Origin of the sequence: Aeromonas sp. 600886 (genome assembly GCF_049174935.1) — a bacterium.
GTDB lineage: Bacteria > Pseudomonadota > Gammaproteobacteria > Enterobacterales > Aeromonadaceae > Aeromonas > Aeromonas veronii_A.
In genome coordinates, this window is sequence record NZ_JAAKUB010000004.1 from 1 (window position 1) to 57078 (window position 57078).

53 protein-coding genes, 2 tRNA genes and 2 pseudogenes (1 of these 57 only partly in view) are annotated in these 57078 nt (G+C 54.4%); 30 read left to right on the top strand and 27 right to left on the bottom strand.

Annotation, left to right across the window (positions count from 1 at the left end; all coding sequences use genetic code 11):
- A tRNA-Met gene (locus G5179_RS04295) sits at positions 1 to 77 on the bottom strand.
- Positions 78 to 520: 443 nt separating this feature from the next.
- Here G5179_RS04295 and G5179_RS04300 point away from each other — a divergent pair.
- Positions 521 to 1789, top strand: a complete 1269-nt coding sequence (locus G5179_RS04300) for a tyrosine-type recombinase/integrase (protein ID WP_421257935.1) — start codon at positions 521 to 523, stop codon at positions 1787 to 1789.
- A 145-nt stretch (positions 1790 to 1934) separates the two neighbouring features.
- Here the strand turns inward: G5179_RS04300 and G5179_RS04305 are convergent, their stop codons facing one another.
- Complete coding sequence (locus tag G5179_RS04305; RefSeq protein ID WP_421257936.1) at positions 1935 to 2894, bottom strand: hypothetical protein; 960 nt, start codon at positions 2892 to 2894, stop codon at positions 1935 to 1937.
- Between the two features lie 290 nt (positions 2895 to 3184).
- Between G5179_RS04305 and G5179_RS04310 the strand changes: the two genes are divergently transcribed.
- From G5179_RS04310 to G5179_RS04320, 3 genes are all read left to right on the top strand, one after another.
- Entirely contained in the window at positions 3185 to 3373 is a 189-nt protein-coding gene (locus G5179_RS04310; protein ID WP_421257937.1) for a helix-turn-helix transcriptional regulator, read from the top strand.
- A 431-nt stretch (positions 3374 to 3804) separates the two neighbouring features.
- Entirely contained in the window at positions 3805 to 4485 is a 681-nt protein-coding gene (locus G5179_RS04315) for an inovirus Gp2 family protein (RefSeq protein ID WP_421257938.1), read from the top strand.
- Positions 4486 to 4495: 10 nt separating this feature from the next.
- Positions 4496 to 5146: a hypothetical protein gene (locus G5179_RS04320; protein ID WP_408843023.1), complete on the top strand. Its 651-nt coding sequence runs from the start codon at positions 4496 to 4498 to the stop codon at positions 5144 to 5146.
- Between the two features lie 69 nt (positions 5147 to 5215).
- Here the strand turns inward: G5179_RS04320 and G5179_RS04325 are convergent, their stop codons facing one another.
- On the bottom strand, positions 5216 to 6133 hold the full coding sequence (locus tag G5179_RS04325) for a WYL domain-containing protein (protein ID WP_193001789.1): 918 nt from the start codon (positions 6131 to 6133) through the stop codon (positions 5216 to 5218).
- A gap of 380 nt (positions 6134 to 6513) precedes the next feature.
- On the opposite strand from G5179_RS04325, the gene G5179_RS04330 reads away from it, so the two are divergent.
- The gene (locus G5179_RS04330; protein ID WP_421257939.1) at positions 6514 to 7758 is read left to right on the top strand and encodes a hypothetical protein; all 1245 of its coding nucleotides are present in this window, start codon (positions 6514 to 6516) and stop codon (positions 7756 to 7758) included.
- A 210-nt stretch (positions 7759 to 7968) separates the two neighbouring features.
- On the opposite strand, the gene G5179_RS04335 is transcribed toward G5179_RS04330, so the two are convergent.
- Positions 7969 to 10698 carry an ankyrin repeat domain-containing protein gene (locus tag G5179_RS04335; RefSeq protein ID WP_421257940.1) on the bottom strand — a complete coding sequence of 910 codons (2730 nt, stop codon included), beginning with the start codon at positions 10696 to 10698 and terminating at the stop codon, positions 7969 to 7971.
- Positions 10699 to 10884: 186 nt separating this feature from the next.
- Between G5179_RS04335 and G5179_RS04340 the strand changes: the two genes are divergently transcribed.
- The gene (locus tag G5179_RS04340) at positions 10885 to 11808 is read left to right on the top strand and encodes a viperin family antiviral radical SAM protein (protein ID WP_236303480.1); all 924 of its coding nucleotides are present in this window, start codon (positions 10885 to 10887) and stop codon (positions 11806 to 11808) included.
- A gap of 262 nt (positions 11809 to 12070) precedes the next feature.
- On the opposite strand, the gene umuC is transcribed toward G5179_RS04340, so the two are convergent.
- Both umuC and umuD read right to left on the bottom strand, forming a co-directional pair.
- Positions 12071 to 13330, bottom strand: coding sequence for a translesion error-prone DNA polymerase V subunit UmuC (gene umuC, locus G5179_RS04345; RefSeq protein WP_421257941.1), 1260 nt, complete (start codon positions 13328 to 13330; stop codon positions 12071 to 12073).
- The gene (gene umuD, locus G5179_RS04350) at positions 13311 to 13754 is read right to left on the bottom strand and encodes a translesion error-prone DNA polymerase V autoproteolytic subunit (RefSeq protein WP_421257942.1); all 444 of its coding nucleotides are present in this window, start codon (positions 13752 to 13754) and stop codon (positions 13311 to 13313) included. The genes umuC and umuD overlap by 20 nt, the downstream gene beginning before the upstream one ends.
- A gap of 115 nt (positions 13755 to 13869) precedes the next feature.
- Here umuD and G5179_RS04355 point away from each other — a divergent pair, with 115 nt between their 5' ends.
- From G5179_RS04355 to G5179_RS04395, 9 genes are all read left to right on the top strand, one after another.
- Complete coding sequence (locus G5179_RS04355; protein ID WP_064338625.1) at positions 13870 to 14058, top strand: DUF3283 family protein; 189 nt, start codon at positions 13870 to 13872, stop codon at positions 14056 to 14058.
- 179 nt (positions 14059 to 14237) lie between these two features.
- A complete protein-coding gene (locus tag G5179_RS04360; RefSeq protein WP_216974087.1) occupies positions 14238 to 15005 on the top strand; it encodes an LEM-3-like GIY-YIG domain-containing protein in 768 nt (255 codons plus the stop codon).
- A 228-nt stretch (positions 15006 to 15233) separates the two neighbouring features.
- Positions 15234 to 15473, top strand: a complete 240-nt coding sequence (locus G5179_RS04365; RefSeq protein WP_064338624.1) for an HTH-like domain-containing protein — start codon at positions 15234 to 15236, stop codon at positions 15471 to 15473.
- 54 nt (positions 15474 to 15527) lie between these two features.
- Positions 15528 to 19070, top strand: a complete 3543-nt coding sequence (locus G5179_RS04370) for a helicase-related protein (RefSeq protein WP_421257943.1) — start codon at positions 15528 to 15530, stop codon at positions 19068 to 19070.
- A complete protein-coding gene (locus G5179_RS04375; protein ID WP_421257944.1) occupies positions 19067 to 19558 on the top strand; it encodes a hypothetical protein in 492 nt (163 codons plus the stop codon). The genes G5179_RS04370 and G5179_RS04375 overlap by 4 nt, the downstream gene beginning before the upstream one ends.
- A 14-nt stretch (positions 19559 to 19572) precedes the next feature.
- On the top strand, positions 19573 to 20910 hold the full coding sequence (locus G5179_RS04380; RefSeq protein WP_421257945.1) for an AAA family ATPase: 1338 nt from the start codon (positions 19573 to 19575) through the stop codon (positions 20908 to 20910).
- 3 nt (positions 20911 to 20913) lie between these two features.
- Positions 20914 to 21507: a retron system putative HNH endonuclease gene (locus G5179_RS04385; protein ID WP_421257946.1), complete on the top strand. Its 594-nt coding sequence runs from the start codon at positions 20914 to 20916 to the stop codon at positions 21505 to 21507.
- A gap of 13 nt (positions 21508 to 21520) precedes the next feature.
- Complete coding sequence (locus tag G5179_RS04390) at positions 21521 to 24445, top strand: DUF1156 domain-containing protein (protein WP_421257947.1); 2925 nt, start codon at positions 21521 to 21523, stop codon at positions 24443 to 24445.
- Positions 24446 to 24554: 109 nt separating this feature from the next.
- Entirely contained in the window at positions 24555 to 27419 is a 2865-nt protein-coding gene (locus G5179_RS04395; RefSeq protein ID WP_421257948.1) for an ATP-binding protein, read from the top strand.
- A gap of 154 nt (positions 27420 to 27573) precedes the next feature.
- Here G5179_RS04395 and G5179_RS04400 read toward each other — a convergent pair whose 3' ends face one another.
- Positions 27574 to 28341, bottom strand: a complete 768-nt coding sequence (locus tag G5179_RS04400; RefSeq protein WP_151286334.1) for a hypothetical protein — start codon at positions 28339 to 28341, stop codon at positions 27574 to 27576.
- Between the two features lie 268 nt (positions 28342 to 28609).
- Between G5179_RS04400 and G5179_RS04405 the strand changes: the two genes are divergently transcribed.
- Positions 28610 to 29032 (top strand): helix-turn-helix domain-containing protein, encoded by a 423-nt coding sequence (locus G5179_RS04405; RefSeq protein ID WP_331484355.1) that lies wholly within the window; start codon positions 28610 to 28612, stop codon positions 29030 to 29032.
- 77 nt (positions 29033 to 29109) lie between these two features.
- On the opposite strand, the gene G5179_RS04410 is transcribed toward G5179_RS04405, so the two are convergent.
- From G5179_RS04410 to G5179_RS04445, 8 genes are all read right to left on the bottom strand, one after another.
- Positions 29110 to 29412, bottom strand: a complete 303-nt coding sequence (locus tag G5179_RS04410; protein WP_421257949.1) for a hypothetical protein — start codon at positions 29410 to 29412, stop codon at positions 29110 to 29112.
- Positions 29413 to 29483: 71 nt separating this feature from the next.
- The gene (radC, locus tag G5179_RS04415; RefSeq protein WP_421257950.1) at positions 29484 to 29984 is read right to left on the bottom strand and encodes a RadC family protein; all 501 of its coding nucleotides are present in this window, start codon (positions 29982 to 29984) and stop codon (positions 29484 to 29486) included.
- Positions 29985 to 30047: 63 nt separating this feature from the next.
- Positions 30048 to 30353: a hypothetical protein gene (locus G5179_RS04420; RefSeq protein WP_421257951.1), complete on the bottom strand. Its 306-nt coding sequence runs from the start codon at positions 30351 to 30353 to the stop codon at positions 30048 to 30050.
- Positions 30346 to 30756 carry a hypothetical protein gene (locus tag G5179_RS04425; protein ID WP_421257952.1) on the bottom strand — a complete coding sequence of 137 codons (411 nt, stop codon included), beginning with the start codon at positions 30754 to 30756 and terminating at the stop codon, positions 30346 to 30348. The genes G5179_RS04420 and G5179_RS04425 overlap by 8 nt, the downstream gene beginning before the upstream one ends.
- Before the next feature lie 9 nt (positions 30757 to 30765).
- Positions 30766 to 31191 carry a DUF2787 domain-containing protein gene (locus tag G5179_RS04430; protein ID WP_421257953.1) on the bottom strand — a complete coding sequence of 142 codons (426 nt, stop codon included), beginning with the start codon at positions 31189 to 31191 and terminating at the stop codon, positions 30766 to 30768.
- Between the two features lie 26 nt (positions 31192 to 31217).
- Positions 31218 to 31781: a lecithin retinol acyltransferase family protein gene (locus G5179_RS04435; RefSeq protein ID WP_421257954.1), complete on the bottom strand. Its 564-nt coding sequence runs from the start codon at positions 31779 to 31781 to the stop codon at positions 31218 to 31220.
- Positions 31759 to 32550 (bottom strand): hypothetical protein, encoded by a 792-nt coding sequence (locus G5179_RS04440; protein ID WP_421257955.1) that lies wholly within the window; start codon positions 32548 to 32550, stop codon positions 31759 to 31761. Before G5179_RS04440 ends, G5179_RS04435 begins: the two co-directional genes overlap by 23 nt.
- Before the next feature lie 10 nt (positions 32551 to 32560).
- Positions 32561 to 32881: a hypothetical protein gene (locus G5179_RS04445; RefSeq protein WP_421257956.1), complete on the bottom strand. Its 321-nt coding sequence runs from the start codon at positions 32879 to 32881 to the stop codon at positions 32561 to 32563.
- A gap of 221 nt (positions 32882 to 33102) precedes the next feature.
- Here G5179_RS04445 and G5179_RS04450 point away from each other — a divergent pair, with 221 nt between their 5' ends.
- Positions 33103 to 33453 carry a helix-turn-helix domain-containing protein gene (locus tag G5179_RS04450; protein WP_421257957.1) on the top strand — a complete coding sequence of 117 codons (351 nt, stop codon included), beginning with the start codon at positions 33103 to 33105 and terminating at the stop codon, positions 33451 to 33453.
- 11 nt (positions 33454 to 33464) lie between these two features.
- Here the strand turns inward: G5179_RS04450 and G5179_RS04455 are convergent, their stop codons facing one another.
- From G5179_RS04455 to lolB, 10 genes and pseudogenes are all read right to left on the bottom strand, one after another.
- Complete coding sequence (locus G5179_RS04455; protein ID WP_421257958.1) at positions 33465 to 34445, bottom strand: hypothetical protein; 981 nt, start codon at positions 34443 to 34445, stop codon at positions 33465 to 33467.
- A pseudogene (locus tag G5179_RS04460) lies at positions 34442 to 35417 on the bottom strand (YqaJ viral recombinase family protein). The gene G5179_RS04455 and the pseudogene G5179_RS04460 overlap by 4 nt, the downstream one beginning before the upstream one ends.
- 94 nt (positions 35418 to 35511) lie before the next feature.
- Positions 35512 to 36420 (bottom strand): DUF932 domain-containing protein, encoded by a 909-nt coding sequence (locus G5179_RS04465; RefSeq protein WP_421257959.1) that lies wholly within the window; start codon positions 36418 to 36420, stop codon positions 35512 to 35514.
- 347 nt (positions 36421 to 36767) lie between these two features.
- Positions 36768 to 37859: a redox-regulated ATPase YchF gene (gene ychF / locus G5179_RS04470; protein ID WP_005353921.1), complete on the bottom strand. Its 1092-nt coding sequence runs from the start codon at positions 37857 to 37859 to the stop codon at positions 36768 to 36770.
- Between the two features lie 116 nt (positions 37860 to 37975).
- Positions 37976 to 38572 (bottom strand): aminoacyl-tRNA hydrolase, encoded by a 597-nt coding sequence (pth, locus tag G5179_RS04475; RefSeq protein WP_058059203.1) that lies wholly within the window; start codon positions 38570 to 38572, stop codon positions 37976 to 37978.
- A 218-nt stretch (positions 38573 to 38790) separates the two neighbouring features.
- Entirely contained in the window at positions 38791 to 40779 is a 1989-nt protein-coding gene (locus tag G5179_RS04480; protein WP_421257960.1) for a bifunctional metallophosphatase/5'-nucleotidase, read from the bottom strand.
- 116 nt (positions 40780 to 40895) lie between these two features.
- The gene (locus G5179_RS04485) at positions 40896 to 41843 is read right to left on the bottom strand and encodes a ribose-phosphate pyrophosphokinase (protein ID WP_005343846.1); all 948 of its coding nucleotides are present in this window, start codon (positions 41841 to 41843) and stop codon (positions 40896 to 40898) included.
- Positions 41844 to 42038: 195 nt separating this feature from the next.
- Positions 42039 to 42113 (bottom strand) — tRNA-Gln (locus G5179_RS04490).
- A pseudogene (ispE, locus tag G5179_RS04495) lies at positions 42093 to 42963 on the bottom strand (4-(cytidine 5'-diphospho)-2-C-methyl-D-erythritol kinase). The gene G5179_RS04490 and the pseudogene ispE overlap by 21 nt, the downstream one beginning before the upstream one ends.
- The gene (gene lolB / locus G5179_RS04500) at positions 42963 to 43541 is read right to left on the bottom strand and encodes a lipoprotein insertase outer membrane protein LolB (protein WP_005353907.1); all 579 of its coding nucleotides are present in this window, start codon (positions 43539 to 43541) and stop codon (positions 42963 to 42965) included. Before lolB ends, ispE begins: the two are co-directional and overlap by 1 nt.
- Before the next feature lie 126 nt (positions 43542 to 43667).
- Between lolB and hemA the strand changes: the two genes are divergently transcribed.
- From hemA to kdsA, 6 genes are all read left to right on the top strand, one after another.
- Positions 43668 to 44927, top strand: a complete 1260-nt coding sequence (gene hemA / locus G5179_RS04505; protein ID WP_005362209.1) for a glutamyl-tRNA reductase — start codon at positions 43668 to 43670, stop codon at positions 44925 to 44927.
- A gap of 51 nt (positions 44928 to 44978) precedes the next feature.
- The gene (gene prfA / locus G5179_RS04510; protein WP_252656212.1) at positions 44979 to 46067 is read left to right on the top strand and encodes a peptide chain release factor 1; all 1089 of its coding nucleotides are present in this window, start codon (positions 44979 to 44981) and stop codon (positions 46065 to 46067) included.
- A 61-nt stretch (positions 46068 to 46128) separates the two neighbouring features.
- Entirely contained in the window at positions 46129 to 46980 is an 852-nt protein-coding gene (gene prmC / locus G5179_RS04515) for a peptide chain release factor N(5)-glutamine methyltransferase (protein ID WP_421257961.1), read from the top strand.
- A gap of 56 nt (positions 46981 to 47036) precedes the next feature.
- The gene (locus tag G5179_RS04520; RefSeq protein ID WP_005334939.1) at positions 47037 to 47420 is read left to right on the top strand and encodes a SirB2 family protein; all 384 of its coding nucleotides are present in this window, start codon (positions 47037 to 47039) and stop codon (positions 47418 to 47420) included.
- A 12-nt stretch (positions 47421 to 47432) separates the two neighbouring features.
- Positions 47433 to 48233, top strand: a complete 801-nt coding sequence (locus G5179_RS04525; protein ID WP_005362204.1) for a SirB1 family protein — start codon at positions 47433 to 47435, stop codon at positions 48231 to 48233.
- Positions 48234 to 48329: 96 nt separating this feature from the next.
- Positions 48330 to 49184, top strand: coding sequence for a 3-deoxy-8-phosphooctulonate synthase (gene kdsA / locus G5179_RS04530; protein WP_005334937.1), 855 nt, complete (start codon positions 48330 to 48332; stop codon positions 49182 to 49184).
- A gap of 149 nt (positions 49185 to 49333) precedes the next feature.
- Here the strand turns inward: kdsA and grcA are convergent, their stop codons facing one another.
- Positions 49334 to 49714 (bottom strand): autonomous glycyl radical cofactor GrcA, encoded by a 381-nt coding sequence (grcA, locus tag G5179_RS04535; RefSeq protein ID WP_005334936.1) that lies wholly within the window; start codon positions 49712 to 49714, stop codon positions 49334 to 49336.
- A gap of 459 nt (positions 49715 to 50173) precedes the next feature.
- On the opposite strand from grcA, the gene G5179_RS04540 reads away from it, so the two are divergent.
- The 3 genes from G5179_RS04540 to G5179_RS04550 all read left to right on the top strand — a co-directional run bounded on the left by G5179_RS04540 (position 50174) and on the right by G5179_RS04550 (position 52192).
- Positions 50174 to 50821 (top strand): substrate-binding periplasmic protein, encoded by a 648-nt coding sequence (locus G5179_RS04540; protein ID WP_421257962.1) that lies wholly within the window; start codon positions 50174 to 50176, stop codon positions 50819 to 50821.
- Positions 50822 to 50890: 69 nt separating this feature from the next.
- Entirely contained in the window at positions 50891 to 51568 is a 678-nt protein-coding gene (ung, locus tag G5179_RS04545; protein WP_421209582.1) for a uracil-DNA glycosylase, read from the top strand.
- 72 nt (positions 51569 to 51640) lie between these two features.
- Positions 51641 to 52192 (top strand): hemerythrin domain-containing protein, encoded by a 552-nt coding sequence (locus G5179_RS04550; RefSeq protein WP_216951846.1) that lies wholly within the window; start codon positions 51641 to 51643, stop codon positions 52190 to 52192.
- A gap of 73 nt (positions 52193 to 52265) precedes the next feature.
- On the opposite strand, the gene G5179_RS04555 is transcribed toward G5179_RS04550, so the two are convergent.
- On the bottom strand, positions 52266 to 53240 hold the full coding sequence (locus G5179_RS04555) for an ABC transporter substrate-binding protein (protein ID WP_216951845.1): 975 nt from the start codon (positions 53238 to 53240) through the stop codon (positions 52266 to 52268).
- A gap of 446 nt (positions 53241 to 53686) precedes the next feature.
- Here G5179_RS04555 and nrdD point away from each other — a divergent pair, with 446 nt between their 5' ends.
- From nrdD to G5179_RS04575, 4 genes are all read left to right on the top strand, one after another.
- Positions 53687 to 55804, top strand: coding sequence for an anaerobic ribonucleoside-triphosphate reductase (nrdD, locus tag G5179_RS04560; protein WP_247824103.1), 2118 nt, complete (start codon positions 53687 to 53689; stop codon positions 55802 to 55804).
- 100 nt (positions 55805 to 55904) lie between these two features.
- Entirely contained in the window at positions 55905 to 56414 is a 510-nt protein-coding gene (gene nrdG, locus G5179_RS04565) for an anaerobic ribonucleoside-triphosphate reductase-activating protein (RefSeq protein WP_421257963.1), read from the top strand.
- 64 nt (positions 56415 to 56478) lie between these two features.
- Entirely contained in the window at positions 56479 to 56649 is a 171-nt protein-coding gene (locus tag G5179_RS04570) for a YqaE/Pmp3 family membrane protein (protein WP_005338440.1), read from the top strand.
- Positions 56650 to 56826: 177 nt separating this feature from the next.
- On the top strand, positions 56827 to 57078 hold the 5' portion of the coding sequence (locus tag G5179_RS04575; RefSeq protein WP_108542479.1) for a TonB family protein. 141 nt of this gene lie beyond the right edge of the window; 252 of the gene's 393 nt are visible here — the first part of the coding sequence; its start codon is at positions 56827 to 56829; its stop codon lies off the right edge, out of view.

Below are 57078 nucleotides of genomic sequence, written 5' to 3' on the forward strand. Positions count from 1 at the left end.
TGGTGGCTATGACGGGATTCGAACCTGTGACCCCCGCATTATGAGTGCGATGCTCTAACCAACTGAGCTACATAGCCAACCTTGCTTCCGGTGAGTCGTTACCTCGTCACCGTGCGGGCCGAATTATGCGTATCTGGCTCTGGGGCGTCAACCCTTTTTTTGCCAGAAAAACGCAATTTGAGTGCGTTTGACCAGTTATTGGTCTCTGTTGCGCAAAAGCCCAACAATCTGCTTTTTTTAAGACATTGCCATGATTGCCCGGGCAATGGCAGATAAAAAACAGGCCAGCAAATGCTGGCCTGTCATGGGATTAGACGTTGAACAGGAAGTTGGTCTTGAGTGAGTCTCTATGGGTGTCGTGAAGTCTCACATTTTAATTCAATCTCTTTATTATCAATAAATTAAATGGTTTTTGGTCTCACGACGTTTCAGGTGGAATCACTGGTAGCCAAGTATTTTGTGTACGCAGTTGCGTACTCAAAATGCTATTGTGTACACAGCTTGAACAGAGGGGGCTAGGGTGGCGCTTAAGACAGATCGGGAAATCGCCAATTTGAAGGCGGAGGATGGCCAACGGCAGGTGGTTGCTGTTGCTAGTGGTGCTGGTGGTGGGTTGTGTATCGAGGTTCGCAGTGGTGGGCGCTCTAAAACATGGCTTTACCGTTATCGTATCAATAATAAGGCCCGAAAATTCACATTAGGCTCTTACCCAGCAATGAGCTTGGCGACTGCGCGAGTTGAGCATGGTAAGGCTGTTGCTTTGGTTAAGGCAGGAGAAGATCCTGCTGCTGTTGCCAAAGCATCCAGAGTGAAGCGATCGGCTATGCCGACATTTGATGCGTTTTTTGAAGAGTGGTTGGAGTGGAAGCAAGTTGCCAGGCCTGCCCGAGCATCTACCGTTGAAGCCTATCGTCACACACACCGACTATATATAAGCAAAGCCATTGGTAGTCTGTTACTAAAAGATGTGACGCGAGCAGTGTTGTTTGCTCACTTATCTAAGGTTCGAGGGCGCAGCATACAGGCTGCGCGAAAGGCACTGACTATCTGTGCTCAGATGCTCGACCATGCAGTAAACCTAGATCTGATAGAGTTGAATCCTGCTAGAACCATCAAGCCATCGACTATTGGTGCAGATACTTCCCCACCACGCCAACGTTGGCTATGTCATGAAGAAGTCGCTTCTTTTTGGCAAGGGCTATCAGAAGGCGGTTTTCATCCAGCTCAGTCAAATTGTTTACGTTTGATTTTGTTAACTGGTGTTCGTCGTGGAGAAGCTACGGGTATGACTTGGGAGCAAATTATTGGCAACAAATGGATCATTCCTGCCAGTAACACCAAGAATGGTAAGGAACATACAGTTACGCTTCATAAAATGTCTCTAAAGATCCTGGCTCATCAACGAGCTATTAGCAGTGGCAGTCCTTGGGTTTTTGAGGCAATAAGAGAACATGAAGCTGGACAGGGTCATATTGATGGCAATGCACTTCGTTGGGTGATAAATAAGGTTAGGTCTATTGCTATGGCACAAAGTGAGCCATTCACCGTCCATGATTTACGGCGTAGCTTTGCCAGCTGTTGTGCAGAGTATTTGGATGCAAATGAAAGTGTGATTGAACTTGCGCTGAATCACTGTAAGCGAGATCGTCTCGTTGCTACTTATCAAGCTGGTAAACGTGCGGAACAGGTAGCTCGGCTTTTTGAACAATGGGGTGAGTATATTGAAAAGCTCACTAGAACAGAAAATACAATCCCAGACAATGTTGTTACTATAAACTTCAGAAAATAGATATCAATGTTAAATTATATCAATCATAGCTGAAATTATTATAGCTCACGATTAATTTTATAAAAGTGAGTTGCCAGCATCGGAACTATGCTTAAATAAAGCAAGGCAATCACTTAGTATTTCCTTGCTTTATTGTTATAGAAAGTCAAGATCTCGTTATCTTCTCATACTCAGTTCTGATCAGCGCTTCAATGATTGCATTTTTATTTTCATTTCTAGCCAAGCTGAGCTTATCAAGAATATCGCCTATATCATTACTCATATTAATGCTGTATTGTTTTTTTGTTTTGTTCCTCTCCCTATACGTTCTCTGATTCCATGCCTTTTTAACATTAATAATCACCCACTTGTATTTGTCCTCATTGAGTGTGTAAAGCACGTCGAAGAATGATATTAGATCGTTCAGTCTGCTATCAGAATCTGGCATTGTTAACTGGGTATAACCAGATTGATTCGACGTTAGATATTCACTAAGCCACTCCGTTTTTAGTTTTTTATCATTGGCAAGCCATCTTGTCATCTCTTTATGTTTTAATGCCTCATTAGAGGTGCTTCTTATATACTTAATAAACGCTATTTTTTCGTATTTGTTGTTGATGAGTCTGTTGATGAAGTGAATGATGTCTTGCTTTGTCACAGAGTGGTTGTCTATATGTTCCATTTTCACTGCATGTTTCAAGCTAGTATCGGTTTTTGGCATTATTAGTTCTATATAGTGGTGGGGGATATTATCGAACCCCATGAAAAATTCCTCATTAGTCCAGCTTAGATGACTAATTAACCTCCATATATAGCAACGTAATCTAGGATTATCCTCTAGCCAACGGAAGTCATCTTGCATAAGGCATCTGTCGTAAAACTCAATCTTTAAGGTATCTACCCATCTCTCGAGCCCAAAAATCTCGTTGTTTCGCCTGTCAGACTCACGCATGAATTGTTCAGCTGTAGGTGTTATAACAGCCTGTCGCAGTTTCTCTTCTAGGTCATTATTACTTGGGGTTGTGTAGTCAGAATAACCATTAATCTGACAAGTCCTATACCAAAGATAATCTATGAATAAATCATCTCTGGGGATGATATTGCGCCTTATACCATTTACAGCCATGCCATTACCTCAAAGTATAAAAACAATATGAATACTACAACGTAGTGTTCAATGTGTACTTTAATGTTGGTTTTTGTGATGGTTTTCACGGGTTTTTTAGGTAGTGACAATCTCTCTTAACTCCAGCCATTATCGAGAGCATAGCCCTCTATAGGCTTGGTATAAGTAGATTGCGTTAGATGTGGTGAGCAGCTAAGGCAGTGAGCAGGCCATATGAGATGCAACCCCGCTCCATACGTAAACTATTACGGCGCAGCTCCAGCTATGAACCAATAGCGGGAGACCAAGCCATGAAACTCATTAAACTGAAAGACGTTACCGAAATGACCACGTTATCCAAAGCAACAATTTATCGCTTGATAAAGCAAGGTGCATTCCCTCCTCAAATTTCTTTGGGGGCAAGAGCTGTGGCGTGGCGGTTAAGTGATGTAGTCGCCTGGATTGAACAAAGGTCCTTGAGTAGCTTCGTGTCGATGTAATAAATCAAGAGTATGTTGTCTTCTATGAATGAAGGTATTTAGGTAGTACTTAAGTTAAAAGGGCTGAGGATGCCGAGAGTTTTTAACCTCTACCTATTCGGTATATGTAATATACCTATCAACATCAGTATACCCATCAATAGAACACTCTTTGTTACGTACCTACCAACACGTTCTTCTATACCAGCAGCCCAACACGGGAATATCAGCCACACTAAGTGGCTGTATAGTCTACGCAGCATTGCTCAGGCCTGACTCAATGGGTATGTCCGCTAGGGCTACATACCCTCTGTACTGACGTCCAACTGTAATAAATTACATCATCCACTTAATGGATGAGTGGACTTGCACGGCCACTCCTGACCCATCCACAAAATCTACATGCATTAAATCGGCATGGGGCTAACCATGCCTGCCGAAAAGGAGGCGAAATGAATTCATCGTTGGGCTACCAGCTTAGCCCAAGGGAACTCCATAACCTGCTTGTTGCAGCTGAGCAGCGTTATGGGAGTGTTTCATCCTATTACTTAACCAAGTTGTCACAGGTCATTGCAAACTGCTTGGATATATATCCCCGTGTGTTTGCCGTGCGTGTGGACTTGCGTTTACCACAAGCTAATTGGCCGGAGGAGCCTGATATACCACTGTGCTTTCCTCGTCAGGACTCAGCGGTAATTACACGTTTCTTTGGTGCACTTAAAAGCCAATTGGTAGCGGACCACTACCGTAAAGACAGGCGAGGACCGACAGACTTTCCTGCATATATCTGGGTGCGTGAACAGGACTCGAGTGCGAGCCAGCATTACCACGTGGTGCTGCTCTTTAATAAAGACATCTATGCGCACTTGGGGGCCTACCGTAACGCAGCTACCGACAACATGTCCCTTAGAATACAGCGTGCTTGGTGTAGTGCCCTTGGGCTTGCCCATCCAGACTATGCATCTTTAGTGCATTTTCCGAAGAACCCTGCGTACGTATTTGACCGTCGTGCTGCGACGGTACATTCCCCTGTATATCGCGAGTTTTTATTGCGAGCTGCGTATTTAGCGAAGACCAGAACAAAGGTTCCCGGTCAGCGTAATTTTGGTAGTAGTCAACCTTTTGGAAAGTAAGGAGAGTAACATGACGGAAATTAACAAGAGTGAAGTAGTAGGCGAAAACGCACAACCAGAGTTTGAGCAGTATATGCATACTCCTACTGTGTGTAGCTATTCAGCGCATTATGATCTAAAGCCGGTCGTAACGAAGGATCTTCTAAGGAAATTATGGTGGGGAGCGACTGACCCAGTATCGGCGCGTTATGCGTTTAGTTTGGAAATCTATTTCGGTGCCCGGCATTTTAATGATGTTTGCACTGCGACAGAGTGGATGTCCACTTGGTTGGTGTGTGACTCCAAAACTCAAGTTTTATTTAAAGACTTGGAGTGTGTTGTCTGCCGTGTGAGTCGCTCTCACGACATGACGTTGGTGCGCATGGTCTTCTTATTCAGTAACTGTAAGCAAGCGACAAGGCCTGAGTGGTTTGCCTATCGAGTGGCAGAATACTGGCGTGAGTGCATCTTGCGGCGCTTTCGTTTCTGCAAAGAAGTAGAGCGGCTTCCTATGGAGCCAGGCTTGGGGCGTGTAGCGTACCACTGTATAGACCAAGAGGACATTGCCTTAACCGTATTTGAATGGCTAATGAGTGGCCACCGGCTATACGGTGATAACGCTGCACAGGCGGAGTATTTCTGCGGTCGTCACATCAAAAAGCAGGAGGCGGGTTATTTTTAAGTCCTTGTTGCAGGAGGGAGCCTTGGCTCCCTCCTTTATTCATGTTCTTATTTTGACCTCATAAAGCCCTTAACTCTCGCGCAAATCCGGGCTTCGTAGCTTGAAGATGCAGCCCTTGGCTACCAACTCGTCCCGGTTTGCCAGCACCAGCGGGTAGAGCAGCGGATGCTGTTCATGATCGCCGTTATAGCTCACTTGCATGCGCTCCAGCGCGTAATGCATCAAAGGGATGCGCTGGTTGAGCAGCAGCTTGCCATCAGGCATGGCATAGTCACTGGCAATGATGGCCTGTTGTCCTGCGCTGAGGGTTGGATTGGGTATGACCACCGCAGTGACTTGAGTGTTCCACTCAAGATCCTGATCTCGGCCGTGAGGAGAGGTATCAAGTAGCTCAGGTTCCCCACGAAACCGGCTCATCACAAAATCCAGATATACCCCTTTCTTCTCGCAGTAAGCGCGAACGTGCCAGCGGATCCCATCATAGACCAGGGTATGGGGCACGATATTGCGGCCGCTCTGCTCCTCTGAGCTGAGGGATACGTAATCGACATCGACCCGCAACTGACCGCGAGCCGCTTGTACCAGACCCCGCACAATCTTGGGGTCGATATGGCGGTTGGGTACATCCAAGATCTCGATATGGCCGTAGCGCAAATCCATCAGCGGCAGGGTCAACAGCCCCGCTTCATGTTGGCGTTGGTGCTGTTTTTCACGATGTAACAGCATCAGGTACTCATCTACTTTTCCTTCGCTAAATCGCGGTACGAATTGCTCGGTGGGCTTGTATCCCTTCAGGCTTCGGTCATAGATCAACCCTTCTGGTGAGTAGTGGGTCAGGTAGTGATTGATATCCCGTGATGCTTGCTGGCGGCCGATATTGAAGGCTGTCATTAGGTGATTGGTGGTCAGCCGTCCTTCCCATTGCAACACGATCTCTAGCAGGCGAAAGCGCAGCGTCTGATCCCAAGTGAGCTCTCTGGGGGTCATATGTGCTCCAAAATGCGACATGTGTATGTAACCAGTATCGGCATGAGTATACAGGCGACATATACTGAATTAATCACAGTGTGATGAAAAAGATGGTGCTGTCTGTACCACGTTCTACCAGCATATTGCCGAAGTGCAGCTCAACTTCGGTTGCTCTCACAATCACAAGGTCATGCTAGGCTTTGCCGCCAGGCCCTATACCTCAAGGCTTTCGGGATGGTGTAGTACGATTAGGTGTATTTATTTAGTGCAAGGGTACCAAGCAGATGAACGTGGTGGAGATTCAAAGGGTGCAGGTAAAGGGATAAGGCAGAGGACGTTGCCACTCTATTCTGCGGCTTACCAGAAATGAAGGTTGAGCTTATTCAGGTGACCGATTGATGGACTTTCAGAATAAAATACCCTTCGCAATTAAGACCGAGACCGGTGCAATTGTCTCGGTCGATGATGTTGAAAGAGGACTTGCAGCCGGTTGTCATTGTCCCAGTTGTAAAGGATTGCTCGTTGCCAGAAAAGGTGAGCAAAACCGCCACTGCTTCGCGCATTACCGTGACAGCAAGGAAAAATGCTTCTACGCCTTTGAAACCAGTGTTCGGTTGATGCTGCTCTCTAAGCTGGAAAGTGTAGTGAAGCTCAATACCCCTGCCCATTACACCTCGTTTGATGGGGTCAAGGAACTGGTTGCTAAGGCCCATGCTGACATTGGCGTTCAATTTGTTCCGCAAGTAGAGACCCATGGTGTTCCGGCAGGGCTATTTCAGTTGATGTCACGACCAGACTTCCACCTTGCCTTACACTTTCCTGCCGCGCACGAGCCTGTAGGATTGTACCCGCTGTGGCTGGGGCGATTCATTGCCAAACACCCTAAAACAGGCGTTTTGGCTGTTCGTTATAACCAATTTGGCGACCGGATGTTCGATAAGTCTCGCCCGGCAGGGATGGACACGACGACTTTGATGCTGACGATTCTCAGCGAAAATCCCAACTGTCTACATTGGCTCTATCACCCACGCGAGGAGACGGCCCTGCTCGATCTGGAGCAGCTTGCCGAACAGCGACGGCAAGAAGCAGAGGAGAAAGCCAGACAGCAGCAACTAAAACAAGAGCAACTGGAGGAAGCGCGGCGTCAGTATGAGGCAAAGCAAAGGATGCAACGCGAGCACCAAGCGGCGATTACGGCTCAGATGAGATTGGCTGAACAGGAGCGCGCCGCCCAGAGAGCGCGGGACTATGCCGCACGGGCTGCGCAAGACAGCGACAAGACCAGCAATGGGGGGCAGTATCCACGATCTACGCCGACTGCGTGTCGTAATTGCCAACTACAGCACCAACGTCTTGATGCTGACGGCTACTGCTATCGCGAAATTTGCATCAGATCTCGTGCGAAACGAATAGCAAGAGCAGAAAAGAAAGAAGCGTCTACACGGTATTCCTATGCCAGTATGCGAGGTGGCGCAAATGCAAACAGCGCAGCCCAGAGACAGAACCGCCTCGTTGCCAGTCAGCCACCCATGAGCGACACACAACGCCAATGGTACTCCTCTATCAAGCCTGGTTCTTGTCCTCACTGCGGGGGGGATAGAGGCAATGGCCCGAATGGCTGGTGGTGTGAGAAATGTAAATAACCTTTGGATTTGACCGAATAGATTCAGACGTTTTTCCCGCTTAGGGGGTAATATGACTGTGTCGAAATTCTTGACATGATCAGAACTCATTGAGTCTCTTCGGTGTGCATCGATAATATCGAATTAGTATCTCCAAGAATTCATACCGCAAAGGTAATAAAAAAGAGATGCTGTTATCAGCATCTCTTTGGGTGTAGTTGGAGTTGCAATCTATTTCTGTAACATTGGAGTTGCTTGTGCAAGCAAGTCTGCAGTTGCGATCAACTCTTGCTTGGTGGCACAACGCTGCCCATTTCGAGCTTGTTCGTTAGCCAACAGGCTTAACGCCTCTGGGTTTTCGATCAAGTATTCAACCCGTTCTAGAGGAGTCATTCCCTGAGAGTTACGCTGCCAAGCAAGCTTGGGGGCTCGCTGCAGCAAGCGCCTGACTGCATGTAAATTGGCCGTCCAACCAGCTGTATGCAATGGTGATTGCCCATCATCAGTGAGATTGTCTAGGTTGCACGGATGATCGAGGAGTACATCCACACAACGATCTACCCCAGACTTGATCGCCGAATGTAGAGCAGTCATTCCGCTACTGCTTTGTATTTCTGGATCCGCGCCAGCTTTGAGCATGATGGTTACTAACTCGGTATCTCCTTTCTCAGCTATCAGCATCAAGGGGGTTTGCCCTTTAAAATCGGGGATATTTAGTTGTTTAGGGCTCTCTTGCGCCAGTTGGCCGATAAACGAGCGCCAATGCGCCAACATGGCTTCGAACCGACGCGTTTCACTTTGCAGCTCGAGTGGAACAATTAACTTCATTGGAGGCATTATCTGCATAAAAGAAGAATGCATCTTGAGCAGAGCCATCAATACGGAATTTCCATCGACATCAGGCAGGCTAGATTTCAACAATGAACGATTAGCTTTGATCCATTTTTGCAATCCTTCTTCATCACCAGCTTGGAACAATGGCAGCAGGCCGTTAAGTAACTTATCCATCGTACTTTGTATGCTACGGATTTCGGCCTCAATACCTGGATAGGGTTTGTATAGGTCATCCCAAAAGTAATCTGATGCCCAGCGTGCAATATCCTCGATAGATGGAATCGTATCGCACTCGGCCATCATTCCGCCGGCCAGCATCTCCCGATAGTATTTTTCGTGGTTATTGGTGATTAGTTTCTGCTCGGCAACTTCTAAGGCCAGACCATCCCTCGCGATCTCACCACGCACTGGGCCATAATTTCGTTCCAAAGCAGCGTCCAGCGCCTCTCTGAACAGTCTGGTTGCCCCCTCAAAATCATTACTGGCAAGCAGGTGCTTGGCTTTGTATTGCAAAATTGGGGCTTTCCATAACTCATACCCTGAGTTGGCTTCAGCTTCATCGAGTAGGACTTGTACCTTGGTTATTGTGTCTTTTGGCCTGTGTTTGCGATCACCATTCAGGTAGCCGTCCAGCCCGAACAGAATTGTTTGGACGGTTTCGGCTGGTGTTGCTGCTATCTCTTGCAAACGCTGGACAGCGGCCTCTTTGGCTCGTGGAGTTAGGGATGGATGTTGCGCGACCTGACTGACGACCCAATATCTCTGCTCGCTCTGCAAGGCGCGCCAAGGTGATGAGGTTCTCATCCGGTCAATCAACCGATCGATAGCTTGTGTCTCATCAGCATGAGCCTTGAGGAGTTCCAACTTTTTTCGAATGATGGGTTCAGCGGATGCTGCGTCGAGCGCAAAGTGATCTTCAAGCATCGCCCCAGGTTGCAAATGGTAGAAATGACGAGTCAAGAACTGAGCGAGCTCTAGGTTTGCAGTTTCACGACGAGAAGGAAGGAGCGAAAGGAATATGCCTTGTTTGTCCCATTCAGGCAGATGTGCTTCGAACCATGCATTTTCAGCTGCTTCACCCTGCTCCCCGCAATATCGGTATGCATCGATAGTTAGGTTGTAGATAGCCTTATAGATGGCGAATAGTTGAAGCAATTTATTTTGCTGGGGATCAGCACACAACTTGTCAACATTGGGAAATAGGTATTTGAGTAGCCGTACATAACCATCCTGTACAGTCCGAGCAAGTAACAAGCGTTGACGGATAATTTTTGGTAAAGGTGCAGCATAACGCTCAGCGATGCATTTCACGAAGGTGGCTTGCTCGTCTTCATCAGCCTGCCCGTCCAGAATTGACTCTATGCGACCAGGTTGAGTCATGGGGATTTCCCATCGTAGCTTGTCGGCAGTCAGCCCCTTTTTTTCCAAAAAAATAATAGCTTTACTAAATTGTGCAGAAGGGCTGTCATCATTGTGGAGTGATATCGCGCCATCAAAACGTAGTTTTGTCTCGTCGGAGAAGTACTTCTCGATGCTTTCTGGACGAATTGTGGTTCCACTACGCCAGTTATATAAGGATCGGCGTAGGCCATCATTGCCATCCTCGATCAATTCACTATGTTGCTCTGCGAACGCCTCCAGAGGCATACCCAGCAGGTCCAACAGCCAATCGACCACTTGGGCAACCGGCATATATAGACTTGGTTTGCCATGTACCTCGCAGGGCTCAGGAAGATACCAAAAACGCCCACCCGGCATACCTCTGTCTAGCACTGGTTCAAGGTTCCAAAAACCCATCCGGCGGGCCAGAATCGGCATATAAAAATGTGTCAACAACGCCCAGAGAACCTGGCGTTGATCTGCGGCGAATGTCCAAGTATTGAGCTCGAGAAACTTATAGGCATGCACAAATTCCATGAAGTTGTCGAGTGCATCTGATTGTGCAAGCGGGTCGATCCCTAGTGCCCTGAAGATATCGTCAAAGACTTCTTCGCCCATATTTTTGTGAGCTTTAAGACTTATCTGACCAGTTGCAAACTTGGTTTTCTTGGTTGTCGGATAGCTTTGGCAGCCAAGGCTTTGATGAATTTCCAGCAAGATAGCTTCGGGTAGTGGCAAGGTGCTCATGTTGTGTCTCATCCTGAGGTTGTCTGATGTCTCGACCATTCTGGCAATGTTTATCCATCGGATCACTGAAATGCCCTGTACCCCCCCCTCACATGCAGTAAAACTGGGGGGATACAAGGTGTTTCATATCGTCTAAGCCAATCCATAGGCACCCTTTGCGTATTCTTGACCAAAGAGAGCCTTATCATGTCACTACCCGTTCAAATCGTTATCAATTGGCACTTAACGGAAGCCTGTAACTATCGTTGCCATTACTGTTATGCGACTTGGTATAAAACAACTTGCCAGCGAGAGTTGATCCGAGATCCGCAACGAACAGCTAGGTTCCTGGCCGAGCTGTACCATTTCTTTCGACCGGAGAACAGTGCAAACCCATTAGCTGGCCAATTAGAATGGCGTTCAATTCGGCTCAATCTGGCGGGTGGGGAGCCATTGTTGCATGCAGGCAAACTTCCATCCATCGTCACCCAAGCACGAGACCTCGGCTTCGAGGTCTCGTTAATAACTAACGGTAGTTATCTCAACGCTGGGCTGCTAAACAGCCTCGCACCAGAACTGACTTGGCTCGGTATCAGCATTGATTCAGCATCCGCCGCAAACAATCACGCAATTGGACGAGTTGATCGTCTTGGTCGACAACTTGATTTGAATGAGCTGGTCGCCAGTCTGGATATGGCTCGCCAGCTAAACCCAGATCTGCGTATCAAGCTTAATACCGTAGTTAACCAGCTTAATCACCACGAAGATCTCGGTGCTCTGATCGTGAGGTTTGCACCTGATAAGTGGAAAGTCCTACGCATGTTGCCGGTGGTGAGTCAGCACCTTGCTGTTAATGACGAACAGTTTGCCGCGTTTGTCTCTCGTCATAATGCTTTCTCTCAAATCCTTTGTATCGAGGACAACCTAGACATGCATGAGTCATATCTGATGGTTGATCCATACGGGCGCTTTTTTCAGAACACCCCTCTGTTGCCTGCTGCTGGTCAGGGTTATACCTACAGTCGGCCAATCCTCGAGGTTGGGGCAGGGATGGCCTTTAGCGAAATGAGCTTTGACCATAAGCGATTTTGCGCACGCTATATCCAGACCAATACGGATGTAGGCGTATGAAGTACTGTACAAATAAAGATATCGATCAGTTGGTCCGCCAACTGATTCGTCAGAGGTGGGTCTTTCAAAATGGTGGTAAACATGGGCGGCTGACCAGCCCTGATGGGCTGCTGACTTTGACAGTGAGCAGGTCACCCAGCGACAGCCGTTGCTTGTATAATCTACGGCGAGATTTGCGTAAGGGTATTTTATCTGTAGCGAACATGCGTGTTTTATAGGTATATCCTGCGGCCGTATGATGTTTGAGCTGGTGAATGTAGCTCTACCTCGCCACCGGCAGGTCCTCCCAGCGGGTGGTGTAGCAGGGGCTCAGGTGCTCTTGTCGCATCATCCACTCAGGCGACCCCGTACCTTGGCTGGCAAAGCCTACGCGCCCCAATCCCTTGGCTTTGATCTGGTCCATCACTGCCATCAGCGCGTCCGATTGAGCGGAGGACGGGGCAAACAGGTCAGCCTGTTGCTGCCCCTTGGGGGTGAACTCACTCAGCATGACGCCCCCCTTCTGATAGCGGTAACCATCGCGCCAAATCTGCGGTAGCAGCACGTTCACTTGCTGCAGCAGCAACCGGGTATCATCGCTAGGGCAGACCAGCCGGACGCCAGCTTGCTCACTGTAGTAAGGGGCTCGTTCATCAAAGGGGCTGGTTCGCACGAACAGGTGCACCTGCTGGCAACACATTCCCTCGGCCCGCAGCTTCTCGGCTGCGCGAGCCATAAAGCCCGACAACGCTTGGGCCATTTCTCCACGGTCGGTCACGCGCTCACCAAAGGAACGGCTCGAGAGGATCTGCTGCTTCGCCGCCGGTTCAACGGTCAGCTCTGCACAAGGCAGGCCACGCAGCTCCTGTACGATCCGCTCGACCACCACGCCGTATTGGGCGCGTAACCCTTTGGCATCGCTAGCCACCAGGTCAGCCACGGTGTTGATGCCTTGTGCCACCAACTTGGCTCCCAAGCGCCGTCCTATGCCCCACACCTCGTCCACCGGGGTGATAGCCATCAGCCGGGCACGGCGCAGCTCGTCACGCAAGTCCACGACGCCGCCCGTGGCAGGCCACTTCTTGGCTGCATAGTTGGCCAGCTTGGCGAGGGTCTTGGTGGGACCAATCCCGACCCCTACCGTGAGGCCGGTCCACTGCCAAACTCGCTGCCGGATCTGTTGCCCATAGGCTGTCAGGTCCCCGGCAAACGACTCCGACAGTGACAGGAATGCTTCATCGATGGAGTAGACCTCCAGCTCGGGGGCCATGGTCTCCAACGTGCTCATCACCCTGCCAGACATATCGCCGTAGAGCGCGTAGTTGGAGCTGAATGCCACACCGCCATGCGTCTCGAACTGCTCGCGGATCTTGAAGTAGGGCCCGGCCATCTTGATACCCATCGCCTTGGCTTCGGGGCTGCGCGACACCACGCATCCATCGTTGTTGGAGAGCACCACGATCGGGCGGCCACGCAGCTCAGGGCGAAACAGCCGCTCACAGCTGGCGTAGAAGTTGTTTACATCAACGAGCGCTATAGCCATCACGCTGCCTCAGATTGCCAATCACATGGGTGACCACTCCGAACAACTCCAGGGAGAGGCTCATACAAGGGTCGATAGGCGCGAACGCCGGATTGGCTGGCAACAGCAGCAACCTCGGCTTGAGCTGCAAGGTCTTTACCGTGAAGCTGCCATCGAGTAGTGCAATCACCACATCACCATGGCGCGGGGTGAGGCTCTTATCGACCACCAGCAAGTCACCGGGAAAGATACCGACCCCGGTCATGCTCTCCCCCTCGGCACGCAGATAGAAGGTTGCTGCAGGGTGCGCCACGCAGTGGGTGTTGAGGTCCAACTTCCCTTCCAGATAGTCGCTGGCTGGGCTGGGAAAGCAGCAAGAGGCGCGGTGCAAGAACAGCGGGATGGTCACCTCGGCGGGTGATGGGTCTGGGGTTAACAGCTTCATGGTAAAACACCTGTATTTATATACAGCCATTATAGCGCACCACCTTTGAACCAGCGCAAGTCCTGCATGCCACTGATGGCGTACCATGGCGTCAACAAATAACAAAGAGGTCAGTATGAGTCACAATCTGTGTGCCCTACCGAAAGAGCAGCAAGAACGGGTCGAGGTCGAGAAGGCCGCCGCATATGCGGTATGGAAGGAGCGCAACGGTCACTTGGCCAGCGCAGAAAGCGAAGCAAGCCTGCATAAAGGTGAGCTGGGCAGCTATTTTCTCGAGCAAGTGGGTAAATACAAACGAGGTTAATTCTATCTGGTTGAAAATGTTACATGTACACATGCCCAGTATCGAAGGAATTGTCATAGCCCGATAAAATCGCCTCTCACCTCTTTTAGACGCTCGATACAGCAACTCGTGTCGTCTTAGTTGGCACGCGAGCGGTACGGTAAGAATTCAAAAAATTTATTTAAAATAATGGCTGTGTTATGCAGCTTGCACGAGAGAGCAATAACCTGAACATGCATGTCCAAACGTTAGAATCGTTCCCCCCTGAAGTTGTCAGTAAACTGCAGTACTACGTGTACCGGCTGATTGATCCACGCAATGGCGAAACATTTTATATCGGCAAGGGGAAGGGCAACCGGGTCTTTGCTCATGTCCAAGGCAGTGTTGAGGATGACGCTGTCTCGGAAAAATTGGAGCGAATTCGCGCCATCCATCTTGCAGGGCTGGATGTGGTGCATGTTATTCATCGGCACGGTATGAACGAAAAAACAGCCTTTGAGGTCGAAGCAGCGCTGGTTGATGCCTATCCGGGGATCACCAATATCATGGATGGGCATGGCAATAGTGAATTTGGTGCCATGCATTCAACCGAGATCATCCAAAAGTACTGTGCTCCAACTGCCGAATTCCGCCATAAGGCGCTGCTGATCAGCGTTAACCGTTCAGCATTAGATCATTCACTTTATAACGCCACCCGTTTTGCTTGGCGCCTCAATAAAGACAAGGCCTGCCAAGCCGATGTGATTTTAGCCACAGTGCAGGGGTTGATTGTCGGTGCATTTATTGCGCAGCAGTGGCTTGAAGCAACAGCTAACAATTTTCCTGGTAGAGAGACAGTTGAAGGGCGTTATGGCTTTGTTGGCCACGAGGCGTCCGAGGTGATCAAAGCCATGTATGTCGGCAAGAGGCTGCCCGATGAGTTTCGCAAGCGGGGTGCTTCCAACCCCATCAAATATACCTGGTCGTGATGGTTGCCAGGGTAGTAAAGGCATGACGAGATGGGTTCGATGGTCTGAGTATCAAAAATTGAGCCGTACTGCTCAGTTAAGCGTGTACGAATCTTTATTGAGCGATGAACAATCAATCGTGCAAAAAATAGCAAGTTGAGTCACGTCAAACGCTGATGCTGCTTGCACTGAGGGTGTTCAGTAGCTAATTTAGCTAAATTAGCTGTATTAGCTTACTTGGAGTCATTAGTGCCTGAACAAGAGATCTATCAGCAGATCAAGCAAGCCTTGTCGGCTGCACCTCGCAACCAATATACCGTCGAGCTACATCTGCAGATGCTCAAATATGCAGATGAGCTCAAGCACGTGACTGCGCGGGAATTTTGTGAAGGGGTAGGGCTCAAAGAGAGCCTTGGTACCGAATTCAGCAAAATGCGTAATCTGACCACCCGGTTAAAGCTTGCTGGGCTCGATACCTCAAAACTCTAACATCGCTCAACTTGGCAAAAACCGTTATAAGCCAGCAAGTTATTAAGGAACAACATGCTCAAGCTCGAAGAGATCAAGAAAGATGCTCAGGTCCGCGGCATTGTCGAAGGGCAAGTGGTTCGCGTGGTGACAGTGGAGCAGGTCGGTGAGAACGCCCTGACGGTTTACTACAAAGACAGTAAGGGTGTTTTGGCAGAACGCATGTTGTTTCGAAGTGATGAGATGGTGCTAGAGCTCGCGACGGTGGGCCGTCCATGGGCTTTCGATGCCGAAGGGGGCAATTTCAAACTGGGGCTGGAAGCCTATCGAATCTCACAAGCCGCGTTGTTTGATCCAATGATGGCTGTCAACATGGCCAATGTAGACCCTTTGCCACACCAAATTTCAGCCGTTTATGAATCTATGCTGCCAAAGCAGCCGCTGCGCTATGTCTTGGCAGATGACCCTGGTGCGGGCAAAACGATTATGGCTGGTTTGTTCATTTCTGAGCTGCTGCTGCGAGCGGATGCCAGGCGGATTATGGTGGTATCTCCTGGCTCACTGACCGAACAATGGCAAGACGAGCTATTTGAAAAGTTTGGCCTGCAATTTGAAATCTTCAGCAAAGAAAAGCAGGAGCAGTGTGCAACGGGCAATTTTTTTACCGAAACAGATCGCCTGATTTGCCGTCTGGATCAGCTTTCCCGTAGCGAAGAGTTACAAGAGAAGCTGCGCAATACCGACTGGGATCTGATCATCGTCGACGAAGCGCATAAACTCTCTGCCAACTACTTTGGCAACAAAATCAATAAGACCAAGCGCTTCGCACTGGGCGAACTGCTTGGGTCCATTTGCCGCCATTTTTTGCTGATGACAGCCACGCCGCACAACGGCAAAGAAGAAGACTTTCAGGTCTGGATGTCACTGCTCGACAGTGATCGGTTTTATGGCAAGTTTCGCGAAGGCGCCCATAAAGTCGATATTACTGACATGATGCGCAGAATGGTGAAAGAAGAGCTATTGACCTTTGATGGCACACCGCTATTCCCTGAACGTCGAGCCTATACAGCCAACTACGATCTCTCTCCTCTTGAAGCAAGCCTCTACGAGCAGGTGACGACCTATGTGCGAGAAGAGATGAATCGAGCCGACAAACTCGACAACAGGAAAAAAACCACCGTTGGCTTTGCACTGACGCAACTGCAACGGCGGTTGGCATCGAGCCCCGAGGCCATTTATCAATCGTTAAAACGGCGTCGTAATCGTCTTAAAGACAAGCTTGCAGAGATGAAGCTGTTGGCCCGTGGCCAGAAGGCGAAACAAACCGGCGTAGCTGAAACGCTGGGTAGCTATACAGTGACAAAACAGCTCGATTTACCAGAAAATTGGGACGAGTTGGATGAAGATTTAAGCGCAGAAGAGTACGAGCTTTATGCTGAGCAAGTCGCAGATCAGGCGACTGCAGCCGAGACCATATTAGAGCTCGAAGCCGAAATCCTGTCACTCAAGGATCTGGAACAACAAGCACTGGTGCTGGTGCAATCGGGCAATGATAAAAAGTGGGAACAGCTATCCGCTTTGCTGCAAGACTCGCCGGAAATGAAAAACCGCGATGGCAGCCGTCGCAAACTGATCATCTTTACCGAGCACAAAGACACGCTCAATTACTTGCGTCAGCGAGTCAGTGATCTGCTTGGCCAGCCAAGTGCAGTCAGGGTGATTTACGGCGGAACCAACCGTGATGAGCGGCGTAAAATCCAGAGTGAGTTTCGCAGTGACCCCACCGTATTGGTGCTCATTGCCACCGACGCTGCGGGTGAAGGTGTCAACCTGCAAAATGCCAACTTGATGGTCAACTATGACCTGCCATGGAACCCCAATCGACTGGAACAGCGCTTTGGCCGGATCCACCGGATTGGCCAAAAAGAGGTGTGTCACCTGTGGAATATCGTGGCTAATGAAACCCGTGAAGGTGAAGTGTTCCAAAAGCTGTTCGCCAAGTTAGAAATTGAGAAACAAGCACTGGGCGGCAAGGTGTTCGATATCCTGGGGGAGGCGTTCGACAACGTTTCGCTGAAACAGTTGCTGATGGATGCCATTCGCTATGGTGAAGATCCTGCTGTGCGCGCCAGAATGGACCAAGCAATTGAGGGGGCGCTGGATAGCGATCACCTCAAGGAGATCATGCGCCGCAACGCACTGGTGGAATCCCACATGGGGATGGAAGGGCTGTACGCCATCAAAGAGCAGATGGAAAAAGCCGAAGCGCGCCGTTTGCAGCCCTTTTTTATCCGCGCCTTCTTTCAGGAAGCTTTCCAAATGTTGGGTGGCGATTTGCGCGAGCGCGAACAAGGCCGCTACGAGATCAGGCATGTCCCGGCGGTGATCCGCGAACGAGACCGCATCATAGGGGAAAGCCGCACGCCAGTACTGCCGCGTTACGAGCGGGTCTGCTTTGAAAAGCAGCTGACACGCCCGACGGGCAAGGTGTTGGCTGAGCTGTTGCACCCGGTGCATCCGCTGATGCATTCCGTGCTGGACCTCACCTTGCAAGCCCATCGTAGCAAACTGAAGCAGGGTGCAGTATTGGTTGATCCGACCGATGATGGCGATGAACCCCGCCTGATCATGATGCTGGAACACTCGGTCAGAGAAACGGCGGAACAAGCAAAGAGTATCGCCTCCCGACGCTTGCAGTTTGTCGCGATAGATACTGCCTGTCAGGCCAGTTATGCGGGCTGGGCGCCCCATCTGGACTTAATGCCCATCAGCGAGGGGGACTTGGCGTTGGTACAAGATATTCTTCACTCCCCTTGGTTATCCCAGCCACTGGAACCGCTGGCGCTACAACTGGCCTCTGAAAAACTGGTGCCAGAGCATTTTGCGGAAGTGAAAACCCGCCGTGAGCTGCAGGCAGACAAAACTTTGGCCGCTGTGCATGAACGCCTGATCAAAGAAATCAACTATTGGCAAGACCGCTATCTCAAGCTCAGCGATGACGTGAAAGCGGGCAAGCAGCCCAGAATGCAGCCAGAAAATGCGCGGCGCCGAGTCGATGAACTGACCGCCCGTTTACAGCAGCGCACCGCTGAACTCATTGCGCTCAAGCAGGTGATCTCCAGCACTCCGGTAGTGATTGGCAGTGCCTTGGTGATCCCACAAGGGTTATTGGCCAAACGTAAGGGGGAGATCGTGTTTAGCCCTGATGCGGCCAGCCGCGCCCATATCGAAAGGGTCGCGATGCAGGCGGTCACCGATGCGGAGCAGGCGTTAGGCCATACGGTGATCGATGTCGCAGCGGATAAATGTGGCTGGGATATCACCGCGCGTCCGCCACTCAAAAGCGATGGTTCCTTGCCGCAAGACCGTCACATTGAAGTGAAAGGTCGAAGCAAAGGGCAGACCACCATCACCGTCAGTCGTAACGAGATCCTCTATGCCCTCAACCAGGCAGACAAATTTTTGCTGGCCATCGTGTTGGTAGAGGGTGACAAGGCACAAGGCCCGTACTACATTCGCCAGCCTTTTACCAAAGAGCCCGACCTTGGCGTGGCGAGTATCAATTACGACTTGGCGGATTTGCTGGCACGTGCGGTCACGGCACAGGAGTCTTTATGACTGGTCGGCTCGATGCTTTCAGGCTGAATATTGAAGGCTACCAGATGACCTTTTGGGACGGTGATCGTCTGGAACAGCATCTGGAAAATTTGGGCATACCGTTTATTGCGCTGGAGGCGTTATATCAAGCGGGGGTGCTCAGTTTTGAGCCCAAAAGAGGCATGGACCTCAGCCCGCGGGATCTGGCTGAGCTGCACTTTTTGGCCCCATTTATTCAACAGCAGCTAGGCGCTCAGACGATCGCGCGTTTATTGCGTTCACTCGATGCGCCCTACAACTACGATCACCAACTTATTTACTTCGATTGGCGCTCCGGAATGTGGCAACCATACCCTGCCATCGATTTATGTGAAGCAGTAAGGTCGCTGATCAGTCAGGCCCGAGAGGCCCAAGATGTCAAAGGACTCAAAGCAATGGGTTATCGGTTAAATGAGTCTCTGGAAGACATTAAATATTGGCTCTCAGAAATCCAGTCTCCAGCGGAATAAGGACAGTGAAGTAAATGCTTTTACCAGAACAAAACAGCCTGAGTTTGCACCACATCACGCTGACCAACTATCGGTGTTTTGCTTCACTCTCGCTCGATTTTCACCCGCAGATGACGGTGCTGATAGCCCCCAACGGTGCGGGGAAATCCACCATTCTCGATGCTGTCGCGGTGGCGGTGAGCCCGTTTGTGGCGGCGTTTGATTTGGGTAAAGGCCGACCGATTGCCAAGTCGGATGCGCGTTATTTGCGCCAAGAGCTGATGACCAGCAACGAACAAATGTTTCCGGTCGAAATCGTGGCCAGCTTTAATCAGCCAGCTTGCCAGATCAAACGAGCACTGACCGGCATCAACAATAAAACCACCGTCAAAGAGGCCAGCGAGCTGGCCGCTTACGGTGAGGGTTTAATGGCGCAAGTACGTAACGTGCAGACTGTTGATCTGCCGGTGGTGGCCTATTATGGCACCAGCCGCTTGTGGCTAGAGCACCGCAATATGGAACGAAAAGCCGTGGTCAGTGCCAGCCGCAGCATGGGTTATGAAGATTGCCTAACGCCAGCCTCTAACTTCAAGCAGTTACAACAGTGGTTTACCAAGGCGACCCTGGCCGAACTGCAACAACAACAGATGGCCGAGGTGTATCAGGGCTACACGCTCAAAGCGCAAATCACCGGCATTCAAGCGGCGATTGATGCGATCTTGCAACCTGCATCCGGCTGGCACCATTTCCACTACAGCTTTCCCCATGAAGAGTTGGCAATGACACACCCTGAGCAAGGCGTACTGCCCGTCAGCTTGCTCAGTGACGGGGTGCGCGCCATGGTCTCGTTGGTGGCCGATCTGGCATGGCGTTGCATCAAGCTCAACCCCCATTTAGGCAAGCAAGCGGCGCTACAAACCAGTGGCATTGTCATGATCGACGAAGTTGATATGTTCCTCCATCCAGCGTGGCAGCAGCAGGTGTTAGGGGCGCTGCAACAGGCATTTCCTTTGGTGCAATTTATTGTTACCACCCATAGCCCGCAGGTACTCACCACTGTAGCTAAAGAGAATATTCGTCAACTTGGCTCTGATGAACACGGCGCCTATGCCAGAATGCCGCCTTTTAGCCCGCTGGCCCATGACAACAGTGATGCACTGGCCAAGGTGATGGACACTCACAGCCAGCCACGCCTGCAGCTGCAAGAGGCCATTAGTGAATACGAATTACTGGTCAGAGCGGGGGAGGAAACATCTGAACGGGCAACAGTGCTGTTGGCAACCCTTGGGCAGGCGGGGTATCAGTTTCATGAGAGTGACCTGGCCACGTGGCGATTCTTGGCACAGCGCAAGCTGGCAGCAAAAGGGTCATAACCCATGATTGAACTTCAGCATCGTGCGATGCCAACTCCGGCGTTGACGCAATACTGCACTGCTCACCCAGCAGCCACAGCCGCAAATTTTGATAGTCTCGTATTTAGGCCGGTGAAAGATGCAGTCAAAGCCGATCTGCATCAAGACCAAGGTGGTCTGTGTGTCTATTGTGAGCGACAACTTAAGGCAACGGAGGGGCAAGTCGAGCATATCAAGCCCAAAGCGGGGGCAAATGCGCACCCCCATCTCTGTTTTGATTACTACAACTATGCCCATAGCTGCATCAATAACCAGACCTGTGGCCAGAGCAAAGGCAATAGTTTGTTGCCTATTGAGCCTGGCCCTGGCTGTAACTTGCAATGGGCGATAGCTGGTAGCAACGGTTGGATTGAACCATTACCCACACTGACCAGAAAGCAGCGTCATCCTGTCGTACAAACGCGCGACATGCTGGGGTTGAATAAGGATCCCAATCTGGTCAGTGAACGGAAAAAATGGTTCGCCCAAGCCGTTATTGTGCTACAAACGGCGCCAGACGATTTTGACCAATTTTTGCAATCAGCGCCATTTCGCGCTCTGATTGCTGCATCCATCTAATGTTGGAACACCCATGACCCCCATCAAATCCCCCAAAAAACTGATCGAGGTGGCGCTGCCGCTTGATGATATCAATGCGGCCTGCGCTCATGAAAAAATGCCCGGCATAGGCCCGCATCCAAGAGGTATTCACCTTTGGTGGGCACGTCGTCCGTTAGCTGCTGCACGAGCCGTGATTTTTGCCCAGATGGTCAACGACCCAGGCTACCAACAGGGTGATGGCTTTAAGTACGGGGTGAACAAACAAGAAGCCGCCAAAAAGCGCGAAAAGCTGTTTAACATCCTGCGCGAGCTGGTCAAATGGGAAAACACCAATAACGAAGCGGTGCTTAATCAAGCGCGGGCGGCCATCATGGAGAGCTGGCGCGAAATCTGCGCCCTGAATAAAGATCACCCCGACGCCGCTGAGCTGTTTAACCCCGACAAATTGCCCGGTTTTCACGACCCCTTTGCTGGCGGCGGCGCCTTGCCGCTGGAAGCCCAGCGTTTGGGGTTGGAGTCCTACGCCTCTGACCTTAACCCGGTGGCGGTCACTATCAACAAGGCGATGATCGAGATCCCGCCCAAATTTGCCGGTCGTGAGCCGGTGGGGCCAGAGGTGGCAAGCGATAAAACCAGCAAGAAAAAGGCCACCAAGGATGCCTTTGACGACTGGTCTGGCGCTAAAGGACTGGCGGAAGATGTACGCCGTTATGGCGCGTGGATGCGCGAACAGGCGCAACAGCGCATCGGCCATCTCTACCCCAAAGTCTTGGTCACTGAGGCCATGGTCGCCGAGCGGCCAGACTTGGCGCCTTACTTAGGTGATGAGCTGACGGTGATTGCCTGGCTGTGGGCTCGCACGGTGAAAAGCCCCAGCCCGGCATTTTCTCACGTCGAGGTGCCGCTGGCCTCCACCTTTATTCTCTCCTCCAAGGCGGGCAAAGAGGCCTATGTTGAGCCAGTGGTGCAAGGGGATAGCTACCAGTTCACCGTTAAGGTCGGTACGCCACCTGAATCGGCTAAAGGTGGTACTACAGCTGGCAAACGAGCGGCCTTTATCTGCCTGATGTCGGGCTCTCCTGTCGATTACAAATACATTCGCAGTGAAGGCAGTGCCGGGCGCATGGGGCAACGGCTGATGGCAATAGTTGCCGAGGGTAAAAAGGGGCGGGTGTATCTCTCCCCAACGGATGAGCAGTTGGTCGTAGCGCAGCAGGCAAGACCTGAATGGTCTCCTGAGATGGCTTTGCCCAATAATCCGCGTGATTTTAAAACACCGAACTATGGCCTTGAGAAATACGGCGATTTGTTCACCCCGCGCCAATTAGTGGCGCTGACTACCTTCTCGGACTTGGTGGGTGAAGCCATTGCCTGCTGCCGCGAAGATGCCCTCACTGCCGGGATGGCGGATGATGGCGTCGGCCTCGATGCCGGTGGCACCGGCGCCACCGCCTATGCGCAAGCGGTGGGAGTGTATTTAGCTTTCACAGTTGACCGCTGTGCCGATTTTTCAAATTCTTGTACGCGTTGGGTTGCGGGTAACCAGAAGGTCATGAATTTATATGGCAAGCAAGCAATTGCAATGACATGGGATTATCCAGAGGCTGCAATTTTAGAAAATGTGGTCGGCGGTTTTTATCCCGCTGCCGATTTTGTTGCTAAGTGTATAGATAAACTACCATTAATCCCTTCAAGAGGGTTTGTGACGCAACAAGACGCACAAACACAAATAGTTAGCAGCAATAAAGTAATTTCCTCCGACCCACCTTATTACGACAATATCGGTTATGCCGACTTGTCGGACTTTTTCTACGTCTGGCTACGCAAATCACTGAGGCCAATCTTCCCAGGTCTCTATGCCACCATGGCGGTACCCAAGGCAGAGGAGTTGGTGGCCACGCCGTATCGCCACGGCGGCAAGGAGGGGGCCGAGGCGTTCTTTTTAGATGGCATGGGCAAGGCGATCCACCAATTGGCTGAGCAAGCTCACCCGGCGTTCCCAGTGACTATCTACTATGCCTTTAAACAGTCAGAGACCAAGGCCGATGGTACTTCCAGCGCCGGTTGGGAGACATTTTTGCAGGCGGTGATCGATGCAGGTTTTGCAATCAGTGGCACTTGGCCAATGCGGAGTGAGCAATCAGAGCGATTGATTGGGAAAGGTGCAAATGCCCTAGCCTCCAGCGTGGTGCTGGTATGCAATAAGCGCGCGGCGAATGCCGACAGCATAAGCCGCCGTCAGTTTATCCGTGAACTTAACCGGGTATTGCCGGAGGCGCTGGATGACATGACCCAGGGCAGCATCGATGCCTTGGGTATCAGCCAATCGGCGGTGGCGCCGGTGGACTTATCCCAAGCCATTATTGGCCCTGGCATGGGCATCTTCAGCAAATATGCTGCAGTGCTCGAAGCCGACGGCAGTAAGATGAGCGTCAAGACCGCGCTGCAACTGATTAACCGCTTCCTGGCAGAAGATGACTTTGACCATGACACCCAGTTCTGCCTGCACTGGTTTGAACAGCAGGGCTGGCGCGTGGGTAAGTTTGGTGAAGCGGATGTGCTGGCCCGCGCCAAGGGCACCAGCGTGGCGGGCTTGCAAGAGGCTGGGGTGATCAGCGCCGGTCAAGGTGAAGTACAACTGCTCAAGTGGATGGAGCTGCCCAGCGACTGGGCGCCAGAGCGTGATAACCGCACCCCGGTATGGGAAGGTCTGCACCAACTTATTCGGATCCTCAACAGCGAAGGCGCCAGCGGCGCCGGTGCCATGCTCGCGCGCCTGTCAGGCAAGAGCGATGCCATTCGCTCCTTGGCCTATCGCCTCTACACACTCTGCGAGCGCAAAGGCTGGGCCCAAGATGCCCGCGCCTATAACGAACTGGTCACCGCGTGGGACGCAATGCAAAGCGCCATGGCCGACAGCGGGCAAGTGGGGGAAAGCTATAGCCTGGATCTATAAAGGCGAGAAGTTGAAGATTCCTGAGCTGAGAGGAGACGACACCTCTTTGCTCGATAAAGTTGGAGCTCCAAGCCAACATTGAATTGGATTGAAACGGGATAATGAAATTATGAGTTTGAAACCTTGGCGCGAAATTGCACGCCCGCATCGTGATGTGCTGGAAGGCACCTTCAAACAGTCGGAATTTGCAGCAGATATCACTCAAGTTGCCAATGGCTCTGCGCCAGCAGAATATCAGGATGCAGAGCAGTTTTTTGCCCGTACCTTTATCACTGAGGGGATGCGTTTGCTGCTGGCATCGGTCGCCGAGCGGTTGGCTGGTAAAGGTGGTGACCCGGTTATCCAGCTGCAAACGGCGTTTGGTGGCGGTAAAACGCACACCATGCTGGCGGTTTATCACTTGGCCTCACGCACAGTGACCACGGATCGCTTGCAGGGTATTCCGCCTATTTTGGATGCGGCAGGGATTCATGAGTTACCCAGTGCCCGCGTCGCGGTGATCGATGGGATTAACTTGTCGGTGAGCCAAGCGCGCACCCACGGCATGGTCCATGCCAATACCTTGTGGGGGGAGCTAGCTTGGCAACTGCTGGGCGATGAAGGCTATGAGTTGGTGGCAGACAGTGACCGCGACGGCACATCGCCGGGCAAAGAGCAGTTGGTAAAATTGCTGACCAAGGCAGCCCCCTGTGTGGTGTTGATGGATGAGCTGGTGGCATTTTTGCGCCAGTTGGAAGTGGGCAAGCAGTTTAATGCCGGTACGTTTGATTCCAATATCACCTTTATTCAGGCGTTGACTGAAGCGATGAAGGCTGTGCCCAATGCCATGTTGTTGGCCTCTTTGCCGGAGTCTGCGCTGGAGGTGGGCGGCACCATGGGCCAGAAAGCGCTGGATTCGCTGGAGAAATATTTTGCGCGAGTGGAGTCGGTATGGAAGCCGGTCGCTACTGAAGAGGCCTTTGAGATTGTGCGCCGTCGTTTGTTCGAGTCGGCAGGTGATGTCGCTCAGGTGCAGGGGATTGCACAGCAGTATGCTGACTTCTATCGCCAGCATGTGCATGAGTTCCCAAACGAAACTCAATCCAGCCACTATTACGACAGACTGTGCAAGTCATACCCGATCCACCCGGAGGTGTTTGATCGCCTCTATGAGGATTGGTCAACGCTGGACAAGTTTCAGCGCACCCGTGGGGTGTTGCAGTATATGGCCATCGTTATTCACCGTTTATGGGTGGCTGATAACCGCGATGCGCTGATCATGCCGGGGTCGTTGCCTCTTGATGACAGCAATGTGCGTGGCAAGAGCATTCATTATCTGCCACAGGGCTGGGAGCCGGTCATTGAAAAAGAGGTGGATGGTTCACGCTCTGAAGCAGCAGAGATTGATAAACAAGATACCCGCTTTGGCCAATACCACGCCGCTCGTCGGGTGATGCGTACTCTGTTTTTGGGCAGCGCCCCCAGTTCAGGTGATCAGATGCATCGCGGTCTGCAGGCTGAGCGGATTATGTTGGGCGCCTGTTCGCCCGGGCAAACAGTGGCCACCTTTAAGGATGTGTTAGTTCGGCTGCGGGATCGTTTGACCTACCTGTATGGCGATAAAGAGCGTCTGTGGCTTGATACCAAGCCTAACCTGCGCCGGGAAATGGAAACCCGCAAGAGTAAAGTCAGTGAGCGTGAAGAGTTGATGCCGCTGCTTAAGAAGTCAGTAACTGCGTGTTTTGGTTCCCAACATTGTTTTGCCGGGATCCATGTTTTCACCCCTGCCGGCGATGTGCCTGATGAATACGGCAATGGTCCGCGTTTGGTGGTACTGGAGCCGTCTGCATTTTCTGCATATAGCCGCAGTAGCAGTACTAACCAGGCATTCAAAGCAGCCGAGGTAATCTTGTTTAAACGTGGTGAGCAGCCGCGGGTGAAACAAAACCGGCTGATCTTTCTCGCCTCCGATTATGACAGTTTGAACCGTTTGAAAGATCAGGGTAGAACCTATCTGGCCTGGCACTCCATCGTTACCGATATCGAAAACGGAGTGTTGAATCAGGATCTGGCGCATTTGACCCAGGCCAAGGGAAATCGCGATACAGCGAAGAAGCAGTTCGATAGCTTGATCCGCGACACCTATAAGTGGCTACTGGCACCGCTTCAGGATCCCGGTCAGCCGTTGGAATGGGAGGTGTCGCAAATCTCTTCCAGCGCACCTAAGTTGATCCAGGAAATTGAAAATCGGCTGGCTGAAGAGGAGTGGTTGATCAAAGAGTGGTCACCGGTTCATCTGCGTAATTTGTTGGAAAAATACTATTTTGCCAACGGTGTGGAATCAGTCAGTGCATTGAAGGTATGGCAGGATGCCTGTCAGTACCTCTATATGCCTCGTTTGGTCAATGACCTAGTCTTGCGTCGTACCATTGAAGAGGCCATCCAGAGTCAAGATTTCTTCGCTTTTGCGTCTGGTCTGCGTGACGATCGCTTTGAAGGGTTTGCTTTTGGCAAATCATCCACTGTGTTTCTGGATGAGCACAGCCTGCTGATTAGCCAGGATGCTGCACAGTGCTATCGAGCCAAACTGGAACAGGAAGCCCGTGACAAGCGTGATGAAGAAGAGCGTAAGCGGCTTGTTCCGGGTAAAGACGGCGGCGATGGGACTGGTGAGCGCGAACCAGATGACGGAGAGGACGAGGGTACAGGCACAGGTTCTGGCACAGATTCAGTGAGTCCCAAACCGACAGCTACAGAGAGCCAAAAAAACCGGTTTTATGGTTCTGTGCGGCTTGATGCCATCAGAGCCAAAATGGAATTTGCCAATATCATGGACGAGGTGGTGCAAAATTTTGCCAGCCAATATGGTGTTGAGGTGGAGATCTCCATCGAGATCAATGCCCGCTCTGAGAAAGGGTTTGATGCAAACTTACAGCGAGCTATTAAAGAAAACTGCAGCATGCTCAAGTTTGGTAATGCTGAATTTGAAGAGTAAAACATAAGTTCTTCGCACCTTAGCGTGAACTAAATGCAAAAACGGCTGGGACTGTGGTTGTGTTGTCATCAAATCAACACCATCACCTACCAGCCGTTTTCAATGTCGAAATTACCCGCAGGGGATATCTCGAACACTCGAACCAGATCTAACGTTATGCAGCGACGAGTTTATCGGCAGGGCCGTCCCGTAGGGCAACTAGGCCCAAATAGAGGCAGATAGGGATCGTCTTTCTGAAAGCAGGGCCTTGTAAATCGTATGCAAGCCACACACCCGACAGGACCCACACCACAGGGCCGAGCGCATTTATCATCGGGTTCCGCTTGCTGAATTCCTTGACCAATGCTTTGGCCGCTTCACGCCCGACGATCTGGGCTATCAAGCTAATGATGATGGTCTCTATTAGGCCGAGAGCAACCTTGGGGCCAAGGATCTGGATGATAACGGGGAGAATGGCCACCTTACCGTTTTTTGCGAGATGCTCCTTTATTAAATCAGCTTCGGCATTTCCTATGCCCATTTTTTTGAACGCCTCGGCGAGTTCAGCAGGTTTTTTTGATAGCAGTTCTTTCTCTACCACTGCCGATACTAGTCGCTCCAGTCGGCCCTCCATGGATCCCCCATGTTTGAGGTTAATTTTGAGCTTTTTGCAGACATCCTCAATCAACTCAAGGGAGGAGATTCCACCATCACTGCTCGATGAAAAGACTGAGCGAACAGCATAGGCAACATCAGAAGATCCGTAATACCTGATCTGTTTGTCCATTAGTGCGCACAGTTCCGTTTTGGCTGAAGATGCGTGATGACTTTTTTGAAGTAACTCATTGCGGGCGGCGTCATCAGTAAAGGATACATAGCTATCCAAGACGCTGGACAGGTACTCAAGGTCTGCGTACTCACATTTAGCCAAGATTTTTTCCATACAATATCTCCCTGTTGGATGCGCTGTGTGCTGATTGCCTAATACTGAGAGAGGTGGCAGTCACACCAGAAGTTGCTTGATTTGGACCTGCTGTTTTGTGCATCGCGTCTTGTTCGCTAGCTCACGAAGAGATACTAGCAAGTGAGTCTCAACCCGTAAAGTGGGTTGTTATGCTTTTTTTGACAAAGCAGTCTGTTCATGGGTAGTATGTGAGTCGAGATTTCTTATAAAACCTTTTACTTCATAAGCTTAGGGTGTGACGCATCGAATGGAAGAGAAAAAAGTAAGCTATGCAGCTGTAGTTGGTGCAGTTCTTTCAGAGGAAAGGGAGAGAAGGAACGTAAGCCAACTGATGGCCGCCAATGTGGCGGGATTGACCCAGTCAACATGGGGACGAATGGAACTTGGCCGGGCATGTACATTGGAAAATCTAGCAAAGGCTTCCAAAGCATTTCACTTTGAGCTTTGGCAGTTATTAAAAGTCGTTGAAGATAGGGTTAAAAGCCTTGAGGAACAAGGCCTTAAGGTCGTTTACGAGTTACCATCAGAGTCAGAAATAAAGGAGCATCAGGAAGAATGGCTGACCAGTAGCTCACTGATATCAAAAATGTCACTCATTGGTTTGGGGGCATTGGCTGGTGCCGCGATGATGGGAGTGGCGGAATATATTAAGAAAGTGCCAAACAAGTAGGTGTCTATTTCTTGGTCAGTGATTCAATTCCGGTAAGCTGACAGAACCAAAAAATAAAGCCGGATTCCCGGCATTATTTACAGCCAATGCTCGGGAATGGTCAGTTCGAAGGATTGTGCCGCATAGCGCAGCATGCTTAATATTTCGCTGTGTCGGGCCTGATCAATGGTATGTCCGGCTTTGCGCTGCTCCAGCATCATCTGCAGCTCCGGCAAGTTAAACATGCCAAGACGATGGAAGTTGCCCCAGGTAGGTTGGCCAAACAGGTTGTAGATGACCACAGTGCTATCTCGTTCACTGGCCAGGCGTTTTTCACCAAGGAGTTTGGTCAGCGCTTCTTCGGCTTCATCTTTGTCATCGTAGGTGTTTAACAGTTTCATCGTCGGACGTTCTGGTAGAAATTAAGCGGCACAGTTTAGCAAAAATGGTAATGGAACCACAGCGAGAGTGATTAACCCAAGCATCCTCTCTCCGTAAGCGACACAATTCCCTCTGTTGCAACCACTAAATGATCCAGAGTGCGGATATCCACCAGTGCCAAGGCGCTTTGCAATCGCTGGGTGATCTCGATATCCGCTCTACTAGGTTCCGGGTGGCCGGAGGGGTGGTTATGCACCAGCATCAGGGCGGCTGCATTGTGGTGCAGTGCCCGCTTGACGACATCGCGCGGGTAGACGGTCGCAGCGGACAGGGTGCCAAGGAACAGCTCCTCGTAGGCCAGGATCCGGTGTTGGTTATCGAGGAACAGTGCCGCAAAAACTTCGCGATCCCGTGTTTGCAGCAGTCCTTGCAGGGCTTGATGGGCCAAGTTTTTATCGGTGATGGCAACGCCCTTGGCGAGTTTCTTGCGGGCAACAGCTTGGGCGATGGTGAGCAGGTCGTCGTCGGTGACAAGGTCAGTTACCCGATAGGTGCCGGGGATCTCCCCGGCGATCAGTTTGTGATGCAACATGATGGTGCTCCATACGCCATCGCCCCACCGCGTGGGATGCGGCAGGGTAGGCGAGTTAGTTGGTTAATGGGTTACTGAATGGGGGGTGACCGCAGGCTTGGTTGGCGGTGTTCTGGCCGCCAGGGTGTGCGGGGTGTAGTCGTGCAGCGGAATGTGGTAACTGGTGGCGAGCAAGTTACCTACCCGTGTTAGCCAGTAGTGATCCGGGTGATCGCACAGCCATTGCGCCAGTGCGTCACCCCATTCGTTTTCATAGCGCAGGTAGAGGGCGTAACCGTCCACCGGCTGGCTTTGGTCATGCACTGCTTCAATCTGACCATCATGCTCAAGATAAGCCTCCAGCTCGATGGCGATCACGGCGTTAATCATCTTCGGTCTCCTTGTCAGGGATGGGGTCACTCGCCACGGCATAGCCGCGATGAATGCAGATGCGTTGCAGGTCGGCCAGAAAGTTGGCCAGTACGCGAGGTTGCTCGGTGAGCGGGACTGGCCCTGCCTGGCAATGCCAGAAACAGCGACGTTCGGGGTCGATGCAGATTTCATCCCTCGGCCGGCTCATGGTGTGCCAGTCCTCAGCATTGGTGAGGGAGATCAGTTGCCACTGCACGCCAGACCAGCGCACTTGTAAGGTGACTGTGTTGGCTTGTTGGCTATCCGGTGTCAGGTGCAGCAGCCAACGCTGACCACTGCGGGTGGGTGTTATCTTGGCGTTGGCGGCGATTTGTCCCAACCACTGACGTGAGTAGTGGGAGAGCGCTAATTCTTGGCTCATCGTGTCCCCCTAATCTCCTGCGATCGTGACGCTGAAGCATTCCAACCGGCAGTAGGCTATGAAGTTGCTTTGCCAGATGTCGAACAATTCTCGCGCTTCGGCCAGCCGCAGCGGTTCCCAGCCCAACATGGTGTGTTCCCCATCGAGGAAGTTGAAATCGAGCTCCTTGCAGAGCTCAGCATCTTGGCCCTGCCCCTGGTAGCTGAAGTCGGTGACGTAATCGAACAGCCAGCCATCTAGCCCACGGATCAGGCGGATCTCGACCGGGTGTACACCGCCTTGCTCGGCACTGTAGCCGGGGTTGCGAAAGTTGAAGGTCAGTTGGGTTAAGCGCTCAAGATCGAGCTCGGTTTTGGCGACTTCCTGGTTGAGCAGAACCAGCAATGCTTGGGCTACGGGCAGGGCAAAGCCGTCCCGGAAAAAGGGAATGGTCATGATGTTCTCCGAATAAAGGGTTGGGACTAGCGCAGTCGCCAGGGCATTAGCCAGGTTGGCAGCTTGTTCGTGAGCGGTGGGAGTAGTGCGGGGAACGTAGGCACGGTGGTGCGGATCGGTGGCAGGGGCGTTTGTGCAAGCGTGATGGCTAGCAAGACGGTACTCCACGCCTGGTCTACCTGCTCACTGTGGTGCACGCCCTGGATACACCAGGTCACGAAGTGTTCGCAGTTGTTGAACTGCAGGTTGTAGGCCCGCTCTCCCAGCCGTTGATACGCTCGCGCCAGGCTTTCGCTCGGACTGTAGTAACGGTGGCTGTATTCACGCCGGTAGCAGTCGCCATTGCCTGTAAATATCTCCAACGATGAAACAATAATCTGCCCTGTCACTGGGCCTTCACTCGAGAAAGGCCCGGTATAGTGGATGACGTGGTTATTGCCCGCGTAGAGGCCGTGATGGTCATAGCCCCATCGGCTTACGACCAGATGGTCACCTGGTTGCATCTCTGCTCCTTTTAGAAAACAAAAAGCCCGGTACGAGACCGGGCATAGCGAAGTGGAGTCGGGCTTATTCGAAGGTGTAACCGACATTCCCCCGGTCAGTGTGAATAACCACCTCCAGTACCCGGCACTGCGATGCTGACTTGATAGTAAACCGAGCTTGCTGTCCAAAGTTGATTGCAACAGGGAAAACCTGCTGCTTGATGTACTCTGGCTTCAGCCTGCCTTTACTGTCGAGACAAGTACTCCATTTCACACGACCGCTGACACAATCATTGCTCGGTACTTCTCGGTCTAACTGACACTGGCCACGGTTGATGGTGATGTCATTAATCGTGACAGGGTCATTACGAGACACAACCTGCAGTACGCCCTGTTGTGCGCGAAGTTCAAAGTTCAAGGGGGCGGCGGCTGGCTCAGGCTCCGGAGTCGGGAAGGCGCAGCCAAAGGCAGCGTCTGTCGCAGCGGGCAGGGCCTCTTGTACACCCGCTACCGGCAGCTCAACAGTTCGGTCATCCTGGGTGATGGCTTGCAGCGAATTGGCTGTGCGCAGCGCGGCCCACATGTCATAGAACGCCTTGCTGTCATTCCCTGCCACCATGCTCGGTAGCGGGGGGTAGGTATGACCATTGATGCGCAAACTGACGTTGTTCGTAGCTGCTTGTCCCGCCTGATTGAGCGTGATGCCATTAAGCTGGCCCATCTGGCACGAGAGATAGAGATAGGTCTCATCGTCGACCGTTGCCGAATACTCCGTCACCCCCTGACCCCAGCCATCGTTCCAGCGGCCATGGTCGCCAAATGCCAGTACGGCAGGCGTCAGCAGTAAGCCCAGAAGGGCTATTATCCATTGATGCATCCCACACTCCTTACACGGCATAGCCGAGGATATTGTTCATAAAGCCTTGAAAGGCGAAAAAGCCAATCAGAGCCCCGATGGCCTGCGGCTCCATCAGCCAAAATATCTTGGCCTTGAAGGTCTCGACTGCACCGCTGGTCGAGATCCAGTCCGGGTGAGTAAACCGGCGAAACCACTCCCCGATACACATGCCAACCCCGGTAAAAAGCGTGCCGAACACGAAGGTGGCGGTCAGCCCACAAAATCCAAGCCAGGGAGCTTTACCCGTCCAAGCGATATTGATGGTCAGGGCCAGAAAAAGCAGGCCCGCGATAGCAAAGTAACGTTTCATGATGTCTCCTTATGGATAAAAAATGTCTTTTCATTTCCCGTGGCCATGCGGTGGTTAATCAGCGGGAAATGAGGGTTGTGGAGTATTGGTTGATGGATTTACTTTCGTTCTGAAATCCCACGCTAAAGTACCAATATCAACCTATTTGGTTGATGCCCACCTTTCAGGGTTTTTCATGTCAACAGGTCTATATCCAACCATAAGAGTTGGTTGGAGGACTTATGACAGATATCAACTTTGAGCAGTTAGCCAAGAACGTGGGTAAGGCGATTGGGCGTCAGCGTAACCAAGCAGGGTTTACCCAGGAGCAGGTGCCTGAACACCTCAATATCGGGATGGAGGCGGTCTCCCGGATGGAGCGGGGGATTGTGGTGCCGACCGTGGTGCGGCTGGCGGAGCTCGCTCAGCTGTTTGGCTGTGAGCTGGCGGACTTTCTGCGCGAGACCAGTAACCGCCCGACCGAGCAGGGCATTGTGCTGAGCCAGCAACTGGCCCGGCTCGATGATGCTGACCGAACTCTGTTGCTGGAAACAGTAGAACGGTTGGTGGAGCGGTTGGCGCGTCCCCGCTGATTATCCGCCATTCACTGGGGAGGGGATGGGCTCCCTTTTCCCAATTTGTTGGTGAGTGGGCTCCTTCTTGGTTGCGGCCTCTGTGACGCTATGGTTGCTTGGCTTTGCGGTGCGTTAAGCGAGGTAGTCGCCACTGCTTCTGCGTTACCGTTCGCCGTCTCGTCACTGTTGGCTTCGGGATAGAACTCCTCCAGTAACATCGGCACCTCTTCATCGATATCCTCAAACTGGCCGTTACGCAGCAATTCACGCGCGGCCAGCTCCATCTGGTCGATGGCGAGACCCGCCTCCTGGTCACGCTGTGCCGCCTCTTGTGCTTGCCTGACTGCCTCAGTCAGGTTGGTTTCCTCCCGCAAGGTTAAATCCACGTAGTAGACCGGTGTGCGGTACGACTGGGTAGTGCTCTTGGCCCGCAACCGCAGGGTGAGCGGCAGATAGCGGGTATGGCCCCCGCTCACCGCCTCCAGGTACTTCAGTCGAGCCGCCAGAGTGCGCACCGAGTTGTAGCCGGTGGTACGGAAGATAAAGCTACCCAGCTCATCCCCTTGCCCCTCCACAAACAGGTTCAGTCGCCCGTACAGCTTGCAACCCTGTTGCCCGGCAAAGGCGCAGCGCTCTGGTCCAGGGCAGCTGACCTCCTCCATGCCTTGTGCCCCCATACGTCTTGCTACCTCCCCATTCCCGACACACAGCGGCCTGCCGGTTTGCCGGTCAAAGGCGCTGTATTCCGCCCGCAGATTCAAGTCGCTGTCGTTGAACAGCACTCGCACCGGAATGGCGCGGATCTTGGTTTGCTCCTGCCCTTGGCCACTTTTCTGCGATGAGTAGTGTTGATGCAGGGGATGGAGCAACCATCCCCCCTTTTGCTGTATCTGGGTGGTGAGGGTGAAACTGTCGTCCTTCTCCGGCACCCACTTATCCTGCTTTTGCACCAGCTTGCCGATGCAGATCCGCCCGATCACGGGCGGGGTAATCGCCAGTCCTTTGATCATGGTGTTTGCCTCAAGGGTTGAATGGTGAAACGGCGCACGCCGGGTACCGGTTTGACGTAACGGGTGAGCAGGTCGGGATGATCCTGACCGAGCTTATCCAGATCCGGTGCTAGCTGGTCTTTACTGCGCTTCCAGGTGATCTTGCCGTTGGCAAACAGCCCGGCTGTCGCTTCACCCAAGGTCGCTTGCAGCCGCTGTTTGAGCTGTGACTCCTGTAGCTCGACAGCTTCCTTTTGCTGACGCAAGCGCAGTAGCTCGCCAAACAGCTGGTTGAACTCGGCGGAATCGGAGAGATCCACCGTCTGGCCATCGTCACGCGGAAACAGCCAGCTCAGGGCATTGGCGGCATCACTGGAGCCGTCAGGCTCGGGCTGCTGGTCTTGTTGCACCATCTGCCAGAACTGCGCTTCCCGCTCGATGAGATCTTGGATCTTCTCTTCGTCACGCTCGATGCGATAAATCCTGGCCGCCGATGAGCACTGCCACTTCGGCCCAGGCATGGCCGGTGACGGCCAACTGATGGAGTACCTGACACTGGTAAGCCACAGGCACCCCTTCCTCCCACTGGGGCGCGCTGTGATAGCTGGCGGTCTTGATCTCCAGAATGCCCGGCCCATCGGGATGGCCGATTACCTCCCGGTCTAGGTTGGCGAGCATGAAGAGTTGTTCGGGGTGTTGCAGTACCGCATTGACCCGGCGCACCTTGTAGCCGGTGCGTTTGGCGTAGACCTGCGCCAAGACCGGCTCTAGCTCAATGCCCCACAGCACCGCTTCCTTGTGGGAGATATCTTCCGGCTCCTTACGACCAGTCTTCTCCAACCACAGGCTGAGCGGGCATTTGTAGGGAGAGAGCCCCACGGCCACGGCGGCATCCGAGGAACCAATGCCGAGCTTGCGGATAGCAAGCCATTGCTCGCGGGTTAACTGGGTAGTAGAGGCCAGCCGCAAGGCTTGGCCATATTTTGCTATCATGACGACTCCTTGTTGACGGCATAAATGGCGACGCCCGGATTGGCTTGCGCCAGTCCGGGTGAGGTCGTTATGCGGTTTGAATGGGGAAGCGGAATTACTGCAGCAGAGTGAGTGCCTGATTCAGGGCTTGGGATTTGAGTTGGGCGCCCTGACCAAACCTGGCGGAATCAAGCCGGTGATCTTGGCTGCGGGCACGCCGGTGGTGATCCACGTATTCGGTGACCGCATTGACCAGCCCCCAGGCGGTATTACGGGAGCTGGCAAGCTCTGAGCCCATACCCGCGCCCTGATAGAGCTCATCCAGCGGTTGCGCCAACAGGTCGCTGAAAAAGCGCAGTGCCTCTTCAGGGGCTACGGGCCGTTGTGCCAACGCCTTGGTCTGCGTCTTGAACTCATCCCAATGAGACAGCCCGAGCCCAAGCGACCCTTTGACGGCAGCGGCATCGAACTGAGTGGAGTGGGGCACCTTGATGGCTCCGGTAGTGCCACGCAGTGCCATCTGCAGGGTGTTGTTGCATACCACCCGTAGAGAAGTGAACTGCGCCGTGGTGCAGAGCGTGCCTTCGCAGCTGGTTGCCAGCAGTAGATAGGACTTTACCAAGTCATTGCCTTTGAGTTTTAGATCCTGGCCGGTCTTAGCCAGTGCCCACAGCTTGCGGCCACCTTTGAGCGAGCCTGCTGTTTCCAGCTCAAAGCCACCGGCTTCCACCAGGTCTTGATAGAAGTGCAGCACCTCATGAGGCTGTACCACGTTGTAGCGACTTGAGACCACCGACAGGGGGGCAAGGGTATCGGAGCGATAAAGTACCTTGCTGTCGCTGTAGGGACGGATATGCAGTGCATCGGAGGCGACGTTAAACATCACGTCACTCTGCTCGATGGTCCAATTCATCCCGGCTGCCTGCAGCCAGATATCGAGAGATTGTTGCGGGGGCAAAACATTGCCAAGGCCATGCCAGGGCGTTTGACCGGTGTAGGCCATCGTATCGATCAGGTGAGCCATGAGAAATCTCCAATGAAAAAGGGACTGCTCTGTGCAGTCCCTTGGGTAGGTTCATGGAGATAATATATAGCTGAAATTAATTCAAATGAGACTTATTTACTTGTCTGGTTTCTAGCTATGGAATGCAGCGCTGCTGCTGCACTGTGGTGTACAAATTAAAAGATTGGACTCAAAAGGAGGTACAGTTGGAGCGGGGAAAGAGAAGGGCCTATCAGATTTTAGATAGGCCCTTTTGATAACAATTATGCATGCCTAGCGCTGCCTAGTGTGTACGCAAAAGTGTACTCAAACTAATAGTAGCTGCGCTATGCGGTTTTATGTAACTGAAAACAAACGATAATTTTATTTTAGACGTTGAACAGGAAGTTCATAATATCGCCATCTTTGACGATGTAATCTTTCCCTTCAGCGCGCATCTTGCCCGCTTCCTTGGCGCCTTGCTCACCCTTGTAGTTGATAAAGTCTTCAAAGGCGATGGTTTGGGCGCGAATAAAGCCTTTTTCAAAGTCAGTGTGGATCTTGCCAGCCGCTTGCGGGGCAGTGGCACCGACCGGAATAGTCCAGGCGCGTACCTCTTTCACACCGGCGGTGAAGTAGGTCTGCAGGTTGAGCAGCTGGTAGCCGGAGCGGATAACGCGGTTCAGGCCCGGCTCTTCGATGCCCAGGTCAGCCATGAACTCGGCGCGATCTTCATCGTCCAGTTCGGCGATGTCGGCTTCGATGGCGCAGCAGACCACGACCACGACAGCGTTCTCGGCGGCGGCGATTTCACGCACCTTGTCCAGATAGGGGTTGTTCTCGAAGCCATCTTCCGCCACGTTGGCGATATACATGGTGGGTTTCAGGGTCAGGAAGTTGAGGTGGCTCACGGCGGCCAGCTCTTCTTTATCCAGCTTCATGCCGCGGATCATCTGGCCGTTTTCCAGCGCAACCTTGATCTTCTCAAGCACTTCCACTTCCAGCTTGGCATCCTTGTCGCCGCCTTTGGCGCGCTTGGACTGACGGTGAATGGCGCGCTCGCAGGCGTCCAGATCCGACAGGGCCAGCTCGGTGTTGATCACCTCGATGTCGTCGGCAGGGGAGACCTTGCCGGCAACGTGAATGATGTTCTCGTCGTCGAAGCAGCGCACAACGTGGCCGATTGCTTCGGTTTCACGGATGTTGGCCAGGAACTGGTTACCCAGACCTTCACCCTTGGAAGCGCCGGCAACCAGACCGGCGATGTCGACGAATTCCATGGTGGTCGGCACAACGCGCTGCGGATTGATGATGGCAGCCAGCTGATCGAGGCGGGGATCCGGCATCGGCACCACACCTGTGTTCGGCTCGATGGTGCAGAACGGGAAGTTGGCGGCTTCGATACCGGCCTTGGTCAGCGCGTTGAACAGGGTGGATTTGCCTACATTGGGCAGGCCCACGATACCGCATTTAAAACCCATGGATTGTTACCTTACTTGATGGATGCTGTTGGGGGTCGCCCGCAGGCGGCCCATGTCATGCTTGTTCTGGTCGTTGCTCATGTACCGGCACAATGCCAGTACAGGGTCAAACCGACCTAACCCTTTTCAGCCTTGAAGCTGTGCAAGCGATTCATGGCCTTGGTCATATCTTGTTTGAACAGGATGTCGGTGGCGCGCAGGGACTCGTCCAGCGCGGCGTCGATCAGGTTCTGTTCACTGCTGGGGGCCTTGGTCAGGACGAAGCCTGCCACCTGCTCTTTGCTGCCGGGATGGCCGATCCCGAGACGCAGCCGGAAGAAGTTATTGTTGTTGCCCATCTTGGCGATGATGTCCTTGAGGCCGTTATGGCCACCGTGACCACCGCCCTGCTTGAACTTGGCGATGCCCGGCGGCAGATCCAGTTCGTCATGGGCCACCAGAATCGCTTCCGGCTCAATCTGATAAAAACGCGCCAGTGCGGCCACCGCCTTGCCAGAGAGGTTCATATAGGTGTTCGGGATGAGCAGCCGCACATCCTGCCCCTCGACCAGGATGCGGGCAGTATGGCCGAAGAACTTGGGTTCTTCACGCAGGCTGACATTGTGCCAGCGGGCCAGTTGCTCCACATACCAGGCGCCCGCATTGTGGCGGGTCTTGGCATATTCCGGGCCGGGGTTGCCCAGTCCGACGATCAGTTTGATTTCGCTTGTCACGCTTGATGTCTTCACTCGCAGCTGCCATGGGCACACTACCCAGGGCAATAGGACGCAATATTCTAGCCGCCGAGTGGCGATCACTCAACCAATGCGCATGTTATGGCGGGATTTGCAGCATTATTGCGGCCAATGGGTGGCTAACGGTGGGCAAACGGGCCTCTTGCAAGAGGCCCGTTTCAGCTTGCCGATGGATTGTGCCCGGTTGACTACCGTCGTTATTTGGTACGCAGCAGGGTGACGGTCTCTTCATCCAGTGCGGTCAGGGTGGGACGGGCATCGCGCACATACTCCACGAAAGACGCTGCATCGGTGCCGCAATCCACGCCGCTGGCTTTGCAATCGAGGGCCTGGCCCGTGGCATAGACGGCGCTCAGCAGTTCACCGTTTTGTGCCACCTTCAGCACCGGGAAGGCGGTCAGCTTGCCATTGACACTGGCGATGTCGACCCGCTCGCTCTTCTGACGCTGGGCATTGGCCAGTGCTTGCCAGCCATCGTTGCCGTTGGCGCTGTAGGCGTTCATCACTACCCGATAGCGCTGGCTATCCACCAGATCTTGCCACTCGCCGCTTGCGGTCTTGCGCTGCAATTGGGTCAGGATGCCCGCCTTGCCTGCGTCGGTCTCCTGGAAGGTGTAACGCAGGTGACCGCCATAGGGGAACTTGCCGGCATGGGCGCTGGCGGGCAGGGTGGCGGTGATGGTCTCGGTCAGGAGGGCGCGCACCTCGGCGCCAGTCAGGGTCAGCACCGAGAGCTGGTTCTTGAACGGCAGCAGGGTGAGGGCGCTATCCCCCTCGCGCCATTCGCCAGCAGGCAGGTCGGCGCGCACGCCGCCCACCGCAACCAGAGAAAAATCGACCGGGCCACCGGTCAGGGCTTGCACTGCTGGGGTATTGGCCCAGTAGAACTCCCCTTCGGCAACCAGCGGCGCTACATCTGAGCCGTGGCTGTCGCTGCCGTTGTCGCCGGGGCGACGGGCATTTTGCAGCTGCTCGGGGATGGTACCGATCACCGGGCCGTAGGCTTTCTCCAGCGCCGGTTTGTAGTGGCTGTCGATGATGCCGCGCAGACGCGGATCTTCATCCACGGTCACCAGATTGGGCTGGCTGTCGACAAACTGGCTTGCCTCTTTGCTGCGGGCATCGTCGAGCGCTTGCTTGCGCGCCGCATCGGCGAAGAAGTCGCGGCTGGCCAGCAGGCTGTTGTGGCCCTGGCAGTCAGTCACCTGACCCTGGCTGTCAAAGGTCACCTGTGCCAGACCGATGGCCTGGGCGTAGGAGCCCGCCTGCACCACGCAGGTTTTGCCGATGCCATCCGGATTGGTCACCAGCTTGGCGTAATCGCCGGTCTTGCCCCAGCCGATATTGCGAAAATCGCCGAGCAAGCTGTGGGAGTGGCCGCCGACGATGGCATCGAGGCCGTTTACCTTGGCGGCCAGCGCCAGATCCCGCTCGTTACCGATGTGGGTGAGTGCCACGATCTGGTGGATCCCCTTGGCTTGCAGCATGTCGACCGTGGCCTGAGCCGAGGCGACCTCCTTGCCAAAGCGCAGCTTGCCGACGTTGGGGGCGATATTGCCCATGTCTTCCAGTACCAGACCGATGACGGCGACCAGCTGTTTGCCTTGCGGCAGGTTGTCGAGATCGGTGACTGGGCTCTTCTGGTTGCCGTCAAAGGCGTAGACCACGAAGGGCTTGAGGTTGTCAGCCTTGCTGAGGGCCGGATCGGCCTTGGTGTCGAGGTTGGCGGCCAGCACCGGGAAGTTGACCCCCTCGATGAAGCGGGCCAGCTTCTGGTTATCCAGATCGAACTCGTGGTTGCCCAGCGCCATGGCATCGAGGCCGAACTGGCTCAGCAACTCGGCGTTGGCCATCCCCTCGTTGAGCTTGAAGTAGCCGCTACCCTGCCAGGCATCGCCGCCGTGCAGCAGCAGCAAGGGCTGGTTCTTGGCCAGCGCCTCGGCCTGATAGGCTTTCGCCATGGTCAGCAGGCGCGGATAACCGCCAAAGCGGGTATAGAGGGTGTCCGTCTCCCCCTGCTGGGCAAAGATCTGCCCTTTGATCTCCGCATTGACCGGATCAAACTGGGAGTGGGTGTCGTTCATGTGAGCCAGGGTCAGCACGAAGGGCGGGTTCTCTTTGACGGGCTGACAGGCGAACAGGGCGGAGGTAAGGGTCGCGAGCAGGAGGGGACGCAAGCAATTCATGGGTAAATCCTTAAGCCTGCCGGGGGCAGGGTCGTACCAGATAGCAGAAAGTTGGAAAGAGAAGGTCCAGAAAGACGAAAACCGCCTGATGGCGGTTTTCGTTATTGCTGAATCTATCAATGCTCAAACATGGCAGAGATGGACTCTTCGTTGCTGATGCGACGAATGGCTTCGGCCAGTACAGTTGACAGCGTCAGCTGCTTGACCTTGCCGACCGCTTTCATCTCCGCAGTGAGCGGGATGGAGTCGGTGATGATCAGTTCATCGATAACGGAGTTCTTGATGTTCTCGACGGCGGAACCGGAGAAGACCGGGTGGGTAGCGTAGGCGAATACACGCTTGGCACCGCGCTCTTTCAGGGCCTCTGCGGCTTTGCACAGGGTGCCGCCGGTGTCGATCATGTCATCAACGATGATGCAGTCGCGGCCGGCAACGTCACCGATCAGGTGCATGACCTGGGAGACGTTCGGGCGGGGACGGCGCTTGTCGATGATGGCGATGTCGGTGTCATCCAGCAGCTTGGCGATGGCGCGGGCACGCACGACGCCACCGATGTCCGGGGAGACAACGACAGGAGACTCGAGGTTCTTGGACTTCATGTCTTCCAGCAGCACCGGGCTACCGAACACGTTGTCTACCGGAACGTCAAAGAAACCTTGAATTTGCTCGGCATGCAGGTCAACGGTCAGCACGCGATCCACACCGACGCTGGAGAGGAAGTCAGCGACAACCTTGGCGGTGATGGGCACACGGGCGGAGCGGACGCGGCGGTCCTGACGGGCATAACCAAAGTAGGGGATAACAGCAGTGATACGGCCAGCTGAAGCACGACGCAGAGCATCCACCATGACGATCAATTCCATCAAATTGTCGTTGGTCGGGGCACAGGTGGATTGAATGATGAAGATATCGCCACCACGTACATTCTCATTGATCTGTACGCTGATCTCGCCGTCGCTAAAGCGACCTACGGCAGCATTGCCGAGTTTGATAAACAGGCGATCTGCGATCTTCTGGGCTAGTTCCGGCGTTGCGTTACCAGCAAACAGCTTCATGTCAGGCACGGTTTGAAACCTCGGGGTTGCATCCAGTATGTGGGGGAGTCTGAAATCAGACCCTATCGTTTTGGGGCAAACGATTTATCAAGATAACGTACAAGGTGTCTGCTGCCCAATGAATGTGATGATACCGGTAACCCGAATCCGTGGCCGAGTGCAAAACCGGCCACGTTAATCATCATCAATACCGTTCGGTAAAATTGGCTGGGGTACTAGGATTCGAACCTAGGAATGGCGAGATCAAAACCCGCTGCCTTACCGCTTGGCGATACCCCAATCATTTGAACTGTTGCAATGTGGAGAAGAGAGGTGATATGTTCTCGCCCTTGGCGACAAACCCATCAAGTCCCTTCGGCACGCAGGCCAACACTTCCCGAGCAGTCACTTCGTCTTCAAATTGAGCAAAGACGCAGGCTCCTGTGCCCGTCATTCTTGACGGCGCGTATTCTAGCAACCAGCCGAGCGCATTGGCAACCTCGGGGTGGCGCTTTTTCACCAGTGATTCGCAATCGTTTTTCCACTCGCCTTCCAGCAGGTTGTCCAGCGACATTTTCGGCGTGGCTCTCGGCAGCTCCGGATCCTGGAATACGGCTGCGGTCGCTACATGGCAATCGGGTTTGAGTACCAGATACCAGGCATCGGGTAGTTCGACCGGTTGCAGCCGCTCGCCCACCCCTTCGGCAAAGGCCGCCTTGCCACGGACAAACACCGGCACATCGGCCCCCAGCTGGACGCCGAGCGCAGCCAGTTCATCTTCACTCAAACCCGCCTGCCAGAGGTGGTTAAGCGCTACCAGCGTGGTCGCTGCATCGGATGAACCGCCGCCAATACCGCCTCCCATGGGAAGCACTTTTTCCAGCCGGATATGGGCACCTTGCGGGCTCGACAGGGTTGCCTGCAGCAGGCGCGCCGCCCGGATAATCAGATTCTGCTCATCCGGCACACCGGGAATGGCCGGGCTCAGGGTGAGAGTGTCGCTATTCGGTATCACCTCGAACTCGAGCCAGTCGCTGTGGTTGAGGAAGATAAACAGGGTCTGCAGCTCGTGATAGCCATCGGGACGACGGCCATTGACGTGTAGAAACAGGTTGAGTTTGGCCGGTGCCGGCCAGCGTGTGGAAGCCATTAACGTGCAAGAGTCCATTGGTTGATCTGAAGCTTGAGGCGGCTGTTCTGGCCGGTCATGGTCAGCTGGTGCGGCAGGCGGTAGCCATCCTGATCCCGATAATCGCCATAGACGATCTGCCACTGGCCGTCGCGCACGCTGGCCAGACTGCTGTCGGGGTTGAGTTCAAACTCCGCCTGACCCGGCAGCCCCTTGATCCACTCTGGCAATCCAGCAACCGGAATATTCCAGCCGGTCAGTTGATAGATGAGTGCTTCGGCATCCTGGCTCTGGTGGCGATTGCCGTCGCTGTCGAGCAGGGTGATCTCCCCCTTGCTGCGGGAGAGCTCCAGAATGCTGGTGCCAATCAGGCTGGTGAGGTTGAGGCGATAATCCTCCCCATCCTGCTGCCAGTTGAGACGGGCGCTGCCCTTTTGCTGGGGAGTGATGATGGCCATCTTGCCGGATAGCTGCCAGTGGGTCAGCTGCTCGAGACGGGTCCGCTCCTGGTTCCAGTTCACCTGGTCACGCTGGGGCTGGGTGGTGGCACAACCGGCCAGCAACAGCAGGCAGGTGAGGGTAAAAATACGTAGCAGCAAGAGACGGCTCCAGAGAGAGGAATTTGCCACAGTATACGGGGCGGCCGTATTGCTTTTAAAGACTTACCCTTTCTCGTACAATTGGCAGCCTTTGCACCCAGCGTATGAAATGATCGTCGCCCACTCATGAGTTTGCTTGCCCTCGGAATCAACCACAACACCGCCAGTGTCGCCTTGCGGGAACGGGTCGCCTTTGGCCCGGACTGCATCGATCGCGCCTTGCGTGAGCTGGTGAGCCAACCCGGTGTCAGCGAGGCGGTGATCGTCTCCACCTGCAACCGGACCGAACTCTATTGCAATCTGGAAGAGGAGCGGCAGGAGCAAGTGCTGCGCTGGCTGCAGCAGTTCCACGGGCTGGACGCGGCCGAACTGGTCACTGCCATCTATCAGCATCACGATGAAGAGGCGGTGCGCCACCTGATGCGGGTGGCGTGCGGGCTCGACTCGCTGGTGCTGGGGGAGCCGCAGATCCTGGGGCAGATCAAGCAATCCTACGCTCATGCCCAGCAGGCGGAGTCGGTGAAGGGGGCGCTGGAGCGGCTGTTCCAGAAATCCTTCTCGGTGGCGAAAAGAGTGCGCACCGATACCGAGATTGGCGCGAGTGCCGTGTCGGTGGCGTTTGCCGCCGTCAGCCTGGGTCGGCGGATCTTCTCCGATCTCTCCCAGACCAAGGTACTGCTGGTCGGGGCGGGGGAGACCATTGAACTGGTTGCCCGTCATCTGCGCGAGCAGAACGTCACCAAGATGATGGTGGCTAACCGCACCCTGCAGCGTGCCCAGACCCTGGCGGCCGAATTCGGTGCCCAGGTGATGACGCTCGAAGAGATCCCCGACTATCTGCACGAGGCGGATATTGTCATCAGCTCGACGGCCAGTCCTTTACCCATCATCGGCAAGGGGATGGTGGAGCGCGCGCTGAAGGCCCGCCGCTTCAAACCCATGTTTCTGGTGGATATTGCCGTGCCGCGCGACATCGAAGCCGAAGTCGATGAGCTCTCCGATGCCTATCTCTACACGGTGGATGATTTGCAGGGGATCATCGAGCAGAACCTCGAAACCCGTAAACGGGCTGCCGCACAGGCGGAAGTGATCGTGCAGGAAGAGCGCGACGAGTTTATGGGCTGGTATCGCGGCCAGAGCTCGGTCGACCTCATTCGCGATTATCGCCATCAGTCCCAGCAAGTGGCTGATGAAGAGTTGCAACGGGCCCTGCTGGCATTGGCGCAGGGCGAGAGTGCCGAACAGGCGCTCAAGGCGATGGCCCATCGCCTCACCAACAAGTTGATCCACGCGCCGACCCAGGCGTTGCGCCAGGCTGCCTCCCAGGGGGATCAGAGCGAGCTCTCCCGCTTGCGGCAGGCGCTGGGGTTGTCACAAGAGCCATAATTTTCGGGCAACCTGCCGGTTGTTCCGTCCTCCATTGAGAATGCAAGAGTTATGAATCCGTCACTGATCAGAAAGCTGGAAGGCCTCATCGAGCGCCACGAAGAAGTACAGGCCATGCTCGGCGAGCCAGACGTGGTCTCGGATCAGGATCGCTACCGCGCCCTGACACGCGAATATGCCCAGCTGGAAGATATCGTTCACGCCTTCCAGCGTTACCGTCAGGCGCAGGATGATCTTGAGACCACCCAGATGATGCTGGAGGAGGATGATGCCGACCTGCGCGAGATGGCGCAGGAGGAGCTGCCGCAGGCCAAGGCCAATCTGGAGGCGCTGGAGCAGGAGCTGCAACTGATGTTGCTGCCCAAGGATCCCAAGGATGACAACAATTGCTATCTGGAGATCCGCGCCGGTGCCGGTGGCGACGAAGCGGCCATCTTTGCCGGTGACCTGTTCCGCATGTATTCACGGTTTGCCGAGCGTCAGGGCTGGCGCGTCTCCATCGTCAGCTGCAATGACGGTGAATACGGTGGCTACAAGGAGGTGATCGCCAAGATCGACGGCGAGCGCGTCTATGGCCGTCTCAAGTTTGAATCCGGTGGTCACCGGGTACAGCGGGTGCCGGAGACCGAATCTCAGGGTCGGGTGCACACCTCCGCCTGTACCGTCGCCGTGCTGCCGGAAGTGCCGGAAGCCGAGCAGATCGAGATCAACCCTTCCGATCTGAAGATCGACACCTTCCGCGCCTCCGGTGCTGGTGGTCAGCACGTCAACAAGACCGACTCGGCCATTCGTATCACCCACCTGCCGACCGGGCTGGTGGTGGAGTGTCAGGACGAGCGCTCCCAGCACAAGAACCGCGCCAAGGCGATGTCGGTGCTCTCCGCCCGCCTGCAAGCGGCCGAGGATGAGCGCCATCGCGCCGCCGAGCAGAGCACCCGCCGCAATCTGGTGGGCTCCGGTGATCGTTCCGAGCGCATTCGCACCTACAACTATCCGCAGGGCCGCCTCTCCGAGCATCGCATCAACCTGACTCTCTATCGCCTCTCCGAAATTTTGGAAGGGGATCTGGACTGCGTCATCACGCCGCTGGTGCAGGAGTATCAGGCCGATCAGCTCGCCTCGCTGGCCGAGAACAACTGATGCAAATGGTGATCCGGCAAGCTCGCATTAAGTGTTGTGCCCATAAGGTGGAGTGGCACTGATGCAGATCCAGCAGGCCCGCGCCCATATCATGACTGTGTTGGCTGAGGGGGAGTCCCCCCGCGCCGATGCCGATGTACTGCTCTGTCATCTGCTCGGGTGTCGTCGCAGCTATCTGATTACCTGGCCCGAGCGTGAGCTGGATGCCGCCCAGCAGGCCACCCTGCAGACGTGGCTGGCTCGTCGTCTCAATGGCGAACCCATCGCCCATCTCGTTGGCGAGCGGGAGTTCTGGTCGCTGCCCCTCAAGGTGAGCCCGGCGACCCTGATCCCGCGCCCCGATACCGAGGTGCTGGTCGAGCAGGCGCTGACCAGAATCCCGCAAGGGCCGTGCGCCGTGCTGGATCTGGGCACCGGCACCGGCGCCATCGCGCTGGCGCTCAAGTCCGAGCGGCCCGAGATCGATGTGTTGGCGGTGGATCGGATGGCCGATGCCGCGGCGCTGGCCCGCGAGAACAGCGCCGCACTGGGGTTACCCATCGAGGTGCGCAACGGTAGCTGGTTCGAGCCCCTTGACGAGCCGGATCGCGACGAAACGCCACGTTTTGCGGTGATTGTCTCCAATCCCCCCTATATTGATGGCGCCGATCCCCATCTCGAGCAGGGTGACGTGCGCTTTGAACCCCGCTCGGCGCTGGTTGCCGATGACGCCGGGCTGGCCGATATCCGCCACATCGTGGCCCACGCCCCCGCTTATCTGCTGACCGATGGCTGGTTGCTGCTGGAGCATGGCTGGGATCAGGGGGAGGCGGTGCGTCAGTTGCTGCGTGATGGCGGCTACCGTGAGGTAGCCACGGTGCGCGATTACGGGGATAACGACAGGGTGACGCTGGGCCTCTGCCCGCTGCGCTGACGGTTCCTCACTGTTACACGGCGGGTTGCCTGTGCGCCCCCATGCAAGGATTGAATATGGTTTTTGTGCTCAAACACCTGCACCTCACCCTGATTGCCGGGGCCGTGCTGATGTTTATGCTCCGCTTCTACTGGGTACAGACCGCCACTGGCCGAGCCTATAGCGCGCCGGTGATGAAGGTCAGCGGCTGGCTCAACGGTCTGGTGGTGCTTTCCGGCGTATTGCTCTGCATGGTGCTGGATCTCAACCCGCTCAATAACGGAACGCCCTGGCTCAGCGAGAAGCTGATGGCCATTCTGGTGCTGGTATTTCTGGCTGCGATGGCGCTGCGGCTTGCCAAAAGCAATCTGGTGCGCTGGTGCTCCTTTCTGGGGGCGCTCGGCTGGATCTACTTTATTGCCAAGTTGGCAGTGCTCAAACAGACGAGTGTGTTCGGCTAAGGCATGAAGAGAATGTTACACATAGACGAATGGACCGATTTCGAAGCCCACGACATCACCGAGCTGGCGTTGTCAGTCAGTGACGAAATTTATGGCTCGGTCGAGGAGGGGATCCGCGAGTTGAACCTGCTGGACGAGTGGCTGGACGAGCAGATTGAAGAGGGCACTTGCGACGAGGTGCGCCAACAGTTGCTGCAGGGCTTCTACCACAGCCTCGGTTTTCATGGCGACTGGCAGGACTATTTTTCTGCCAACAACTGTGACCTCAATCAGGTGCTGGTGCAGCGCAAGGGGATCCCGGTCAGTCTCGGCATTCTCATTATCCAGCTGGGGCGCAAGCTCGGGCTCGATGTAGAGGGGATCTGCTTCCCCGGCCACTTCCTGGTGAGCTTTGCCGGTGGCGAGGGGGAGGTCTATGTCGACCCCTTTACCGGCGACGAGCTGAGTCTGGCCCGCATCGAGCTGCTGCTGCGCGGTGCGTTGGGGGACTTGGCAACCCTGACCCCCGACTACCTGCAGCCCTCCGGCCAGTGGGAGATCATCGAACGGCTGCTCAACGTCAGCAAGGGTGCCCTGCTGCGGGAAGATCGCATGCCCGAGGCGCTGCGTTGCAGCGAGCTGTTGTTGCGGATGAAGCCCGGCGATCCGCTGGAGACGCGGGATCGCGGCTTTATCTACGAGCAGCTCGATTGCCCGCGCCAGGCCGCCGACGATTTTGAATATTTTATTGAACAATGCCCGGACGATCCGGTGGCCGATGTGCTGAAAGTGCAGCTGGCCGCGCTGGACCTGAGCCCCAAGCCCCTCCATTAAGGGCGGCTTGAGACTAAACAGAAGAATATCAAGGCCGCAGCGCTCGGCTGCAACGGAGTAACTTGGCTTCAGGCCCCTTCATTAAGGAAGTCTTAGATGGAACAGAAGAATATCAAGATCAACCAGATCGACGTTGCCAACGACAAACCGTTCGTGCTGTTTGGCGGCATGAACGTGCTGGAATCCCGCGACATGGCGATGGCGGTGTGCGAGAAGTACGTGGAAGTGACCAGCAAGCTGGGCATCCCGTTTGTCTTCAAGGCGAGCTGGGACAAGGCCAACCGCTCCTCCATCCACTCCTACCGCGGTCCGGGTCTGGAAGAGGGGATGAAGATTTTCCAGGAGCTGAAAGCGACCTTCGGCATGCCGGTCATCTCCGATCTGCACGAACCCCATCAGGCCAAGCCGGTCGCCGAGGTGGTTGACGTTATCCAGCTGCCCGCTTTCCTGGCACGCCAGACCGATCTGGTGGAAGCCATGGCCCGCACCGGCAACGTCATCAACATCAAGAAGCCGCAGTTCCTGAGCCCAAGCCAGATGAAGAACATCACCGACAAGTTCGAGGAGTGCGGCAACGACCAGCTGATCCTGTGCGAGCGCGGTGCCAACTTCGGCTACGACAACCTGGTGGTGGACATGCTGGGTCTGGGCGTGATGAAGAAGAGCACCGGTGGCTATCCGGTGATCTTTGACGTGACCCACTCCCTGCAGTGCCGTGATCCGCTGGGTGCCGCCTCCGGTGGCCGTCGCGAACAGGTGACCGAGCTGGCACGTGCCGGCATGGCGGTCGGTCTGGCCGGTCTCTTTATCGAGTCCCACCCGGATCCGAAAATTGCTCGCTGCGATGGCCCGAGTGCCCTGCCGCTGGAGAAGCTGGAAGGCTTCCTCAAACAGATGAAGGCCATTGATGACCTGATCAAGGGTTTCGAACCTCTCGATACCTCGGCCTGATCCCGACGCTGTCATGCCTGATGAAAATGCCCCGCAATGCGGGGCATTTTTTGATAAGGATGCGGTGACAAGCACGCATAAAAAAACGGCCAGTCGGCCGTTTTTTGTGCTGATACCGCAAGTATCAGCTCTTCACTGCAGGGCGCTGATTACAGGCTCTGGGTGAAAGTACGGGTAACCACGTCACGCTGCTGTTCCGGGGTCAGGGCGTTGAAACGCACTGCGTAGCCAGATACACGGATGGTCAGCTGCGGGTACTTCTCCGGGTTTTCGATAGCATCTTCCAGAGTTTCGCGACGCAGCACGTTGACGTTCAGGTGCTGGCCACCTTCAACAGCAGGCTCAGCCTGAACCGGCAGTTCGCGGTATTCGAACTGACCCAGGTCAGCCAGTTGCACTTCTTGATCAGCAGCGAAAGCATCGCCTTTGACGCAGATGCAGCGAGCTTGTTGCTTCTCTTCGTCCAGCAGCCAGAAAGAGTTCAGCAGAGCGGTGTTGGCGGCCTGGGTGATTTGAATGCCTTTGATCATGGTATGACTCCTCAATGGGAACGCGAATCCAACTGTAAGGAAATTACCCTGATGTATTTAAGCTACCGTTAATTGCGGTGGCTTAAAGGGCCCTTGCCTTACACCTTTGCTTTGATGGGGTCATATATACCATGTTGGTAATATTACTAAAATTGATCTAGATCAATAAAAATCAATAAAGCGCCATTTAAATGGGATTAAATTCTTGAGTTGAATCAAAAATGGGTCATTTTTCTGATTTTGTAAGATATCAAAATTATGCATCTTTTATCTTTTTAATCTAGTAATTTAACTACATCTTTTTCGGCTTTTCTGTGGTGGATTGAGGAGTTGGCTACACTCAGCAGAAAGCAAGGAGAGTGTCGGGTGAATATCAGGTGGCGAATGTGGGGATGGTTGGCCCTGTTCTGTTGCTGGGCAATCACAGCTGTGGTCCGGGCCGAAACAGTACGCATAGCGGTGGGCGAATGGCCGCCTTATATCAGTGAGTCGCTGCCCAATCAGGGGTTTCTCTGTGAGGTGGTACGTGAGGCCTTTGCCGAGCAGGGGGTCGATGTCAGCTTTCATTTCTACCCCTGGTCTGAGGCATACAGCCTGACTCTTGAAGGACGTTATATGATTACCATGCCCTGGTTTCGCTCTCGCGAGCGCGAGCAGCACTTCTATCTCTCTGCATCGCTGGGCAAATTTACGACCCGTCTGCTTGCACTTAATGGTTCGCCATTGGTCAGTTTGGGTGAGCTGAAAAACGAGCCTGTCGGGGTTACCCGTGGCTATTTTTATGGTGAAGGGTTTGCAGCAAGGCAATCCGAGTTGTCTCTTGAGTGGTCCGACTCCGATGAGGAGAGCATGGAGAAACTGCTCACCGGACGCATTCGTTATCTGGTCATGGATGAACAGGTGGCACAGGTTCTGTTTCAGCAGGTTCTCTTTCGTCATCCCCAAGCGGCAGCATTGAGTGGTGCCCCCGATCCCATCTGGTCCCAGCCGGGCTATCTGCTGATGCGCAAGGCCGATCCCGATGCCCGCCGCTTGATGTTGCTGTTTAACGCCGGTCTGCACAAACTGGAGCGCTCCGGCCGGCTCGCCAGGCTCTGGAAAGTGTGAGTCACGGTTGCGTCTTGCGGGCTGCCCCCCTATCCTGACTCCTTCGCCGTATCAAGTGAGGAGGCCGGGGTGCTGACCTGGAGTGATGTGATTGGCTCTGAAAAAGAGCAGGACTATTTCAAGTGTACGCTGGCGACCGTCAGGGCAGAGCGGGAAGCGGGCAAGGTGATCTACCCCCCCGCGGCCGATGTGTTCAATGCTTTCAAACTGACCGAACTGGATCAGGTCAAGGTGGTGATCCTGGGGCAGGATCCCTACCATGGCCCGAATCAGGCACATGGTCTCTGCTTCTCCGTCCTGCCCGGGGTGCGTACTCCCCCCTCACTGGTCAACATCTATAAGGAGATGCAGCGGGATCTGCCTGGTTTCGTCACACCCAATCACGGTTTTCTGGAGTCCTGGGCCAGACAGGGGGTTCTGCTGCTCAACACAGTGCTGACAGTGCAGGCCGGTCAGGCACACTCTCATGCCCATCTGGGGTGGGAAACCTTCACCGATCGGGTCATCGAGCAGATCAATGCCAGTTGTAACGGGGTGGTATTTCTGTTGTGGGGCTCCCATGCCCAGAAGAAAGGGCGTTTTATCGACCGGCAGCGCCACCACGTGTTGACGGCACCCCATCCCAGCCCCCTTTCTGCCCACCGTGGTTTTATCGGCTGCGGCCACTTTTCCGAGACCAACCGCCTGCTGGAATTGCAGGGTAAAAGCCCGATCGAATGGCAATCTGTCTGCCAACCACTTGATTGAGTGCAAAGTTCGGGCGACAAATGACCGTATACTCAGGAAAGTAACATTTTATTTCAGCGCCAAGGAGTGCCCATGTTATCGAGTCTGCACAAGGATCACCTCAATATCGCCCGACTGCTGGATCTGCTGAAGCAGAAGCTGGCCGCCATTCGTGCCGAGCAACCTATCAGCTATTTTCTGGTGCGCGATGTCATCGATTATCTGCGGGAGGTTTCTGACAAGTATCACCACCCCAAGGAAGATCTTGTCTATGACTACTACCTGAAATACCGGGTGGTGGAGGGGGATGTCGCGAACCGCTTGCATGAGGAGCATCTCAAGTTGCTGGAGGCGGGGACCGAGCTCAAGGAGATGGTGGAGATGATCCTGATGGATGCGGTGATCCCGCTCGATCAGTTCACCGCCAAGCTGGAGCGCTTCGTGGAGCTGCAAGAGGCACACATGAACTACGAAGAAGGGGTGATCTTCCCCCATCTGCGTGACTCCCTGACCGAGGATGACTGGCGTCATCTGGAGCAAAACTGGCAGAACCGAGCTATCGGTGATCCTCTGTTTGGTGCCGAGATCAGCCAGCACTTCCAGGCGCTTGCCAAGCGCCTCTCCCTGCCTTTTGCTGCCAGCTGACGCACGCGGCTTTCGGTCATCAGTCATCTGACTGTGCAGGTGTTACCCGGCCAATGTGCCGGGTTACTTATTGTTACTCACGCCACATGATTTTGTTGTGCCATTTGTCGGGCACAGTGAGCTGCCAGCGGGCCAGCTCGCTCTTGCTGAAGACATATTCGCCGCGCAGGGCCGCTCGCGGGGAGATAGTACGGGGCAGGGTGCCCGCCAGTATGGTGTTGATAAGGGACGCTGCCTGCAACCCCTGATCGTGGCCGTCCAGTACCAGCCCGCCGATGGCCATCCCCTTGCCGACGGCAAACTCCCAGAAACAGAAGAGAGGAACCGGTGTGTTGGCGCTGGTCCACTCCAGCACCGTCTGTTCGCTCACATGCTTGCCATTATCGTCGACCAGCGTGTGGTAGAGGCCGAGGAAGATTGCCTGATAGCCATTCTTCTTGGCGTTGAGCACCGCCTCCTGCCAGAGGCTGTAATCCCCCATCAGCTGGCTGTTGACCCGGGTCTGGCCGACTCGCAATTCGGTCTGGGTCTTGAATTCATCCTCGATAGCGGTGAGGGCCACATTGCTGGAATCAAACAGTACCAGCGCCTTGTCAAGCCCTCCCATCATCTGGCTTATTTCGCTGATGTTGCGCTTGAGCAGGGGGCGTTCCAGCACCCCGGTGATCTTGGGGTGGCCGACAAAGCCCTTGAGGCGGGGGTTTTCGTTCATGCCGAGAAAAACAACGGGAGTACCCAGCGAGGCGATCTCGTTGGCCAGATAGTTGATGGCATTGTCATCCCCCAGCACCACCAGATCCGGTTTGCTCTTGAGATAAAAAGCGATAGCCCGTTGAGCGATGTCGTCGAACGCCTCCCGTGGATGGCGTTTGGTATCCATATAGAAGTGAGAGATCTTGTGCTCCCCCTGCAACCCTTTGCGCAAACCTTCGTTGTAGCTCTGGTCCCAAAGGTATTCGGGATGGTAGCTGCTGATCACCAGAATGTTTGCGGCCCAGAGCGGCAGGGAGAGGGTGGAGAGCAGTAGCAACAGCAGGGAGGTGCGCATGGGAAGGCCCCTGTCGAGTGATAGTGTATGCATGCTCAGTATGGGCAGTGTTTGCCGTTACTGTCATCTCGAAACCGGTATGGCAGGGCGCGATTTTTTTTTCGGTTGAGCGGATCGGACGCCAGCCCGCACTCTGCTTGGGGTCGGGTTTTATTGAGTCTTTTTTTGGTTGGTCGTGAACTGTCCCGCTCGCTGAAAAACCTGTTCTGGATCAAGAAATGAGGCTGCGCTTTGGTGCCTAATAGACACCACATATAGGGACGCATTCGTTTTTAATCCCTATATGTTGTGTTATTAAGCTGTGTATAAGCTGTTCCCCTCCTATCTTCAGCCCAGGCTTGTCAAGCCTCGGCTGAATTTATTTGCGTCCAGGACGAGATGCCGGGAGGGGGGCCCAACAAGGGTGAGCCAGAGGCAAATGCCTGGCCTTTTAACGGGGAAAATCCATGAAACCGGTTGTGATCAAACGTGACGGATGTCGCGCACCATTCAATGCCCAGCTGATTCGCGATGCGGTCAGCCGAGCGGCGGAAGCGGTCAATCAGGCCAATCCGGCACTCGCCTCCCGCATTGCCAATGCAGTGAGTCAGGAGCTGGAAGGGCGTGGTGAAGTTGATATCCACGAGATCCAGAACCGGGTCGAAAACCACCTGATGGCTTCCGACGACAAGGCCATCGCCCGTGCCTATATCGAATATCGCCACGACAGGGATCAGGCTCGCGAGGCGCGCGGCCGTCTGGCGCAGGAGATCCGTGGTCTGGTCGAGCAGACCAACGCCGCCCTGCTCAACGAAAACGCCAACAAAGACTCCAAGGTGATCCCGACCCAGCGCGACCTGCTGGCCGGTATTGTCGCCAAGCACTATGCCACCAGCCACATGCTGCCCCGTGATGTGGTTCAGGCCCACGAGAGCGGTGATCTGCACTTCCACGATCTCGATTACTCACCTTTCTTCCCGATGTTCAACTGCATGTTGATCGATCTGAAAGGGATGCTGACCCACGGCTTCAAGATGGGCAATGCGGAGATCGATACCCCGAAATCCATCAGCACCGCCACGGCCGTGACCGCCCAGATCATCGCCCAGGTGGCGAGCCACATCTATGGTGGCACCACCATCAACCGCATCGATGAAGTGCTGGCCCCCTATGTGACCATCAGCTGGCAGAAGCACCGTGAAGTGGCCGAAGAGTGGGGCATTGCCGATGTGGAAGCCTATGCCATGGCCCGCACCGAGAAAGAGTGCTACGACGCCTTCCAGTCGCTGGAGTACGAGGTCAACACCCTGCACACCGCCAACGGTCAGACGCCGTTCGTCACCTTCGGCTTTGGCTTGGGGGACAGCTGGGAGTCGCGGATGATCCAGCGCGCCATCCTCAGCAACCGCATCGCTGGCCTTGGCAAGAACAAGAAGACCGCCGTGTTCCCGAAACTGGTGTTCGCCATCAAGGATGGCCTCAACCATAAGCAGGGCGATCCCAACTACGACATCAAGCAGCTGGCGCTGGAGTGTGCCTCCAAGCGGATGTATCCGGACATCCTCAACTACGACCAGGTGGTCAAGGTGACCGGCTCCTTCAAGACCCCCATGGGTTGCCGCTCCTTCCTCGGTGCCTACGAGGAGAATGGCGAGCTGATCCACGAAGGTCGCAACAACCTGGGGGTCGTGAGCCTCAACCTGCCGCGCATTGCCCTGAAATCCCGTGACGAAGCGGACTTCTGGGATCGTCTCGATGCCTCCCTGCGGGTCGCCAAGAAGGCGCTGATGTACCGCATCACCCGTCTGGACGGGGTGAAAGCACGGGTTGCTCCGATCCTCTATATGGAAGGGGCTTGCGGCGTGCGGCTGAAGGCGGACGACAACGTCAGCGAGATCTTCAAGAACGGTCGCGCCTCCATTTCCCTCGGTTATATCGGGGTACACGAGACCATCAACGCCCTGTTTGGTGACAAGGTGCACCTGTTTGACAGCGCCGAGCTGCAACAGAAGGCCATCGCCATCATCGCCCGTCTCAGGGCGGCCATCGATGATTGGAAAGAGGAGACTGGCTACGGCTTCAGCCTCTACTCCACCCCGAGCGAGAACCTCTGCACCCGTTTCTGCCGCATCGATGCCAAGGAGTTTGGCGTGGTATCCGGTGTGACCGACAAGGGTTACTACACCAACAGCTTCCACCTCGATGTGGAAAAGCAGGTCAACCCGTACGACAAGCTGGACTTCGAGGCGCCCTATCCGCCCATCGCCAGCGGCGGCTTCATCTGCTACGGCGAGTACCCCAATATCCAGCACAATCTGGAAGCGCTCGAAAACGTCTGGGATTACAGCTATGACAAGGTGCCCTACTACGGTACCAACACCCCCATCGACGAGTGCTACGACTGCGGCTTCACCGGCGAGTTCGAGTGCACCTCCAAGGGCTTTACCTGCCCGCGCTGCGGTAACCACGACCCGGCCAAGGTGTCGGTGACCCGCCGTGTCTGCGGCTACCTCGGCAGCCCGGATGCGCGCCCCTTCAATGCGGGCAAGCAGGAAGAGGTGAAGCGCCGCGTCAAACATATGTAAGCGCACAGGCGATGAAGAGCTGGCCCCTGACTCAAGGTGCCATTTTCATTGGAGGGCGGCAGTTATGCCGCTGTCCCGTGAACGAGGCAGGAAACAAGCGATGCACTACCACCAATACTATCCGGTCGATGTGATCAACGGCCCCGGCACCCGTGCCACCCTGTTTGTCTCGGGCTGCGAGCACCAGTGCCCGGGTTGCTACAACCAGAGCACCTGGCGGCTCGATGGCGGCAAGCCGTTCGATGAGGCGATGAGCGATCGCGTCATTAGCGACCTCAACGACAGCCGGATCAAACGGCGAGGTCTGTCGCTCTCCGGCGGCGATCCGCTCCACCCGGCCAACGTGCCCCACGTGCTGGCACTGGTGAAACGGGTACGCGCCGAGTGTCCGGGCAAGGATATCTGGTGCTGGACCGGTTATCTGCTCGGCGAACTGTCAGAGGCCCAGCGCGAGCTGGTGGCCTTGCTGGATGTGCTGGTGGATGGCAAGTATGAAAAGGAGTTGGCAGACCCCGGCCTGCTCTGGCGTGGCAGCAGCAATCAGCAGATCCACGACCTCAACGCCTGGCGTGATGCGGGTGAGCTAATTCCCTGTCTGGTTTGCAGTTGAAGCCCGGGATGTTTATGGTTAGCCCATTCCAATCCTGACGACATTCATGAAGAGTAGAGCCGAGATGAACAATCTGCTCAAGATCCTGTTGGCCATTTTCCTGCCCCCGGTGTGCGCGTTTATCCAAGTGGGCTTTAGCCTGCACTTTTTAATCAACATCGTGCTGACCCTGATGGGCGGTCTGCCGGGCATGGTCCATGCGCTCTGGCTGGTGGTGAGCGACAAGCGCGGCTGATGCCAGCGGATGGTTAGTGAGCTTATTGACGATAAAAGGGCCAACCTCTCGGGGTTGGCCCTTTTGTTCATGTTCATACGAATACTTTTTCGTTAGGATGGGTGACTGACCAAAAGGGCGCGTGTTGAGCGGCCTGCAGTCCGGCAATAAGTACCGGCAGAGAACAAGGAGCGTTACATGAAGTGGAAAGTCGCAGTATGGTCAGGTCTGGCAGTGACACTGTTGCTGGGGTGCTCATCCCGTCAGGAGGTAGCGCACGAGCGCGCTCCGATCGCTATCTCTCTCGAGCAGTTGTCCAGCTACTGGGTTCAGGAGAAGCAGTGGTCATGGCTTGGTAATGACGAGCCAGCCCTGCCAGCCAAACCGGTCAAGGGGTATGTGGAAGTTCGCTATCAAATCGACGCCAGCGGCACGCCGGTCAAGCCGGAA

Excerpts from the sequence above, each read along its gene's own strand:
- G5179_RS04335 (WP_421257940.1), bottom strand. The coding sequence starts at position 10,698 with ATGAGCACCTTGCCACTACCCGAAGCTATCTTGCTGGAAATTCATCAA.
- prfA (WP_252656212.1), top strand. The coding sequence starts at position 44,979 with ATGAATCCGTCACTGATCAGAAAGCTGGAAGGCCTCATCGAGCGCCAC.
- G5179_RS04525 (WP_005362204.1), top strand. The coding sequence starts at position 47,433 with ATGTTACACATAGACGAATGGACCGATTTCGAAGCCCACGACATCACC.
- G5179_RS04550 (WP_216951846.1), top strand. The coding sequence starts at position 51,641 with ATGTTATCGAGTCTGCACAAGGATCACCTCAATATCGCCCGACTGCTG.
- radC (WP_421257950.1), bottom strand. The coding sequence starts at position 29,984 with ATGTTGCATCACAAACTGATCGCCGGGGAGATCCCCGGCACCTATCGG.
- G5179_RS04325 (WP_193001789.1), bottom strand. The coding sequence starts at position 6,133 with ATGACCCCCAGAGAGCTCACTTGGGATCAGACGCTGCGCTTTCGCCTG.
- G5179_RS04425 (WP_421257952.1), bottom strand. The coding sequence starts at position 30,756 with ATGAGCCAAGAATTAGCGCTCTCCCACTACTCACGTCAGTGGTTGGGA.
- G5179_RS04330 (WP_421257939.1), top strand. The coding sequence starts at position 6,514 with ATGGACTTTCAGAATAAAATACCCTTCGCAATTAAGACCGAGACCGGT.
- G5179_RS04440 (WP_421257955.1), bottom strand. The coding sequence starts at position 32,550 with ATGCATCAATGGATAATAGCCCTTCTGGGCTTACTGCTGACGCCTGCC.
- G5179_RS04400 (WP_151286334.1), bottom strand. The coding sequence starts at position 28,341 with ATGGAAAAAATCTTGGCTAAATGTGAGTACGCAGACCTTGAGTACCTG.
- G5179_RS04355 (WP_064338625.1), top strand. The coding sequence starts at position 13,870 with ATGAGTCACAATCTGTGTGCCCTACCGAAAGAGCAGCAAGAACGGGTC.
- kdsA (WP_005334937.1), top strand. The coding sequence starts at position 48,330 with ATGGAACAGAAGAATATCAAGATCAACCAGATCGACGTTGCCAACGAC.
- G5179_RS04380 (WP_421257945.1), top strand. The coding sequence starts at position 19,573 with ATGCTTTTACCAGAACAAAACAGCCTGAGTTTGCACCACATCACGCTG.
- G5179_RS04420 (WP_421257951.1), bottom strand. The coding sequence starts at position 30,353 with ATGATTAACGCCGTGATCGCCATCGAGCTGGAGGCTTATCTTGAGCAT.
- G5179_RS04445 (WP_421257956.1), bottom strand. The coding sequence starts at position 32,881 with ATGAAACGTTACTTTGCTATCGCGGGCCTGCTTTTTCTGGCCCTGACC.
- G5179_RS04520 (WP_005334939.1), top strand. The coding sequence starts at position 47,037 with ATGGTTTTTGTGCTCAAACACCTGCACCTCACCCTGATTGCCGGGGCC.
- G5179_RS04405 (WP_331484355.1), top strand. The coding sequence starts at position 28,610 with ATGGAAGAGAAAAAAGTAAGCTATGCAGCTGTAGTTGGTGCAGTTCTT.
- nrdD (WP_247824103.1), top strand. The coding sequence starts at position 53,687 with ATGAAACCGGTTGTGATCAAACGTGACGGATGTCGCGCACCATTCAAT.
- G5179_RS04370 (WP_421257943.1), top strand. The coding sequence starts at position 15,528 with ATGCTCAAGCTCGAAGAGATCAAGAAAGATGCTCAGGTCCGCGGCATT.
- G5179_RS04385 (WP_421257946.1), top strand. The coding sequence starts at position 20,914 with ATGATTGAACTTCAGCATCGTGCGATGCCAACTCCGGCGTTGACGCAA.
- G5179_RS04390 (WP_421257947.1), top strand. The coding sequence starts at position 21,521 with ATGACCCCCATCAAATCCCCCAAAAAACTGATCGAGGTGGCGCTGCCG.
- nrdG (WP_421257963.1), top strand. The coding sequence starts at position 55,905 with ATGCACTACCACCAATACTATCCGGTCGATGTGATCAACGGCCCCGGC.
- G5179_RS04395 (WP_421257948.1), top strand. The coding sequence starts at position 24,555 with ATGAGTTTGAAACCTTGGCGCGAAATTGCACGCCCGCATCGTGATGTG.
- G5179_RS04430 (WP_421257953.1), bottom strand. The coding sequence starts at position 31,191 with ATGACCATTCCCTTTTTCCGGGACGGCTTTGCCCTGCCCGTAGCCCAA.
- G5179_RS04465 (WP_421257959.1), bottom strand. The coding sequence starts at position 36,420 with ATGGCTCACCTGATCGATACGATGGCCTACACCGGTCAAACGCCCTGG.
- G5179_RS04410 (WP_421257949.1), bottom strand. The coding sequence starts at position 29,412 with ATGAAACTGTTAAACACCTACGATGACAAAGATGAAGCCGAAGAAGCG.
- G5179_RS04315 (WP_421257938.1), top strand. The coding sequence starts at position 3,805 with ATGAATTCATCGTTGGGCTACCAGCTTAGCCCAAGGGAACTCCATAAC.
- G5179_RS04455 (WP_421257958.1), bottom strand. The coding sequence starts at position 34,445 with ATGATCAAAGGACTGGCGATTACCCCGCCCGTGATCGGGCGGATCTGC.
- G5179_RS04340 (WP_236303480.1), top strand. The coding sequence starts at position 10,885 with ATGTCACTACCCGTTCAAATCGTTATCAATTGGCACTTAACGGAAGCC.
- G5179_RS04480 (WP_421257960.1), bottom strand. The coding sequence starts at position 40,779 with ATGAATTGCTTGCGTCCCCTCCTGCTCGCGACCCTTACCTCCGCCCTG.
- G5179_RS04450 (WP_421257957.1), top strand. The coding sequence starts at position 33,103 with ATGACAGATATCAACTTTGAGCAGTTAGCCAAGAACGTGGGTAAGGCG.
- prmC (WP_421257961.1), top strand. The coding sequence starts at position 46,129 with ATGCAGATCCAGCAGGCCCGCGCCCATATCATGACTGTGTTGGCTGAG.
- G5179_RS04435 (WP_421257954.1), bottom strand. The coding sequence starts at position 31,781 with ATGTCGGTTACACCTTCGAATAAGCCCGACTCCACTTCGCTATGCCCG.
- umuC (WP_421257941.1), bottom strand. The coding sequence starts at position 13,330 with ATGGCTATAGCGCTCGTTGATGTAAACAACTTCTACGCCAGCTGTGAG.
- G5179_RS04570 (WP_005338440.1), top strand. The coding sequence starts at position 56,479 with ATGAACAATCTGCTCAAGATCCTGTTGGCCATTTTCCTGCCCCCGGTG.
- G5179_RS04320 (WP_408843023.1), top strand. The coding sequence starts at position 4,496 with ATGACGGAAATTAACAAGAGTGAAGTAGTAGGCGAAAACGCACAACCA.
- G5179_RS04555 (WP_216951845.1), bottom strand. The coding sequence starts at position 53,240 with ATGCGCACCTCCCTGCTGTTGCTACTGCTCTCCACCCTCTCCCTGCCG.
- G5179_RS04360 (WP_216974087.1), top strand. The coding sequence starts at position 14,238 with ATGCAGCTTGCACGAGAGAGCAATAACCTGAACATGCATGTCCAAACG.
- ychF (WP_005353921.1), bottom strand. The coding sequence starts at position 37,859 with ATGGGTTTTAAATGCGGTATCGTGGGCCTGCCCAATGTAGGCAAATCC.
- umuD (WP_421257942.1), bottom strand. The coding sequence starts at position 13,754 with ATGAAGCTGTTAACCCCAGACCCATCACCCGCCGAGGTGACCATCCCG.
- hemA (WP_005362209.1), top strand. The coding sequence starts at position 43,668 with ATGAGTTTGCTTGCCCTCGGAATCAACCACAACACCGCCAGTGTCGCC.
- G5179_RS04310 (WP_421257937.1), top strand. The coding sequence starts at position 3,185 with ATGAAACTCATTAAACTGAAAGACGTTACCGAAATGACCACGTTATCC.
- G5179_RS04305 (WP_421257936.1), bottom strand. The coding sequence starts at position 2,894 with ATGGCTGTAAATGGTATAAGGCGCAATATCATCCCCAGAGATGATTTA.
- G5179_RS04375 (WP_421257944.1), top strand. The coding sequence starts at position 19,067 with ATGACTGGTCGGCTCGATGCTTTCAGGCTGAATATTGAAGGCTACCAG.
- grcA (WP_005334936.1), bottom strand. The coding sequence starts at position 49,714 with ATGATCAAAGGCATTCAAATCACCCAGGCCGCCAACACCGCTCTGCTG.